The organism is Streptomyces sp. NPDC022552 (assembly GCF_055561875.1).
Genome location: NZ_JBVHGJ010000012.1, coordinates 91,801 through 149,471, shown reverse-complemented (window position 1 = coordinate 149,471; position 57,671 = coordinate 91,801). Strand labels below are relative to the sequence as shown.

Sequence of the window (57,671 nt, the reverse complement as noted above, 5' to 3'; positions counted from 1 at the left end):
GCGTCGGTCTCCGGCCGGGTCCGCAACGCCCAGGAGCGACTGCGACGCCTCCGGGCCGAACCGGTCGCCAAGCCGCCCCGGCCGCTCACCTTCGCCGCGAGGCCGGTCGCAGGAGGCGCCGAGGGGGAACTGGTCTCGCTGACCGCGGTGCGCGTCGCGGAACGGCTGGCCGTCGACCGGCTGACCGTCCGGGCGGGGGAGAAGCTCCTGATCCACGGGCACAACGGGGCGGGCAAGTCCACGCTGCTCCGCGTCATGGCGGGTCTCACCGAACCGGACACCGGGGAAGTCCGCCGCGGCGGCCGGATCGGGTTCCTCGCCCAGGAGATACCGGCCCACCGGCCCGCGGAGCGCGTCCTGGCCGCCTTCGGCCGCGGGCTGACCCTCACCGACGACGAGCAGGCCGAACTGCTCCTCTCGTACGGACTGTTCCGGCCCGGCGACCTCCAGGTACCGGTCGGCAGCCTCTCCGCCGGGCAGCGCCGCAGGCTCGCGCTCGCCCGCCTGCTGGCCCGGCCCGTCGACCTGCTGCTGCTCGACGAGCCCGCGAACCACCTTTCCCTCGGTCTTGTCGAGGAGCTTGAGGAGGCGCTTCAGCAGTGGGCCGGAGCCCTGGTCGTGGTCTCCCACGACCGGCAGCTGCGCCGCCGGTTCACCGGCGCCATACGCCGGATGGACGCCGGACGCCCCCTCGGCTGAGCCCGGCCGGGGAGGGCCATCTAGGGTCATGGCATGGCACGACCGCGGCGCATCGTCCTCGTACGACACGGAGAGTCCGAAGGCAATGCCGACGACACGGTGTACGAGCGGGAGCCGGACCACGCGCTCAGACTCACCGAGACCGGTCTGCGGCAGGCACGGGAGACGGGGGAGCGGCTTCGGGGACTGTTCGGGGAGGAACAGGTCAGCGTGTACGTCTCTCCGTACCGCCGCACCCATGAGACGCTCCGGGAGTTCCGGCTCGACCCCGAGCAGGTCCGGGTGCGGGAGGAGCCGCGGCTCAGGGAGCAGGACTGGGGGAACTGGCAGGACAGGGACGACGTACGACTCCAGAAGGCGTACCGCGACGCGTACGGGCACTTCTTCTACCGTTTCGCGCAGGGCGAGTCGGGAGCGGACGTGTACGACCGGGTCGGGGCGTTCCTGGAGAGCCTGTACCGCAGCTTCGAGGCACCGGACCACCCGCCGAACGTCCTGCTGGTCACCCACGGGCTGACGATGCGGCTGTTCTGCATGCGCTGGTTCCACTGGACCGTCGCCGAGTTCGAGTCGCTGTCCAACCCGGGCAACGGCGAGACGCGGGCACTGCTGCTCGGCGAGGACGGCCGATACGGCCTGGACCGGCCGTTCGAGCACTGGCGTACCCCGGAACCGTACGGCCGCACCGGATAGAGTGGTGGAGCGATGACCGCTGACTCCTCTCTCGACCGGCGCTTCGAACGCGCCCTGGCCAGCCTTCGAGGGCTGGCCGTGGGAGACGCCCTGGGCTCCCAGTTCTTCGTTCCCGCCAACTATCCGCTGCTCAAACGACGCGAACTGCCGTCGGGAACCTGGCAGTGGACCGATGACACCGAGATGGCCTGCTCGGTCCTGGCCGTGCTCGCCCGGCACGATCGGATCGACCAGGACGCGCTCGCTCACTCGTTCGCCGAGCACCATGACTTCGACCGGGGCTACGGGCCCGCGGTCAACCGGATGCTGCGGCTCATCCGGGAGGGCGGCGACTGGCGTGAACTGGCCGCCGCGCTCTTCAACGGACAGGGCTCCTGGGGCAACGGCGCCGCGATGCGGATCGCCCCGCTCGGGGCCTGGTACGCGGATGACCCGGAGCAGGCGACCCATCAGGCCGAGATCTCCGCGTACACCACGCACCAGCACCGTGAGGCCGTCGTCGGCACCATGGCCGTGGCGGCCGCCGCCGCGCTCGCGGCGAATCCGGCCGGTCCGCCGAAGCCCACGGAGCTCCTGGACGGGGTCGTCGCGCTCGTACCGCGCAGCGCCGTCGGCGCGGGACTGCGCAGGGCCCGCGACATGCTCGACTACGGCGACGCCGCGACCGTGGCGGCGGTCCTCGGAAGTGGGCGCCGCACCAGCGCCCACGACACCGTCCCGTTCGCGCTCTGGTCCGCGGCCCGGGCCCTCGGCGACTACGAGCAGGTGTTCTGGACGACCGCCCAGGTCGGCGGGGACGTCGACACCACCTGCGCGATCGCCGGCGGGGTCGTGGCCTCCAGCACGGTGGGCGCGCCGCCCGCCTCCTGGCTGGAGCGGACCGAGGAACTGCCGGACTGGCTGCCGACCGCAGTCCGTCCCTGACCCGAAGGCTTGAGCCTCTGGTGACGTGGTCCCGAACGCCGACCCGTGACGTCCTTGCGGGCCGGCGAGTGTCACGGTCCTGACACAGCGCCGTCCGGCCGGGTCCGCCCAGCCGGACCGGCGTTAGAGTCGGCCACTCCGCAGCGCTGATCATGACGAGAGCGCGCCGACGCGACACCCGGACCGCAACCCTCCGCCCTCATGGCACGAACGCGACCGGGTCGGGAGGGGGTCCCGTGTCCGACATACCGTCCGAACCGCCACCGCAGCAGGACAGGGCTCAAGCCAAGTCCGACCCTGCACCCCGCCGCTCCGCCGGTACGACGCCGTCCGGCGCCGTACCGTCTGGGCAGCCGCAGCCGCAGCCGCAGCCGCAGCCGCAGCCGCAGCCGCAGCCGCAGCCGCACGTGCCGCAGCCGCGGGCCGTGGCCGCCGCCGGGGGGCCGGGCGGCAGGCCGCCGTACCCCCGGCCGCCGCACCCCTGGGCGCCACCGGGGCCGCCGAGCGAGCCATGGCTCAACCACTTGCGCCCCAGCGCCCCGGCCCAGGTGACCGCCCCGACCCTCTGGGCCGTCCTGGCCACCGCCCTGTTCAGCGCCCTGCTCCTCGGTGAGGGAATCGGGCTCAACCTGATGATCGTGGCCGCTCCCGCGGTTCTCGCGGCCGCCTTCGCCGCGCGGGCGGCGGGTCGCCGACTCCGTCCCTGGACGCTGGTCTGGGCGGTCGGTGGCCTTGCTCTCCTCGCCGTACCCGCGCTGCGGGACGCCGGCTGGCCGACCTTCCTCGCGATCGTCTCCGCCCTCGGCGTGACGGCCCTGGCCCTCCACGGCGGCCGGGGCTGGCCGAGCGTCCTGCTCTCACCCGTCGGACTCTTCGACTCCCTCGGCTCCGGCAGTGCCTGGGTCTGGCGCGGCCTGCGCGACCGGGCCGACGGCTCGCGCGGCCGGTGGGGGCCGGTCGTACGGACAGCCGGGGTGGCCGTCGCCCTGCTCATCGTCTTCGGCGCGCTGTTCGCCGGCGCCGACGCGGCCTTCGCCGACCTGCTCGGCGCGCTCATCCCCGACGTCTCGCTGGAGCAGGCGCCCTTGCGGATCCTGTTCTTCGCGGTCGGGCTGTTCGGCGCCATCGCCGTCGCCCGCACCGCCGCCGCGCCCCTGGGCTGGGACCGGATGGTCATCCGCCCCGGCAAGGCCCGGGCACGACTGGAGTGGGCCCTCCCGCTCATCGTGCTGAATCTGCTCTTCGCGGCCTTCAACGCTGTCCAACTCGCCGTCCTCTTCGGCGGATACGACAAGGTCCTCAGCGAGACACGCCTGACCTACTCCGAGTACGCCCGCCAGGGCTTCTGGCAGCTCCTGATGGCGACGCTCCTCACCCTCGTGGTGATCGGCCTCGCCCTGCGCTGGGCGCCGCGTGCCGACTCGCGCGACCGCACGCTCGTACGCGCCGTCCTCGGCACCCTGTGCCTCCTCACCCTGGTCGTGGTCGCCTCGGCGCTGCGCAGGATGGACCTGTACGTGGACGCGTACGGGCTCACGCGGCTGCGCATCTCGGTGGCCGCCATGGAGATGTGGCTGGGGCTGGTCATTCTGCTGATCATGGCCGCGGGGATCTTCGGCGCCCGCCTGCTGCCCCGCGCGGTGGCCGTGAGCGCCGCCGCGGGCATGCTCCTCTTCGGCCTCGCGTCCCCCGACGCCATCGTCGCCGAGCAGAACGTCGAGCGGTTCACCAGCTCCGACAAGATCGACATCCCCTATCTCGCCGGGCTCTCGGCCGACGCCGTACCCGCGCTCGACCGGCTTCCCGAGCCTCAGCGCTCCTGCGCCCTCCGCGACATCGAGACGCGTCTGCGCGAGGACGACGACAGCTGGTACGCCACGAGCTGGTCGGAGGTGCGGGCGCGCACGATCCTGACGGAGCGTGGGACCGACCGGACCCCGGCCGAATGCGGAGTGCCGAGCAGGGAGGACGAGTACGACCCGTACGCGGACGGCACCTGGTACGGCGATTCGTACGACACCCCCTGAACCTGGACGCCACCGTCCGACCGAAGCTGCGCCTGGACCCCTGTTCTTCCCCGCTGGTGGGGAGGGACAGGGGCCCAGGCACACCAGAATCGGCGCGATGATCGATCGGATCGCGCCTTTGTCGAGGGCTTCATCCGGCCGCTTCGGGCATCCGATGGGAATCCGGGTATCGCGGGCGGTGCAGATCGGCGTAATCTGTCTGGCGCCATGCCCTACGAAGCACCCACCCACACCGTCGAGCGCTCGCTCCGAGCCACCACCGGCGCCAAGATCATTGCCGGGGTCGATGAGGTCGGACGCGGGGCATGGGCCGGTCCCGTGACGGTCTGCGCGGCCGTCACCGGCCTGCGCCGGCCCCCCGAGGGGCTCACGGACTCCAAGCTGATCACCCCCAAGCGCCGTACCGCGCTGGCCGCGGAACTGGAGAAGTGGGTCACCGCCTACGCCCTCGGTGACGCCTCCCCCGAGGAGATCGACGAGCTCGGCATGACCGCGGCGCTCCGGCTGGCCGCCGTGCGCGCGCTGGACGCCCTGCCCGTACGTCCGGACGCGGTGATCCTCGACGGGAAGCACGACTACCTCGGCAGCCCCTGGCAGGTTCGTACGGTGATCAAGGGCGACCAGTCCTGCGTCGCCGTGGCGGCGGCCTCGGTCATCGCCAAGGTCCGACGCGACGCGATGATGGCCGAGTTGGAGAGCGAGGCGCTGGAGTGCGCGGCGTACGGCTTCGGCGACAACGCGGGCTACCCCTCGCCGGTCCACAAGGCAGCCCTGCGAGAGCTGGGGCCCACCGCCTACCACCGTCTCTCCTGGGCGTATCTCGACGCGCTGCCCCAGTGGCGGCACCTGAAGAAGGTCCGGATCTCCGCCGAGGCGGTCGCACTGGAAAGCGGGGGCCAACTCGGCTTCGACTTCTGAACTTCCCGGCAGGCTCATGCCAACAGCCGGGTCGCACGATTGTGCCCACCCGCCGGAGCTCCGCGCACCGGCGTTTGATAGACATCCACCCATGCCTCTCATCCCCGAGGAGCCTCAGATTCACGAGAGTGCCCAGGGTCCCCGTGGCACGGCCGCAGGCCGCCCCGCGCCGACCCCCCGTCCCGTACCCGGTCCGCGTTCCGCGGCTTCGCCGCGTCCCGGGAGTCCCGGTCCTGGACCGGCTCGCCCCGGCCCGCCGGTACCGCGTCCGCACCCCGGTGCCGGCCAGTCCCCGTCCTCCCGCGCGGAGAATCGTTCCGAACAGCGGTCCGGACCGCAGATCCAGCTGATCCCGGCCCCGGTCGACGGCGCGCTCGACGCCGCCGAAGAGGCCGTCGATCTGCTCCTGGAGAGCGGTCGCGCCCCCGGCGACATCCTCGTGCTCACCACCGGTGAGCAGCACCCGTGGGCGGCGCACGAGCTGTCCTTCGGTGAGGCCGCCTACTGGGCCCAGCAGGACACCGGCGACGACGTGTTCTTCGCCGACGCCTCCGCCGTGGAACGAGCCACGGCACGGCCCGTCGTCGTCGTGGCGGTCAACGGCTCGACCGACGAAGTCGCCGCGCGGGCGCTGCCCCTGGCGATGGGACGCGCGACCACGCTGCTCATCGTCTGCGGCGACCCGCAGCGCATCAACGCCGTGCTCGGCGCGGGTGTCTGAGCCGGAGCGTCTCTCGCGGTCCTGACCCGGCTGCCCCTCGCGGGCGGCCGGGCCGTGGTCGTGCGCACCGGCGGTCCGTCTCAGCGGGCCGCGGTCCGGCGCAGCGGCTCGGCGGCGCCTCCGGCCGTGCGCGGAGCGAAGATGCCCCGTTCGGATGCGGCATCGCCGAGCGCCTCGGGGCGCGATCCGAGGCTGGGGTGCCGGCCGCCGCGTCCCTCGCCCAGCACCTGCCAACCGCTGCGGGTCAGCGTGATGTACGCACCGCAGCGCAGCCCGTGGAGCGTGCAGGCGTCCCGCAACCCCCACATCCAGGCGCCGTCCTCCTCCGTCCAACGCTCGTCGCCATCACGGCAGTAGAGCAGCACGGCCGTCCGTACGGGAGTACGCCGCCGCAGGTCGTGCGGGATCACGCGACGCAGATGGGCCAGGAGCGCGTTGCGGAACTCCCAGCCGTCCGCGGGGACCGGGCGACGCGTGAACGACGCGCTGGCGATGAGCCGTTCCTCATGGTCGAGCACCGCGACGACCCCCGTCGAGGGCGCCGGCCGATGGCGCGTGTGCAGACCGCTGACGACCTCACGAGGATTCCGGAGCAGCGGGATTCCGGCGGCCGCCCACTCGGCGGGCTCCAGCATCCGAGCGAGGCGGCTGGCGGACTCGGACGACGAGGTGATCGAGGTGGCTGCGGACGGAGCGAATCCGAAGGTCACGGTCCTCCCTTCGGATACGCGCCCGCTGGGCGGGCAGGGTCGAGTGAGGGCGCACCACGGCACAGTCCTTCCGGACCGCGTGCGGGGCCATGCCGGGCGGTTTCCCAATTCTTGCGGGCCTGTGCGCGGGCGGCAACGAGCAATTGAGGCCGCTGACTGGAATGGGCCGGTATGCCTCTCATATCCCTGCCCAGACACCCAGTGTTCACTCCCCGTTTCACGCCTGGACGGCAAGCACCAGGGGGTACACCCCCTCAGCCCCCGACCGGCGCAGCAGACGGGTCGCCACGGCGAGCGTCCAGCCACTGTCCGACAGGTCGTCCACGAGCAGCACGGGACCCCCGGCCGAGCCCAGCCGCTCCGCCAGTGCGGGAGCCACCGTCAGCGCCTGATGGAGCCCGACCACCCGCTGGGCGCTGTTCGTCCGGGAGATCCGCAACTCCTCGGCCTCCGGCGCGTACTCGACCGCCCCCAGCAGCGGCATACGGCCGATCTCCGCGATCCGCTGCCCCAGCGAGTCCACCAACCTCGGCCTGTTGCGCGAGGCCACCATCACGACACCGGTGGGCCGGGCCGGAGCGTCCGGCGCCCCGGAGGCCCAACCCCCGGGACCCTTCGCCCAGTCGGCGAGCACCCGCACGACCGCCTGCACGACATCGTCCGGAACCGGACCGTCCGGCGCCCGCTCGGACAGCAACGGACGCAGCCGGTTGCCCCAGCCGATGTCCGAAAGCCGCCCCAGCGCCCGGCCGCCGAACGACTGCTCGCCCACCGGGATACGGCCCTTCAGATCGACGCCCACCGCCGCGAGTCCGGTCGGCCACATCTTGCGCGGCTCCACCTCCACACCGGGCCGGCCCAGCTCTCCCTTGGCGGCATCGAGCGCCGCGTCGCTCACCTTCGGGTCGAACCGGGACCCCGCGCAGTTGTCGCAGCGGCCGCACGGGACGGCCTCCTCGTCGTCCAGCTGACGCCGCAGGAACTCCATCCGGCAGCCCGAACCCGCCGCGTACTCGCGCATCGCCTGCTGCTCGGCGGCCCGCTGCCGCGCCACCCAGGCATAGCGCTCGGAGTCGTACACCCAGGGCTGCCCCGTGCTCGTCCAGCCGCCCTTCACCCGGTGCACGGCACCGTCCACGTCGAGCACCTTGAGCATCGTCTCCAGCCGGGTCCGCCGCAGCTCCACCAGAGGCTCAAGAGCGGGCAGGGACAGCGGCCGGTCCGCCTGCGCCAGCACGTCGAGCGTGCGGCGCACCTGTTCCTCGGGAGGGAAGGCCACCGACGCGAAGTACTGCCAGATCGCCTCGTCCTCCTTGCCCGGCAGCAACAGCACCTCGGCGTGCTCCACACCACGCCCGGCACGGCCCACCTGCTGGTAGTACGCGATGGGGGAGGACGGTGAACCGAGGTGCACCACGAAGCCCAGGTCCGGCTTGTCGAACCCCATGCCCAGGGCTGATGTCGCCACCAGGGCCTTGACCCGGTTGGCCAGCAGATCCTCCTCGGCCTGCTGCCGGTCCGCGTTCTCGGTGCGGCCGGTGTACGAGGAGACCGTGTGGCCGCACTGGCGCAGATACGCGGTGACCTCTTCGGCGGCAGCCACCGTGAGCGTGTAGATGATCCCCGAACCGGGCAGCTCGCCAAGGTGATCGGCCAGCCAGGCCAGCCGGTGCGCGGCGTCTGGCAGCCGGACGACACCGAGGCTCAGGCTCTCGCGGTCCAACGGGCCACGCAGCACCAGCGCGTCGGTCCCCGCGCCCGTACCGAGCTGCTCGGCGACGTCCGCCGTCACACGGGCGTTGGCCGTCGCGGTGGTGGCGAGCACAGGAACCCCCGCCGGCAGCTCGGCCAGCATCGTCCGCAGACGGCGGTAGTCGGGCCGGAAGTCGTGGCCCCAGTCGGAGATGCAGTGGGCCTCGTCGACCACGAGCAGGCCCGTGGCGGCCGCCAACCGGGGTAGGACCTCGTCGCGGAAGCCCGGGTTGTTGAGCCGCTCCGGACTGACCAGCAGGACGTCGACCTCGCCCGCCGCCACCTCCTGCTGGACCGTCTCCCACTCCTCCGTGTTCGACGAGTTGATCGTGCGGGCGCGGATGCCCGCACGGGCAGCGGCCTCCACCTGGTTGCGCATCAGCGCCAGGAGCGGGGAGACGATCACGGTGGGACCGCTGCCGGTCGCGCGCAGCAGCGAGGTCGCGACGAAATACACGGCGGACTTGCCCCACCCGGTCCGCTGGACGACCAGCGCGCGCCTCTTGTCCGCGACGAGCGCCTCGATGGCACGCCACTGGTCCTCGCGCAGTCTCGCCGCGCCCGTGGGGTCGCCGACGAGGCGGGCGAGTACGGCGTCGGCGGTGGCTCGGAGGGCCGCGCGGTCGGGGTGGCGCTCTGCGTTGGTCATGCCCCCATGCAACCCGATGACTCGGACAATGCGCGAACGAGCCGCGGAACCTGTGGAAAACCTGGTGAGGGCCTCCCGTCGAGTTATCCACAGGGCTTTCGGAGTCGGCACCGCTCGCGAGAGCGTCGTGACCATGAACACGAACCCGCACGAATTCCGTGGAACGACCGAAACCCAGCAGATCACCCTGCGCGGCCCCGCCGAACTGGCCGACGCCCTGCCCTTCATGCTCGGCTTCCATCCCAGCGATTCCGTCGTCCTCGTCGCGCTCCACGGCGAGCTCGGACGGTTCGGCGGCCGGGTCAGGCTCGGCATCCCGCGATCGGCGAAGGAGTGGCCCTCGACGGCGGAGCACCTCGCGGAGTGCCTCGTCGACGGCTGCGCCCGGCGCGGCACGCGCCCGGACGGCATCGTCGTCTTCCTCTGCCAGGACCCCGCGCCGGGCGAGACGGGCCGGCATGTGATGGAGCGGCTGCGCCCCTTCGCCCAGCGCCTGCGAACCGCCTGCGGCGCGCTCGACATTCCCGTCTACGAAGCCCTCTGCATCTCCGACGGCCTGTACTTCTCCTACTGCTGTCCCGACACCCGCTGCTGCCCGCCCGACGGCACGCCCATGGCGCTGACAGGTACCTCGGTCATGGCGGCCTCGGCCGCATACGCCGGAATTCAGGTCCGGGGATCCCTGCGGGACATGGAGGCACGGCTCAAGCCGCGTCCGTCGTGGCCCGACGAGGAGCGGCAGCGCAAGGCGCTGAACGAGGGCGCGGCCCTGATCATCCCCAAGATCTTCGACGGCCCGCCCGGCGTCGGGCGCGCCGAGGTCAGGGAGACGACGCTCACGCTCGCCCGCGAGGTGCTCCGGCGGTTCGACACCCCGCCCGACGGGACCGGCACCACGGCGAGGACACCCGTGACGGGCCCGGGGCGCGGCGCCGGAACGGCCGAGCAGGACGCGGCGGACGACGCGGCGATCGGGACGGACGAGGCCGCGGCCCTGATCCTCGGCCTCCAGGACCGGGACACGCGGGACCAGGCCGCCGAATGGATGGAGGGCAGCGAGGGCGCCGCCGCTCTGCGCCTGTGGCGCGCACTGGCCCGGCGCTGTGTCGCCCCCTTCGACGAGCACGCGGCCGCCCCGCTCACCCTCGCCGGCTGGGTGGCCTGGTCCACCGGGGACGAACCGGCCGCCCGGGCCGCCCTGGGGCTCGCGCTGGACGCCGACCCCGACTATGTCTTCGCCCGCTTGTTGCACCAGGCCTGCAACGAGGGACTCGACCCCGAATCGCTGCGCAGCTGCCTCAGGCACGAACGCGAGTCCAGGACCGCCACCGCGGTGGAGGCCGGCGCTGCGGCCCGGCCGATCGGATCCCGGGACACCCGCCCGCCGACGATCAAGGCGGACGGGCCGGACGCGCCGGACGCGCCGGCCGTGACGGACGGGCCGGACGCGTCGGCCATGGCGGACAGGGCGGCCATGGCAGACGGCGCGGTCAAGCGGGTCAAGGCGGTGAAGGTGGTCAAGCCGGGCAAGGCCGTCCGACAGGGCGCGCGGACCGCCGGCACCCGGCCCGGCAAGGTCTCGCCCAGGCCGCCGCGGGGTGCGGCGGCGCGGCGCGGTGGACAGCGCGGGACGAGGAGCGGGCGATGACGCCCGTGACCCGGCCGCCCACAGCGGCGTTCACGTCTGTGGCGGAGCCTGACGACCCGTGCCGCCGACCCTTCATCGGCAGTCCGGATCGCACAGAGAGCACCGCACACCACCCATGGCCTCCCGTCCCGCCCCAGCCCCCGGACTCCCGGCCGGACAGGCGCCCGTCACCCGCCTCCGGGCCCCTGGTGCCGTACGACCGGTGGAGCTTCCGCCGGTGCACGACGCGCTTCTCTGCGTCGCCCTGCCCGCCCTCGCCGTCTGCCCCGAGCACGGCCAGCTCACCGGACACGGCCTCGAAGGGGTGTATGCCTCCGGACGCCGGCTGCTCGCCCGCTGCGTACTGCGGGTGGCCGGCCGCGAACCCCTCGCCCTCCAGGGCCGCCAGGACGCCGCGGACCGTGCCGTCTTCCTCTCCGTCGTCCGTACGGCGGGAGACACCGGGCCCGACCCCGGTCTCACCGTCGAACGCTCACGGAGCGCCGAAGGAACCGAGCGGATCACGCTGCGCAGCTTCGCGGTCAGGCCCCTCCGGCTCCCGGTGGAAATCTCTCTGGGGACGGATCTGGCGGACCTGGGCGCCGTCGCGGCGGGCCGGGCGGGACCCGAACTCGCCGCGAGCGTCCACGGCACGGGGATGCGCTGGACCGCGGACGACGGCCGGTGCGCGTCCGTCACCACCGACCCGCCGCCGACGGACGCTCTGGCGGCTGCCGGACTGCTGCGCTGGGACGTCGAGCTGGCTCCCGGATCCGCCCGGACCATCGAGCTCAGAGTCCGGGGCGACCGCCCCCACGGACTCCCCGGTCTCCCCGGGGCCGGTACCGGCCGGCCCGGTGGTGTCGGTCTTGCGGAGGCCCGGGCAGAAGGGGACGACTCTCGGGTCGGCGAGCTGCTGCGTGTCGCCGTCGACGATCTGCGGGCGCTCCTCCAGCGCGACCAGGAACACCCGGCCGATGTCCATCTCGCCGCGGGAGTGCCCTGGCGCTGCGGACCGGTCACGGCCGAGGCTCTCTGGGCCGCGCGGATGGCGCTTCCGCTCGGCACCCGGCTCGCCGTCACCACGCTCCGGGCCGTGGCCCGCACACAGCTCGACGGACCGGGACCGGCGTCCGGGCGCATTCCCGGCCCCCTCAGAGACGCGGGTCCTTTCCTCCCGCCTCGCTGTACGGGCATCGAGGCGACCCTCGCCTTCCCCACGGTCCTCGCGGAAGCCAGGCGCTGGGGGCTGCCCGAGCAGGACCTCGCGGAGCTGCTTCCCGTCGCGGAGCGGTGCCTCCACTGGCTCCGTGCGGCGGCCGACCCGCACGGGTTCGTTCCGGACCCGGGGCCCGCCGGGCCGTGGCGGGCCGAGACACAGGCCCACGCCCATCGCGCGGCCGTGCTCGGCGCCGACCTGCTCGACGCCTGCGGCCGACCCGGAGGAGACACCTGGCGCGAGTGGGCCGGTGCGCTGCGCGAGCGGTTCAGGGCGGAGTTCTGGATCGACGACCGGTCAGGGGGCAGGCCCGCCGTGGCCACGGCGCCGGGCGGCCGCCCGTGGACACAGCTCGGCGGCTGGGCGGCGCACCTCCTGGACACCGGGCTTCTCGGCGGCGGCCGGTACGCACCGGGTCTGCTGGACAAGTCCGCGACCGAGCAGCTGGCCCGGCTGCTGAGCACCCCCGTGCTGGACTCCGGCTGGGGGCTGCGCAGCCTCGGTGCCAAGGAGCCCGGCCACAACCCGTTCGGCCACCGGACCGGAGCGGTCAGAGTTCACGAGACGGTGGTGGCCGTGGCCGGTCTCGCCGCGGCGGGTCACGAAAGGGAGGCGGCGTCCTTGCTGAAGGGGACCCTCGACGCGGCGGAGGCCTTCGGCTATCGACTGCCCGAGATGTACGCAGGCAGCCTGCGGACGGCAGGCGCGGTACCGGCTCCGCATCCGGCGGCCTGTCGGCCGGCCGCGGTCGCCGCCGCCGGTGCGGTCCATCTCCTGACGACCCTTGTGGGTATCCGGCCCGACGCACCGGGCGGCACGGTCGCCCTGCACCCCGTCCGGTCGGCTCCGCTCGGCGCGCTCCGGCTGTCGGAGATGCGGGTCGCCGGTGAGCCCTTCTCCGCGCGGGTCAGCCGGCTCGGGCTCGGCATGGTCGAAGAGGCCGCCGACGGCCTTCAGCTGGGGGTCTGACCGGATGCCGCTCGACATGGCGAGGGGTGCCTCGAAGCAGCGCGAAGAAGTCGTCGCCGATGCAGGGGAGGGGCGTGTTTATCGTCAGGAAGACGACTATGATCACGGCATGCCTCCCTACGACCCGTCGGCCTTCCCGCCCTTCGCCGTCACCGTCGATCTGGTTGTGCTCACCGTGCGGCGCCACGCGCTGTGCGCCCTGGTGGTACGACGGGGGGAAACGCCGTTCCAGGGCAGGTGGGCGCTGCCCGGCGGATTCGTCCGGGCCGACGAGGACCTCGGTGCGGCGGCCGCGCGTGAGCTGGTGGAGGAGACCGGGCTCTGCGTCCACGACCCGGGCGCCTCGGCGCCCATGCCGGGCAACGGGGCGCACCTCGAGCAGCTGGCCACCTACGGTGACCCGCAGCGCGACCCCCGGATGCGGGTGGTCAGCGTCGCTCACCTGGCACTCGCCCCGGATCTGCCCGCCCCGCGCGCCGGTGGTGACGCGAACAGCGCCCGCTGGGCGCCGGTAGAGGAGGTGCTCGGCAAGGACGGTTCCCTGGAGCCGGACGAGCAGGCCGAGCCGCTGGCCTTCGACCACGCGCGGATCCTCGCCGACGGTGTCGAGCGGGCCCGGTCGAAGATCGAGTACTCCTCGCTGGCAACGGCGTTCTGCCCGCCGGAGTTCACGGTCGGCGAGCTTCGCAGGGTGTACGAGGCGGTGTGGGGAGTGGCGCTCGACCCGCGCAACTTCCATCGCAAGGTGACCGGCACACCCGGGTTCCTGGTGCCGGCCGGTGGGACCACGACCCGTCAGGGAGGGCGTCCCGCACAGCTGTTCCGGGCGGGCGGGGCGACGCTGCTCAACCCGCCGATGCTCCGTCCTGAGGTCTGACCGCGTCGTTCCCCGGCGACCCGGGGCCTCAACCCTGCACGAAAAGTCCGAAATATAGCGATATCTTGCTTGGGTAGCCGCCCTGCCGCGCAGCGGTCTCACCTACCGCGAGAGAAGCGATGCTCCAGGCCATCGGACTCACCAGCAGCCCCCGCCGTGACCTCCCGCCCGCCGTGGACGATCTCACCTTCGAGGCACGGCCGGGCCAGGTCACCGCACTTCTCGGCCCCGCCGGGTCCGGCAAGACCACGGCCCTGCGACTGATGCTCGAACTCGAGCCGGGCCGGGGCGTCACCTACTTCCGCGGCCGCCCTCTCCAGCGCATCGCGCACCCCGCCGGGGAGGTCGGGGTGCTGTTCGGCGACGTACCCGGGCACCCCTCGCGGACGCTGCGCAGCCAGTTGCGGATGCTGTGCGCCGCGGCCGGGGTCCCGGCGTCCCGGGCCGACGACATGCTCGAGTTCGTCGGGCTCGCGGGCCTCCATGATCAGCGCATCGGCAGGCTGGCCCGTGGCATGGACCGCCGACTCGGCCTTGCCTCGGCGCTGTTGGGCGATCCGCACACGCTGCTGCTCGACGAGCCCGGTGCCGGGCTCTCCGCCCGTGAGAAGGCATGGCTGCACCAACTCCTGCGCGCTCATGCCATCGACGGCGGCACCGTTCTCTACACCACCACGGATCCGAAGGACGCCGCCCGCAACGCGGACCGGGTCGTCACGCTCGACAAGGGCCGGCTCGTCGCGGCGCAGGACGCGGCCGACTTCGCCCGTACTCGCCTGCGACCGCGTGTGGCCGTCCGGACGCCCCACGCCGCGCGGCTCGCCGCCGCCGTGGCCCAGGAGGCGCGCGCCGCCCGCCGTACCGTCGAAGTGATCACCGAGCGGGGAAACCGGCTGTCCGTCTACGGCAGCGACTGCGCCGCGATCGGCGAGACCGCCTTCCGGCACGGTGTCCTCATCCATCAACTGGCCGACGAGGTGGGTGACACCGGCCCGCTCGGCTCGCGGGACCCCTCCGACCCCGCACTGGAGGCCGAAGGGCCTCGATCCGACGCCTCACCAGAGCCGGCCTCACCCGAGCCCGGGCGGTCGAAGGTCCGGCGGCCGGCCCGATCGCCGCTGCGCCCGCTGCGGTACGAGATCCGCAGGCTGCTCGGCGTACCGGCGACTCCGCTCGTCGCGGCGGCCGCCATCGTCGCCTCCGTGGTGATCTCGGTGCTCCTCGCACGCAGCGGCAGGACACCTCTGCCCACGGTCCTCGCGGGCTGGCCCGCGCTCTCACCGCTGCCACCCGCCGCCCTGGGCGCCGGGCTGCTCGGCGCCTTCTCGTTCGGCGACGAGTACCGCTACCCGGCACTCACCACGGGGCGCGGCGTCGTGCCACGCAGGCTCGGGCTGCTGCTCGCCAAGCTCACGGTCGCGGCCGCCGTGGCCGTGGTCCTCGCCGTGCTGGTCGTGGTGGCCGACGTGGAGGCGCTCCGCCTCGTCTACGGCGGCGAGTTGATTCCCGTACCCGAAAACTGGCCGACCCTCTGTGCGAGTTGGCTCGGTCTGATCGTCGGCTGCGCCTGGGCGGGGGTGCTCGGGGCAGGGGTCTTCCGGGTCGCCACGGCAGGAGTGGCGGCCGTGCTCTCGGTGCCCGTCGTCGTGGCTCCGCTGCTGCGGCTGGTCACCTCGGCGCCCGCGGGCCGGTCGATCGCCGGACTCCCGGGCCGACTGCGGGAATTCGCCAGTGTGCAGTGGCCGGTGGCGGCCGACCGCTGGCTGCTGGGTGCGCTGCGGGTGGTGGCGCAGCCCGTGGGGGTGGCGCTGACGCTGGCGTTGACCGCCCTGCTCTGCGCGTATCTGATCACTGGCCTTCACCGTAGAGCGCGTTGGTGATCAAGCGCGGATCGAAACGTTTCGCTTCCCCGGTAACTATCTTGAAAATGCCCGCATATGTCCGATTAATCGTCAATTGTGTAGCGAGTGCCGATCACCCTTTCGTGTGCTTTTCACCAAAGACCTCAAGGGCCACCGGGGCCACGCCGACAAAGGATGCGTGAGTACCCTTGCGCACACCATGATGACCGCCGCCCGCCCCGTCGACTCCGGCCTCGGCGCCCCGGGCGACCTCGATCGCTACCCGTACGCGGAGGCGCCCGTCGCCGAGCGCGTGGGTCCGCCCGCCTGGGAAGGGGTGGAGACGGACCTCGGCCGGGTCGGTCGTCGCAGCGCCGGCAGCCGCGGCCGAGGGCTGCACGGCCAGCTCGTCCAGCAGCTGGGCCAGATGATCGTCTCCGGCGACCTCGGCGCCGACCGCCCGCTCGTCCCGGAGGAGATCGGCCAGCGCTTCGAGGTCTCCCGCACCGTCGTGCGCGAGTCGCTGCGCGTGCTGGAGGCCAAGGGCCTGGTCAGCGCCCGCCCCAATGTCGGCACCCGGGTCAGGCCCGTCAGCGACTGGAACCTGCTCGATCCGGACATCATCGAGTGGCGGGCCTTCGGGCCTCAGCGCGACGACCAGCGCCGCGAGCTGAACGAGCTGCGCTGGACGATCGAGCCCCTCGCCGCGCGGCTCGCCGCGGGTCACGGCCGTGAGGACATCCAGCAGCGCCTCGCCGACATGGTCGAGATCATGGGCCACGCCTATGCCCAGGGTGACGGCATCACCTTCACCCGGGCCGACGCCGAGTTCCACTCCCTGCTGATCCAGCTCGCAGGCAACCGCATGCTGGAGCACCTCTCCGGCATCGTCGCCGCCGCCCTGCAGGTCTCCGGCGGCCCGGTCACCGGCTGTGACCGCCCCGGCGAGTCCTGCCTGACCCACCACGCGCGGATCGTCGACTGCCTCGCGGCCGGCGACGCCCAGGGGGCCGAAGCGGCCATGCGGCAGCTGCTCACGGTCCACCCGGAGGTGGAGCGGGTCGTGCCCGCTCCGCGCGAGCACTGAGGCCGGCCGTGGCCGGGCGGGCGGAGCTGTGCGCAGCGCGCGTCGCCGGACCCGCGCGGAACCCGGGGAACACGATGTGTCCCCGGGGCCGCGGGGGCTCCGGCGACGCGAATGGACCAAGAACGCCCGTTCTGACCGATTAGTCGTACATGGGGTGTGACTCGGGCCACGCGGATTGGGCGTAACACTCTTCGAAGTCGTGCGATGACCTAAGAGGTGACAGCCGAGGAAGGAATACAGCAGCCGTGTCAGGCGCTGTGCAGTTCCCCGGTCCAGCCCGCGCCGTCGGCACATTCCCCGTCGACGGTCGTCGGCTCCGGCCCGATCATGGGCGGGGCCGGAAGCCGTTTTCCATCGTTCCGAGAGGTTGTTCGTGTCGGCCAGCACATCCCGTACGCTCCCGCCGGAGATCGCCGAGTCCGAGTCTGTGATGGCGCTCATCGAGCGGGGAAAGGCTGATGGGCAGATCGCCGGCGATGACGTGCGTCGGGCCTTCGAGGCTGACCAGATTCCGCCAACCCAGTGGAAGAATGTTCTGCGCAGCCTCAACCAGATCCTCGAGGAAGAGGGTGTGACGCTGATGGTCAGTGCAGCGGAGTCGCCGAAGCGCGCCCGCAAGAGCGTCGCAGCGAAGAGCCCGGCCAAGCGCACCGCCACCAAGACCGTCACCGCCAAGACGACCGTGACGAAGACCGTCTCGGCCGCCGCGGCGGCCCCGGCGGCAGAGAGCGCGGACCCGGTCGACGAGGCCGGAACCCCGGCCAAGAAGGCAGCCGCGAAGAAGACCGCGGCCAAGAAGACGGTGGCCAAGAAGACGGCCGCCAAGAAGACCGTGGCCAAGAAGACGGCCGCCAAGAAGGACTCCGACGAGGTCGTCGAGGGCGAGGAGCTCCTCGAGGACGTCGCGCCCGGCAAGGGCGAGGACGAGGAGGCCGAGGGCGAGAACAAGGGCTTCGTCCTGTCCGACGAGGACGAGGACGACGCTCCGGCGCAGCAGGTCGCCGTCGCCGGTGCCACCGCCGACCCGGTCAAGGACTACCTGAAGCAGATCGGCAAGGTCCCGCTGCTCAACGCCGAGCAGGAGGTCGAGCTCGCCAAGCGCATCGAGGCCGGTCTGTTCGCCGAGGACAAGCTGGCAAACTCCGACAAGCTGGCGCCCAAGCTCAAGCGTGAGCTGGAGATCATCGCCGAGGACGGCCGCCGCGCCAAGAACCACCTCCTGGAGGCCAACCTCCGCCTGGTGGTCTCGCTGGCCAAGCGCTACACCGGCCGCGGCATGCTCTTCCTGGACCTGATCCAGGAAGGCAACCTGGGTCTGATCCGCGCGGTCGAGAAGTTCGACTACACCAAGGGCTACAAGTTCTCCACGTACGCCACCTGGTGGATCCGTCAGGCGATCACCCGCGCCATGGCCGACCAGGCCCGCACCATCCGTATCCCGGTGCACATGGTCGAGGTCATCAACAAGCTGGCGCGCGTCCAGCGCCAGATGCTCCAGGACCTGGGCCGCGAGCCCACCCCGGAGGAGCTGGCCAAGGAACTCGACATGACCCCGGAGAAGGTCATCGAGGTCCAGAAGTACGGCCGCGAGCCGATCTCCCTCCACACCCCGCTGGGTGAGGACGGAGACAGCGAGTTCGGTGACCTCATCGAGGACTCCGAGGCGGTCGTCCCGGCCGACGCGGTCAGCTTCACGCTCCTCCAGGAGCAGCTGCACTCCGTCCTCGACACGCTCTCCGAGCGTGAGGCGGGCGTGGTCTCCATGCGCTTCGGCCTCACCGACGGCCAGCCGAAGACGCTGGACGAGATCGGCAAGGTCTACGGCGTGACGCGTGAGCGCATCCGCCAGATCGAGTCGAAGACCATGTCGAAGCTGCGCCACCCGTCCCGTTCGCAGGTGCTGCGCGACTACCTCGACTAGTCCGCGAGCGTACGAGCCGAAGGGCCCGATTCCCCAGGAGGGAGCCGGGCCCTTCGGCCTTGCGGGGGTGCACGGCGCGTGTGTGTGGACGACGCTGGGTGAACCGACATCATCGGAGAGTCAGGAGGCTCTATGCGTCGCCCCATCGCCCGAGCAGTGACCGCTGCCCTGGGCCTGATCTCGGCGGCGGCCGGTCCGTTCGCCGCCGCCGCTCCCGCGGTCGCCGACAGTGTCGTGGTGGGCGGGCAGCCCGCCCGGAGCGCGGACGCCCCCTGGGCCGTGGCGCTCTCCAGCCGTGACCGGTTCGGAGGTACGCGCGCGGGTCAGTTCTGCGGGGGAGCGGTGGTGGCGCCGACCCGGGTGCTGACCGCGGCCCACTGCCTGGGCAGGGACGTCCTGGGCGGCGAGCCCGGGGACCTCGCCGACTTCAAGGTCATCGCGGGCCGGTCCGCGCTGCGCGGCACGGGCGGACAGGAGATCCGTGTCGTCGACACCTGGATCAGTCCGCACTACGACCCGACGGCCAATGCCAACGATCTGGCCGTGCTGACGCTGGCGAGCCCGCTGCCCCTGTCGTACGTGATCACACCGGCCGTGCCCGGTGACGCGGCCGAGGCGCCGGGGACGGCCGCGGACGTGTACGGATGGGGGGACACCACCGGCAACGGGACCTACGCCTCCGCGCTGCGCGCGGCGCGTGTCCAGGTGCTGCCCGACGCCGCGTGCGAGCGGGCCTATCCCGGCGGCTTCGGGGCCGCGTACCGCGCCGGCACGATGCTGTGCGCGGGCGATCCGCAGGGCGGCAAGGACGCCTGCCAGGGCGACAGCGGCGGGCCGCTGGTGGCCGGTGGGCGGCTCATCGGTCTGGTGTCCTGGGGCAGCGGCTGTGGGCAGGCCGAGAACCCGGGGGTCTACACCCGAGTCTCCACCGTGCTGCCGGCGAACTTCTGAGCCCAGGGCGCGAGAACGGGCGGCCACCCCCCTGGTAAGCGGGGGTTGCCGCCCGTCGTCCGGTCAGCGACCGGCCCATGGCTCGTCGTGGATGCGAGGCGTCAGCGGTCCTCGTCTACTGCCTTGGCCGGCACGTCGGTGAGCCGGTCCGTCTCATCCTGTATTTCCGCGGCGATCTTCTTGAGTTCCGGCTCGAACTTGCGCCCGTGGTGGGCACAGAAGAGCAAGTCACCACCGCTGGTCAGGACGACGCGCAGGTACGCCTGGGCGCCGCAGCGGTCGCAGCGGTCAGCGGCCGTCAGGGGGCTCGCGGGGGTCAGAACAGTAGTCACGTCGCCTCTTCTCTAGCTCGACGAGCTGTCGTACCAGGGTCAACATCCAACCAGGCCGAAAACGTTCCCGCTCGTGGCTTTTCCTCGAAACTTCTTCCCGAGGTGGCTGCTGCTGCCGGTTGGCGGCGAATGAGCCGTATTGCGTCGCTCTACGGATTTCGCATGGCTTGTCTCGGTTTCGTCCTCCCGGCTGGGTTGCCGGTTGTTCATGAGGACGTGCCCGGAGCCTAAATGGTTCATGCCTGGAAGGGAACGTGATGTTCACGTCACCCCATCGAGGGATCGAACACCCATGCGACTCTGCACTAGCATGAGAAATCAGGAGGGTGGCGTGACAACGGCTCTACCAGGCATCGGTACCCTCTGACCGGTGACCGACGCCGGGCCTTACCCCACGGGGCCAGTTTTCAAATTCAGCGAGGAGCGAACCGCGTGACCGCCGAGACGTCCGTGCCGTCCAGTGCGCTGCTGACCGCAGACCGTGACGGTTCCAACTACACCGCGCGGCACCTGCTCGTACTCGAAGGGCTCGAAGCGGTCCGCAAGCGCCCCGGTATGTACATCGGGTCCACCGACAGCCGCGGCCTGATGCACTGCCTCTGGGAGATCATCGACAACTCTGTCGACGAGGCTCTCGGCGGCTACTGCGACCACATCGACGTGATCCTCCACGACGACGGCTCCGTCGAGGTGCGCGACAACGGCCGGGGCATCCCGGTCGACGTCGAGCCCAAGACCGGGCTGTCCGGCGTCGAGGTCGTCATGACCAAGCTGCACGCCGGCGGAAAGTTCGGCGGCGGCTCCTACGCGGCCTCCGGCGGTCTGCACGGCGTGGGCGCCTCGGTGGTGAACGCGCTGTCGGCCAGGCTCGACGTCGAGGTCGACCGGAACAGCTCCACGCACTCGATCAGCTTCCGCCGCGGTGTCCCCGGCATCTTCACCGAGCAGGGCCCCGACAGCCCCTTCGACCCGGGCAACGGGCTGCTGAAGGGCAAGCGCGTCCCCAAGACCCGCACCGGCACCCGCGTGCGGTACTGGGCGGACCGCCAGATCTTCCTCAAGGACGCCAAGCTCTCGCTGGACCACCTCCACCAGCGCGCCCGCCAGACCGCCTTCCTGGTGCCCGGCCTGACCATCGTGGTCAGGGACGAGCGCGACCTGGAGGGCGTGGGCAAGAGCGAGGAGACGTTCCGCTTCGACGGCGGCATCAGCGAGTTCTGCGAGTTCCTCGCCCAGGACAAGGCCGTCTGCGACGTGCTGCGGCTGACCGGCCAGGGCACCTTCAAGGAGACCGTCCCGGTCCTCGACGACCGCGGGCACATGACCCCTACCGAGGTCACCCGTGAGCTGGGCGTCGACGTGGCCCTGCGCTGGGGTACCGGCTACGACACCACGGTCAAGTCGTTCGTCAACATCATCGCCACCCCCAAGGGCGGCACCCATGTCTCCGGCTTCGACCAGGCCATCACCAAGACGGTCAACGAGGTCCTGCGCTCCGCCAAGATGCTGCGCGTCGCCGAGGACGACATCGTCAAGGACGACGCCCTCGAAGGCCTCACCGCCGTCGTGACGGTCCGGCTCGCCGAGCCGCAGTTCGAAGGGCAGACCAAGGAGGTGCTCGGCACCTCGGCCGCCCGCCGGATCGTCGCCACCGTGGTCGCCCGCGAGCTCAAGGCCTTCCTGACGTCCACCAAGCGTGACGCCAAGGCCCAGGCCCGTGCCGTCCTGGAGAAGGCCGTGGCCGCTGCCAGGACGCGTATCGCGGCCCGCCAGCACAAGGAGGCGCAGCGCAGGAAGACCGCCCTGGAGTCCTCCTCGCTGCCCGCCAAGCTCGCCGACTGCCGCAGCGACGACGTGGAGCGCAGCGAGCTCTTCATCGTCGAGGGAGACTCCGCGCTCGGCACCGCCAAGCTCGCCCGCAACAGCGAGTTCCAGGCGCTCCTGCCGATCCGCGGCAAGATCCTCAACGTCCAGAAGTCCTCCGTCTCGGACATGCTCAAGAACGCCGAGTGCGGAGCGATCATCCAGGTCATAGGAGCCGGCTCGGGCCGTACCTTCGACATCGACGCAGCCCGCTACGGCAAGATCGTGCTCCTCGTCGACGCCGACGTCGACGGGGCGCACATCCGCTGCCTGCTGTTGACCCTCTTCCAGCGCTACATGCGCCCGATGGTCGAGGCCGGCCGGGTCTTCGCCGCCGTGCCGCCGCTGCACCGCATCGAGCTCGTCCAGCCCAAGAAGGGCCAGGACAAGTACGTCTACACGTACTCGGACAACGAGCTGCGGCAGACCCTGCTCGAGTACCAGCGCAAGAACATCCGCTACAAGGACGCCATCCAGCGCTACAAGGGCCTCGGCGAGATGGACGCCGACCAGCTGGCGGAGACCACGATGGACCCGCGCCACCGGACCCTGCGCCGTATCAACATCGGCGACCTGGACTCGGCCGAGCAGGTCTTCGACCTGCTCATGGGCAACGACGTGGCGCCCCGCAAGGAGTTCATCACCAGCTCCGCGGCCACGCTCGACCGCTCGCGGATCGACGCCTAGCCGAGCGACCCCTGGCCCGGCCGTCCACCCAGGGGTGGAGCCACCGAGCTCCACCCCTGAGACGATCACAGCCGCGCGGCCCCTCCGTAGCATCGACGTGACGGAGGGGGACGGACGTGAGAAGCGACAAGTCGACCGGTCGATGGTTCGGATGGCCCGCGCCGGAGGCCCTGACCCGGGTCGGCGTGCCGCGCGGCCGCCTCGTGCTCGACGGGCTGCTGCTCGCGGCGATCAGCGGCGGGATCGTGGTCAGCGCCCATCGGTCGGGCGCCTTCCCCGGCTGGTACGGCGCGCTGCCCCCGCTGGGTCTCGCCCTCGCGGTGGGCCTCGTCGCCGCCTACCACCGGACGACGCTCGCGGGCCGGCTCACGGGCTCCCTCGGCCTGCTCGCCGCCGTCGCCGGCCTCGGCCTCGCCGCGCACGTCGCCGGAGCCCATGTGACCGCCACCCTGCTCTGGATCGTCGTCTCCATCACCGCCATGGAGCGCCTGCCGCTGCTCGTGGCACTGGTCACCGTGCTGGTCCTCTCCGGGGGCTTCGTGGACGCGGACGAGACCGGGATCCTGGGCGCCGGAGTCACCACCGCCGCCGTGCTGCTCACCGGTTACTCGCTGCGCCTGGACGCCGAAGCCCGCAGCGCCGGGTTCCGGCTGCTGGCACAGGAGCGCGCGGCACGCGACGCCGAGGCGGCCTCGGCGGCCCTGGCCGAGCGGGCCAGGATCGCCCGCGAGATCCATGACGTCCTGGCGCACAGCCTCTCCGCGCAGATGGTCCACCTGGAGGCGGCCAGGCTGCAGATCGAGGCCGGCGCCGGACGGGAGACGATCCTGGAGCGGGTGGTCGCCGCCCGCTCCATGGCCCGGGAGGGGCTCGCCGAGACCCGGCAGGCGCTATCCGCGCTCCGTGGCGACATGGTGCCCGTCGAGGACTATCTGCGGGAGCTGGCGCGCGAGGACCGGGCCGAGGTGCAGGTGGCCGGCGCCCGCAGACACCTTCCCGCGGAAGCCTCCCAGGCCGTACGGAGAGTGGCGCAGGAAGCCCTCACCAACGTCCGCAAACACGCACCCGGAGCCAGGACACGGTTGCTGCTCACCTACGGGACGGGGGAGGTCGCCCTGGAGATACGGGACTCGGGGGTGCCAGGCGCCCCTGACACGCCCGGGGCCCCCGGCACGGCCGGTGTGTCCGGCGAGGCCGCGGCGGCGGGGCTGAGCGCCTCCGGATCGGGCTACGGGCTGCTCGGCATGCGGGAGCGCGCCGAACTCCTCGGCGGAAGCCTGCAGGCGGGTCCCGAGGGCAACGGCTTCGCGGTGCGGCTGCGGGTGCCGGCATGAGCGGCCCCGGGAACCTGCACGGCGATCGCAGGGTGGCGCGGGTGATCGTGGCCGACGACCAGTCCATGGTGAGGGAGGGAATCGTGCTCGTCCTGGGGCTGCTGCCCGGCATCGAGGTCGTCGGAGCGGCCCGGGACGGCGAGGAGGCCGTCGCCCTGACCGCCGAACTCGCGCCCGATGTGGTGCTGATGGACCTCCGGATGCCGCGCTGCGACGGGGTGGAGGCGACCCGGCGGATACGCGCCGACCACCCGGGCACCGAAGTCGTGGTCCTCACCACGTACGCCGACGACGACTCGCTCTTCCCGGCGCTCCGGGCAGGGGCGCGCGGCTACCTCACCAAGGACGCCGGCGGGGAGGAGATCGTGCGGGCCGTCCACGATGTGCTGGACGGGCGGGCCGGACTCGCTCCCTCCGTCCAACGGCGCCTGCTGGAACAGCTCATGGCCCAGCCCGAGAGAGGACCAGGGCCGTCCCGTGAGGCCCCGGGAGGCTCACGGCGGCAGGCGGACTCGCTGCCCGACGGGCTCACCGACCGCGAGGCCGAGGTGCTCGCGCTGGTCGCGGACGGCCTCTCCAACCAGGAGATCGGCGTCCGGCTGAGCATCTCCACCGCCACCGTGAAGACCCACATCAACAATCTCTTCGCCAAGACGGGGGTGCGCGACCGGGCACAGGCCGTCCGGTACGCATATCAGCACGGGCTCGTCGCACCACCTGGGAGAACCGTCACCTGATGGGGTGAAGTGAGGAGGGAGAAGAGTCCGGGATCTTCCCGCTCTGTCCATCCTTGGGCACGCGGCCGAAACGGTTCGCTGACAAGGAGAGTTCACCGGTGGAGAAGGACGAAGAGCCGGGCGCCCCCGCGGTGCGGATCGACGACCCCTGGTACGACGCACTCGCCTCCGGCTGGGGCGAGTCGGCCGACGTGGGGACGCCCGCCGCCGAGGCCGACCACGGCGCGGCGGCGACCGGGGCCGTACCGCGGCAGCAGCCGGGCGGCCACGGGGCCGCCGACATCTACCTGGAGGTCCAGCGCAGCGCCGCCTTCCAGGAAGTACGCAGCCGCTACCGGCGGTTCGTGATCCCGGCCGTCCTCGCCTTCCTCGTCTGGTACCTCGCCTATGTGGTGGCGGCGACGGCGGCGCCCGGGCTGATGGCCCGGCCCGTCTTCGGGATGGTGAACGTGGCGATGCTCGCCGGGCTCGGCCAGTTCCTCACCACCTTCCTGCTGACCTGGGCCTACGCCCGCAACGCGCGGCTGCGGCGGGACCGCGCCGCCCTGGAGCTGCGCTGGACGGTGTTCGACGAGACACGGGCGCAGGAGATCACGCGGGGAGGCCGAAGGTGACCGACGACCATCAGACACTCGCGCTGCTGCTGTTCAGCGCGTTCATCGTGGTGACGCTCGGGATCACCACCTGGGTGAGCCGCAACCGGCATGGTTCGGCGGAGGAGTTCTATGCCGGCGGGAGGCTCTTCTCCCCTCTGGAGAACGGTTTCGCCATCGCCGGTGACTACATGTCCGCCGCCTCCTTCCTCGGCATCTCCGGACTGATCGCCCTCTTCGGCTACGACGGGATGCTGTACTCCGTCGGCTTCCTCGTCGCCTGGTTGGTCGTCCTGCTCCTGGTCGCCGAACTGGTCCGCAACTGCGGACGGTTCACCCTCGCCGACGTGGTGGCGGCCCGGATGGCCGAGCGCCCCGTCCGGATCGCCGCCGGAACGTCCTCCGTCACGGTCTCCGTGCTCTATCTGGTGGCCCAGATGGTCGGGGCCGGCAGTCTGGTCGCCCTGCTCCTCGGGGGCACCAGCGAAGCCGCCCGCTCATGGACCGTGATCGGCGTCGGCGCCCTGATGGTGATCTATGTGTCGTTCGGCGGGATGCGGGCCACCACCTGGATCCAGATCGTGAAGGCCGTGCTGCTGATGGCCGGCACGATCACCCTCACCGTGCTCGTCCTGCTCCGCTTCCACGGGGACTTCAACCAGCTGCTCGCCACGGCCGCGGAACGCAGCGGACACGGACGGGACTTCCTCGCCCCCGGCCTGCGCTACGGCGGGGAGTGGACCTCACGGCTCGACTTCATCAGCCTCGGCATCGCACTCGTCCTCGGCACCGCCGGCCTGCCGCACATCCTGTCCCGGTTCTACACCGTGCCGACCGCACGAGCCGCCCGCCGTTCCGTCGTCTGGGCCATCGGGCTCATCGGCGGCTTCTACCTGATGACGATCGTCCTCGGCTTCGGCGCCGCCGCGATCATCGGCCCCGACGCCGTGCGTGCCTCCAACGCGGCGGGGAACACCGCCGTACCGCTGCTCGCCCTCGATCTCGGCGGGGGAGCGGGCTCCACGGGAGGCACGGTGCTCTTCGCGATCGTCGCCGCCGTCGCCTTCGCGACCATCCTGGCGGTCGTCGCCGGCATCACCCTCGCCTCCTCCGCCTCCGTCGCCCACGACCTGTACGCCTCATTGCGCCGCCGGGGCACGCGCGCGAAGCCGTACAGCGAGGTGACCGTGGCGCGGATCGCCGCGGCCGGGATCGGCGTCGCCGCGATCGGGCTCGGCCTGCTCGCCCGCGACCTCAACGTGGCGTTCCTGGTCGGTCTCGCCTTCGCGGTCGCCGCCTCGGCCAACCTGCCCGTACTGCTGTACTCGCTGTTCTGGCGGAACTTCACCACGCGCGGCGCCGTGTGGTCGGTGTACGGGGGCCTGGTGCCGGCGGTGCTGCTCGTCGTGCTCTCGCCGGTCGTCTCCGGCAGCCCCGACGCGCTGTTCCCGGGGGTCGACTTCCATGTCTTCCCGCTCCAGAACCCCGGGGTGGTCTCCATCCCCCTCGGCTTCCTGGCCGGATGGATCGGGACCGTCACGTCCTCCGAGCCGCCCGACGCGGCCAAGCACGCGGAGACGGAGGTCAGGGCGTTGACCGGCGCCGGAGCGGTGTGAGCGAGCGGGACGCACGCTCCGGGGCCCGGCCGGTACGAGGGCTCAGCCCGTGGACTTCGCCCAGACGTAGCGGTGTTCGGGGCGGCCCGTCTCGCCGTACTTCAGCGACAGCCGTACGCGGCCGGCCCGTTCGAGCAGCTTGAGGTAGCGCTGGGCGGTCTGCCGGCTGACCCCCGACCGCTCGGCGATCTCCTGCGCGGACAGGGCTCCGTCGGCGGCGAGGAGCACCTGCCGCACCAGCTCCGCGGTGGTGGGGGAGTGGCCCTTGGGAAGGTCGGGCTCCACCGCGCTCGCGGAGAGTGCGCCGAAGATGCGGTCGACCTCCGCCTGTTCCGCTTCGCCGCCGCCGTCCAGGGTGTGGCGCAGCGCGGCATACGCCTCCAGCTTGGCGCGGAGCCCGGCGAAGGCGAAGGGTTTGACCAGGTACTGCAGCGCTCCGTGGCGCATCGCCGCCTGCACGGTCGCCACGTCTCGCGCCGCGGTCACCATGATCACATCGGTCTGGTGGCCCAGCCGGCGCAGTTCCCGTACGACCGCGAGTCCGTTCTCGTCCGGCAGATAGTGGTCGAGCAGGATCAGGTCGACGGGGACCTCGGCCAGCCGGGCGAGCGCCTCGGCCGTCGAGTGGGCGGTGGCGACGACCTGGAAGCCGGGCACCTTCGTCACGTAGGCCGCGTTGATCCGCGCGACGCGGCGGTCGTCGTCGACGACCAGGACGTCGATCACCGTGGCCCCCCGAGCGCGGACGTCCCGGGCGCGGAGGCCCCGGCAGACGACGAGCCGATCGCCGACGTGGCGGTCGCGGACGGCCCGGTGCTTGGCCGCTCGTCCGGTTCCGCCGACGGCTCCGGCTCGTCCAGTGCTTCGGGGAGGACGACGGTGAACTCGGCGCCACCGTCCTGTCCCGTGGCGACCCGGGCGCTGCCGCCCCGACGTTCGGCGAGCCGGCGTACGAGAGCGAGACCCAGGCCCCGCTTGCCGTGGGAGGGCAGTTCCTTGGTGGTCCATCCCTCGGTGAAGATGAGTTCGCGCCGGTCGTCGGGGACGCCGGGCCCGCTGTCGGAGACCCGCAGGACGGCGGTACGGCCCTCGGCCCGCAGGGCGATCTCGACGCGCGCCTCGACGGTGCCCGCGGCGGCGTCCAGGGCGTTGTCGACGAGGTTGCCGACGACCGTGACCAGCTCGCGCGGGTCGACCAGCCGGTCGGGGAGCAGCGAGTCGGCCGAGATCCGCAGCGACACGCCCCGCTCGGCGGCGACCGTGGCCTTGCCGACCAGGAGCGCGGCGAGCAGCGGATCGTGGATCTTCTCGGTGACCTGCTCGGCGGTGGCGCGGTGCACGCCCACGACCTCGGTGACGAACTCCACCGCCTCGTCGTGCATCTCCAGCTCCAGCAGGCCCAGGAGGGTGTGCAGCCGGTTGGCGTGCTCATGGTCCTGGGCGCGGAGGGCGTCGATCAGCCCGCGGGTGGAGTCGAGCTCGCGGCCGAGCCGCTCCAGCTCGGTGCGGTCGCGCAGGGTGGCGACGGCGCCGCCGTCGTCCGTCGGCATCCGGTTGGCGATCAGTACCCGGTGGCCCCGGACGGTCACCAGGTCGTCGCCGGTGACTCGGCCGGCCAGCACATCGGCCGTACGTCCGGAGCCGAGCGCCTCCTCCAGCGGGCTCCCGGTTGCCTCCGGTCCGATGCCGAGCAGCCGCTGGGCCTCGTCGTTCATGAGCCGGATGCGGCCGGCGCGGTCGAGGGCGACGACGCCCTCGCGGATGCCGTGGAGCATGGCCTCGCGTTCGGCGAGGAGTGCGGAGATGTCCGAGAACGCCAGGTCGTGCGTCTGCCGCTGCAGCCTGCGGGAGATCAGGTACGCGGCGAGCGCGCCGGCCGCCAGGGCCCCGCCGGCGTACGCGAGCAGTCCGGGGATCGCCCCGAGGAGCCGGTCGTGGACGCTGTCGTACTCGATGCCGACGGACACCGCGCCGACGATGGTTCCGTCCGCGTCGCGCAGCGGGGCCTTCCCCCGCGCCGAGCGGCCGAGCGTGCCGTTGTCGATCTCCATGACCTCCTGCCCGGAGAGGGCGGCGCTGGGGTCGGTGGAGACGATCCTGCCGATCTGCGCGGGGTCGGTATGGGACCAGCGCACGCCTCGTGTGTCCATGACGACGACGTACTCGGCGCCGGTGGACCGCCGGATCCGCTCGGCCTCGACCTGCACGGGGCCACCGGCGGAGGGCTCGGAGTCACGCAGCGCGGCGGCGACCTCGGGGGAGGCGGTGGTCTCGGCGATGGCCAGGGCGCGCCGCATGGCCTGGTCGTCGAGCTGGTCGCTGAGCGGCGCGAGGAAGAGTCCGGTGGCCAGCACCGTGACGCCGGTGGCGATGGCCAGCTGCATGAGGAGGACCTGCGCGAAGACCCGCCGCGGCCAGCCGAACCGCCGACGGCGCGGGGTGGGTCGCGCGGGGGTGGTCGGTGCGGGGCTCATGGCAGGAACGGTACGGGGAGGGGGGCGGGGACCGGAAACGACCACCCGTGCGACCAGGAGGGCAGAGGTGCGGGCCCCCCGCGGACGGTGGCGCGCCGCCGGGCGCCGCGGGTGGCCGGGGCCGCGGGGCTCGTGTCTATTCTGGGGGCTTTGTGGTCGTGGGTCGGAGGGTTTTCGTGGTCAGGCAGCAGATTCCCGTCGTCGTCCTCTCCGGGTTCCTCGGGTCGGGGAAGACCACGCTGCTCAACCATCTGCTGCGCAGTGCCCGGGGCACCCGGATCGGTGTCATGGTCAACGACTTCGGGGACATCGGGATCGACGCGATGACCGTCGCCGGACAGGTCGGTTCCACCGTCTCGCTCGGCAACGGATGCCTGTGCTGCGCCGTCGACGTGAGCGAGCTGGACGAGTATCTCGAGGTCCTCACCCGGCCCGAGATGCGCCTCGACGTGATCGTCATCGAGGCCAGCGGTCTCGCCGAGCCGCAGGAACTCGTCCGGATGGTGCTCGCCAGCGACAACGAGCGGACCGTGTACGGCGGGCTCGTGCAGGTCGTCGACGCCGCCGAGTTCTCCGCGATCCGGGAGCGGCATCCGGAGACCGACCGTCATCTGGCCCTCGCCGATCTGGTCGTGGTGAACAAGGCGGACCGGGTGGCGGAGGGGGAGCTCGACGCCGTGCACGAGAGGGTCACCGCGCTGGCCGGACGGGCCGCGGTGATCCGCGCCTCGTACGGGCGCGTCGACCCCGAGGTCCTCTTCGACCGGGTCGTGCCCGAGGACGAGATCGAAGGGCAGATGTCCATCGAGGACCTGCTCTACGGGGACCCCGAGACGGAGCATCCGCACGCGCACTACGAGTCCCTCTCGTTCTCGACCGGTACCGCCCTGCACCCGCGGCGCCTGATGGCCTTCCTCGACTCCCGCCCGCAGGGGCTCTACCGCATCAAGGGCTTCGTCGATCTCGGCGCGGCAGACCGGGACAACCGGTACGTCGTCCACGCGGTCGGCCGCTTCCTGCGGTTCTTTCCCGAGCCCTGGCCCGCCGGCGAGGAGAAGCTCACCCAGCTGGTGCTCATCGGCTCCGGCATCGACGCGCCGGCTCTGCGCAAGGGGCTCGCGGAGTGCGAGCTGAACGGCCCGCGGGACGCCCCCGACGAGCACAGCATGTGGGGCGTGCTGCGCTACGTACCCCAGCCGGAGCCGGAGCCGGAGCCGGACGCGGGGGTCTGGTCGGCCGGTCAGGCGCCGACGGCGGAGAGGTAGTCCGCGAGACCGTCCGCGCTCTCACCCGCCCATCCCACGTACCCGTCGGGCCGGACGAGGAAGAGGCCCGTGCCGTACGGCTCGTACGCGGCGAGGCGGGCCGTGCGCACCGTTCCCGTCCCGAGGGCCGGGGGCTCCGTGCCGACGGCGAGCAGCGTGAAGTGCGGCCCGCGGAAGAGGTCGAAGAGGCGCTCCCCGCCGTACGGACCGTCCGGGGCGCGGTCGCCCGCGCGCAGCGCGTCCTCGGCGATCCCGGTCCGGGTCTCGACGGCGAGGGGCGAGTCCCGGTACCCCAGCCCGAGCTGCTGGACCTCCTCGCCGCGCTGGCTGCTCTCGCCCTCGGCGGAGGCCCGGTGGATACGGCTGCTGATGCCGAGGACGCCGGCGGCGACGGGCAGCCGCTCGGCCTCGTACGAGTCGAGCAGCGCGGCGGGGGCGCCGTGGCGCAGCACCTGACCGAGCTTCCAGCCGAGGTTGTACGCGTCCTGGACACTGGTGTTGAGGCCCTGACCGCCCGCGGGGGAGTGCACGTGCGCCGCGTCACCCGCCAGGAAGACCCGGCCGTCGCGGAACCGGTCCGCCATCGCCGCGCGGGCCCGGAAGTCGGAGGCCCACAGCACCTCGACGACGTCCGCTGCGGCTAGCGGCGTGCGCTCGGCGACGAGTCCGCGCACCGCCTCCGCCGAGGTGTCGACGGCGGCCGGCTCGTCCTCGAAGGCGACGATCAGCTGGAAGTGGTCGGCTCCTGGCAGCGGGCACAGCGCCACGCCGCCGCCGGGCGCCTTCGGCCAGATGTGCCAGTTGGCCCGGTCGACGAGCGCCTCGGGGGAGAGGCGCACGTCACCGACGAGCATCGGCCGGGGGTCGACGGTCTCGCCCGTCATGCCGATGCCGAGTGACTTGCGGACGGTCGACCGTCCGCCGTCGGCCGCCACGAGATAGGACGCCCGCACCGTCCCGCCGGTGGAGAGCTCCGCCTCGACCCCGTCCGCGGACTGGCGGAAGCCGGTGAGTGCCGTGCCGAACCGGACGCCGCCCCCGAGTTCCACCAGGCGCTCGTACAGCAGCTCCTGGGTGCGGGACTGCGGGATGAGCAGCGCGTTCGCGTACGGGACCTGCTCGGTCGGCTCGGAGCGCTTCATCATGTCCCACTCGTGCTGACGCTCCGCGCCCTCCCAGGCGAGCATCCGCGGGTAGAGGGACGCCGCGTCCAGGATGCCGGGCAGCACGCCGAGATCGTCGAACACCTCCTGGCTGCGCGGCTGGATGCCCTTGCCGCGCGAGCCGGGGAAGAGCCGGTCGGCCTTCTCGACCAGCAGGGTGCGTACACCCCGGCGGGCCAGGTCGATGGCGAGCACCAGTCCGGTGGGGCCCGCTCCGGCGACGACGACGTCCGTCTCCGTGCTCGTGTCGCTCTGCATGCCACTGCCTCCGGCGCCCTTAACGCTGTTAAGTTCCATGCCCGGGAGCATCGCCTTAACGGCGTTAAGTTGTCAAGGGGATACCGTGACGGGGTGGCGACGAAGAAGACGACTCGGCTGGACCCCGCGCAGGTGGCGGAGGCCGCCCTGAGCCTGCTGAACGAGCGGGGCCTCGAAGGACTCACGCTGCGCGCGATCGCCCAGGAGCTGAACGTGCAGGCGCCCGCGCTCTACTGGCACTTCAAGAACAAGCAGGCGCTGCTCGACGAGATGGCGACGGTGATGTACCGGCAGATGGTCGCCGACCCCGTGGCGCGGCCGGCCGGTGACCTGAGCTGGCAGGAGCGGATCCTCGCGGTCAACCGGGGCCTGCGCGCCGGACTGCTGCGCTACCGCGACGGCGCCAAGGTCTACAGCGGCGCCCGTTTCACCGGGACCGACTTCGCCGCGGACATGGAGCTCCAGCTCGGCTCGCTCGTCGAAGCCGGCTTCTCGCTGCCCCAGGCGGTACGGGCCAGCACCACGGCGTACATGTTCACGCTGGGCTTCGTGACGGAGGAGCAGGGCACCGAGCCGGTGCCGGGGCAGCCCCGCGAGGGCTTCGACGTCGAGCGGCGGGCCGAGCGGCTGGCCGACTATCCCCTCTCGGCGGCGGCCGGGCCGGAGCTCTTCACCGACTACGACACCGGCTTCGAGGACGGGCTGCGCCTGATCGTCGCCGGGATCGAGGCGACCTACGCGCCCACGGCCCCGCCCCGCGACCCGGCTTGACACCGGCCCCGGCCCTCGGCGCCACCTGCCCCACCCGCCTCATGACGGCGAACGCCCCCTGCCCCGCGCGCACGGCGCGGGGCAGGGGGCGTTTCGACGGGGTGCGAGCGCTAGCGGAGGGCACCCGCCACGACATCGACCGGCTTCGGCAGCGGGGTGCCCGAGCCGTCACGGCGCGGGTCGATCTCGGGCAGATCCACCGGCGTGCCGTTCTCCTGTGCGGCGTGCGCCGGGGTGGCGCCCGCCCAGGCCAGGATCAGCACGTCCTCGCCCTTCAGGAACCGCTGGCAGCGCACGCCACCGGTCGCACGCCCCTTGCGGGGGTACTGGTCGAACGGCGTCAGCTTCGCCGACGTGGCGGCCGAGTCGTCCAGCGTGCCCGTGGAGCCGGCGACCGTGAACACCACTGCGCCCGCCGCCGGATCCACCGCCGTGAACGAGATCACCTCGGCGCCCTCGGTGAGCTTGATGCCCGCCATGCCGCCCGCCGGGCGGCCCTGGGGCCGTACCTGCGAGGCCTGGTAGCGCAGCAGCTGGGCGTCGGAGGTGATGAAGACCAGGTCCTCCTCGCCCGTGCGCAGCTCGGTCGCGCCGACGATCCGGTCACCCTCCTTGAGGGTGATGACCTCCAGCTCGTCCTTGTTCGCCGGATAGTCGGGCACGACGCGCTTCACCACACCCTGGAGCGTGCCGATCGCCAGTCCCGGCGAGGCCTCGTCGAGTGTGGTCAGGCAGACGACCGTCTCGTCGTCCTCCAGGGTGAGGAACTCCGCCAGCGGCGCCCCGCCCGCCAGGTTCGGCGCGGAGGCGGTGTTCGGCAGCTGCGGCAGATCGATCACCGCGATCCGCAGCAGACGTCCGGCGGAGGTCACCGCGCCGATGTCGCCGCGCTGCGTCGCCGGAACCACGGAGACGATCACATCGTGCTTGGAGCGCTTGCCTTCCGCGGCGGCCGGGATCTCCTCCGTCGCCGTACGGGCCAGCAGGCCCGTCGAGGACAGCAGGACCCGGCAGGGGTCGTCCGCGACCTCCAGGGAGGTGGCGGCGATCGGCGCGCCCGCCGACTCCAGCAGGACCGTACGCCGGTCGGTGCCGAACTTCTTCGCCACCGCGGCCAGTTCACCCGAGACCAGCTTGCGCAGCTCGCTGTCGGAGTCCAGGATCCCGGTCAGCTCGTCGATCTCGCCGTTGAGCCGGTCGCGCTCGGTCTCCAGCTCGATCCGGTCGAACTTGGTGAGCCGGCGCAGCGGGGTGTCGAGGATGTACTGCGTCTGCACCTCACTCAGCGAGAAGCGCTCGATGAGGCGCTCCTTGGCCTGCGCCGAGTTCTCGCTGGAGCGGATGAGGCGGATGACCTCGTCGATGTCGAGCAGGGCGACGAGCAGGCCCTCGACCAGGTGCAGCCGGTCGCGCTTCTTGCCGCGGCGGAACTCGGAGCGCCGGCGCACCACGTCGAAGCGGTGGTCGAGATAGACCTCCAGGAGCTCCTTGAGGCCCAGCGTGAGCGGCTGGCCGTCGACCAGCGCCACGTTGTTGATGCCGAAGGACTCCTCCATCGGCGTCAGCTTGTAGAGCTGCTCCAGGACCGCCTCCGGCACGAAGCCGTTCTTGACCTCGATGACCAGGCGCAGACCGTGGTTGCGGTCGGTGAGGTCCTTGACGTCCGCGATGCCCTGCAGCTTCTTGGAGCCGACCAGGTCCTTGATCTTGGAGATGACCTTCTCGGGGCCGACCGTGAAGGGCAGCTCGGTGACGACGATGCCCTTGCGGCGGGCCGTCACGTTCTCCACCGTCGCCGTGGCGCGGATCTTGAACGTTCCGCGGCCGTTCTCGTACGCGTCCTTGATGCCGGACAGGCCGACGATCCGGCCGCCGGTGGGCAGGTCGGGGCCGGGCACGAAGCGCATCAGCGCTTCCAGGTCCGCGTTCGGGTGCCGGATCAGGTGCCGGGCGGCGGCGATGACCTCGCCCAGGTTGTGCGGAGGCATGTTGGTCGCCATACCGACCGCGATGCCGGAGGCGCCGTTGACCAGCAGGTTCGGATACGCGGCGGGCAGCGCGACCGGCTCCCGCTCCTGGCCGTCGTAGTTCGGCGAGAAGTCGACCGTGTCCTCGTCGATCGACTCCGTCATCATCAGCGCCGCGGCGGCCATCTTGGACTCGGTGTACCGCATGGCGGCCGGCGGGTCGTCGTTGCCCAGGGAGCCGAAGTTGCCGTGGCCGTCGACCAGCGGGAGGCGCATGGAGAACGGCTGGGCCATGCGCACCATCGCGTCGTAGATCGACGCGTCGCCGTGCGGGTGCAGCTTGCCCATGACCTCGCCGACGACGCGGGCGCACTTCACATAGCCGCGGTCGGGGCGCAGGCCCATCTCGTTCATCTGGTAGACGATGCGGCGCTGGACGGGCTTCATGCCGTCGCGGGCGTCCGGCAGCGCGCGGGAGTAGATCACCGAGTACGCGTACTCGAGGAAGGAGCCCTGCATCTCGTCGACGACGTCGATGTCGAGGATCCTCTCCTCGAACGCGTCGTCCGGCGGCGGTGTCTTCGTGCTGCGGCGGGCCATCGCGGCTGCGGCTCCTTCACCAACAAGGTTGATCTGACGCGGACCATTGTGGACCGTCCCACCGACAACGCCGACCGCGACCCGGGTCCAGGCCCGCCGAGGACCGTCCGCGAGCCGTGCGGAGGCCGTACGACGCCCGTCCCCCAGCCGTCCTTCCGGCCGTCCGTGAGCCGTACGTCAGCTGTACGCCGGACCCGTCCGTGAGCCGTACGTCAGCTGTAGGCCGGACCGTCCGTCAGCCGTACGCGACATCCGCGCGACCCGGAAGAGGGACGCCGGGAACCTGCGGGAACTTCGCCAGGTGCCGGTGCGCTTGCATAGGGTGGCAGGACTTTCCACATCGCGATCGAAGGGACGTACATGCCCATGGGTCACACGGCCACGGCAGAGGCCGGCTCCGGCGGCCTGACAGCGACCGAGCACCGGCTGGCCAACGGCCTGCGCGTGGTGCTCTCCGAGGACCACCTGACCCCGGTCGCCGCGGTGTGCCTCTGGTACGACGTCGGTTCCCGTCACGAGGTCGCGGGTCGCACCGGCCTCGCCCACCTCTTCGAGCACCTGATGTTCCAGGGCTCGAAGCAGGTCCACGGCAACGGCCACTTCGAGCTGGTGCAGGGCGCGGGCGGTTCGCTCAACGGCACGACGAGCTTCGAGCGCACCAACTACTTCGAGACCATGCCCACCCACCAGCTGGAGCTCGCGCTCTGGCTGGAGGCCGACCGCATGGGCTCGCTGCTCGCCGCCCTGGACGACGAGTCCATGGAGAACCAGCGCGACGTCGTCAAGAACGAGCGCCGACAGCGGTACGACAACGTGCCCTACGGCACGGCCTTCGAGAAGCTGACCGCACTGGCCTACCCCGAGGGCCACCCCTACCACCACACGCCGATCGGCTCCATGGCCGACCTGGACGCGGCGACGCTGGAGGACGCGCGGGCCTTCTTCCGCACGTACTACGCGCCGAACAACGCGGTGCTCTCGGTCGTCGGCGACATCGACCCGGCGCAGACCCTGGCCTGGATCGAGAAGTACTTCGGCTCCATCCCGTCCCACGACGGCAAGCTGCCGCCGCGCGACGGCACGCTCCCCGCCACCATCGGCGAGCAGCTGCGCGAGGTCGTCGAGGAGGAGGTCCCGGCCCGCGCGCTGATGGCCGCCTACCGTCTCCCGCACGACGGCACGCGCGAGTGCGACGCCGCCGACCTCGCCCTGACCGTCCTCGGCGGCGGCGAGTCCTCCCGGCTTCACAACCGTCTGGTCCGCCGCGACCGTACGGCCGTGGCCGCCGGCTTCGGCCTGCTCCGCCTGGCCGGCGCGCCCTCGCTCGGCTGGCTGGACGTCAAGACGTCCGGCGGGGTCGAGGTGCCCGAGATCGAGGCCGCCGTCGACGAGGAGCTGGCCCGGTTCGCCTCCGAGGGCCCGACGCCCGAGGAGATGGAGCGCGCCCAGGCCCAGTTGGAGCGGGAGTGGCTGGACCGGCTCGGCACGGTCGCGGGCCGCGCCGACGAACTGTGCCGCTACGCGGTCCTGTTCGGCGACCCGCAGCTCGCCCTGACCGCTGTCAACCGGGTCCTGGACGTCACCGCCGAGGAGGTGCGGGCCGTCGCCGAGGCCCAGCTGCGTCCGGACAACCGCGCGGTGCTGGTCTACGAGCCGATCGGCACCGAACAGAACGACGCCGAGCAGAGCGACAGCGACGAGGAAGAGGGAGCGGACCAGTGACCGACGCTGCCGCGTCTTTGACGAGCATGACGTTCCACCCGCAGCCGGAGCCGGGCACCGCCAGGCCGTGGGCCTTCCCGGCCCCGGACCGCGGAGCGCTGGACAACGGCCTGACCGTGCTGCGCTGCCACCGCCCCGGCCAGCAGGTCGTCGCCGTCGAGATCTTCCTCGACGCCCCTCTGGAGGCCGAGCCCGCGGGTCTCGACGGGGTCGCCACGATCATGGCCCGCGCGCTCTCCGAGGGCACGGACCAGCACAGCGCCGAGGAGTTCGCGGCCGAGCTGGAGCGCTGCGGCGCCACGCTCGACGCGCACGCCGACCACCCGGGTGTACGGGTCTCCCTGGAGGTCCCCGTCTCGCGGCTGCCCAAGGCGCTCGGGCTGCTCTCCGAGGCCCTGATCGCGCCCGCGTTCCTCGAGACCGAGGTCGAGCGCCTGGTGCGCAACCGGCTCGACGAGATCCCGCACGAGACGGCCAACCCGGCCCGCCGGGCGGCCAAGCAGCTCTCCAAGGAGCTGTTCCCGGCCGGCGCGCGCATGTCCCGGCCGCGCCAGGGCACCGAGGAGACGGTGGAGGCGATCGACGCCGGCGCCGTCCGCGCCTTCTTCGAGGCGCACATCCGGCCCTCCACGGCCACGGCCGTCGTCGTCGGCGACCTGACCGACGTCGACCTGGACAAGGTGCTCGCCGAGACGCTGGGCGCCTGGACGGGGAACTCCGCCGAGTCCCGCCCGGTCCCGCCGATCACGGCCGACGACACCGGCCGTGTGGTCATCGTCGACCGCCCGGGTGCCGTCCAGACCCAGCTGCTGATCGGCCGGGTCGGCGCGGACCGGCACGACCGAGTCTGGCCGGCCCAGGTCCTCGGCACGTACTGCCTCGGCGGCACGCTCACCTCCCGCCTGGACCGCGTCCTGCGCGAGGAGAAGGGCTACACCTACGGTGTCCGCGCCTTCGGCCAGGTGCTGCGCTCCGACGGCAAGGGCAACGGCGCCTCGATGCTCGCCATCAGCGGCTCCGTCGACACCCCCAACACCGGCCCGGCACTTGACGACCTGTGGAAGGTGCTGCGCACCCTCGCCGCCGAGGGTCTGACGGACGCCGAGCGCGACGTCGCCGTGCAGAACCTGGTGGGCGTGGCACCGCTCAAGTACGAGACCGCCGCCTCCGTCGCCGGGACCCTCGCCGATCAGGTCGAGCAGCACCTTCCGGACGATTTCCAGGCGCAGTTGTACGCGCGCCTCGCCGAGACCGGCACGGTGGAGGCGACGGCCGCGGTCGTCAACGCCTTCCCCGTGGACCGTCTCGTCACCGTGCTCGTGGGTGACGCGTCGGAGATCGAGGCGCCGGTGCGCGCCCTCGGCATCGGCGAAGTGACCGTCGTCACCGGCTGATTGAGCCGGACCGCCGTCGCGGCCGACGGCACCGGAGGACCCCGACGTCACGGTACGTCGGGGTCCTCCTCTTTGTCCGTATTGCCGCAGAGGATGGGTGTATGGCCTGTGGCATGTCTTACAAACAGGCGTGTCTGTTTGGTGATTGAAAGATGGTCCGCTTAGCGTCAGTCCGGCTGTTCGCCAGTTGCACCCGCCGCACCCGCGGCATCGGACAGTCATCGCCGAGTCCCCGTCAGGCGCGAGCCTGGGGAGCCGGGGACCCACACGAAGTCCCTGGGGTGAATCGGACGCCTTCGCACCCGTGCGGAGGGGCCCGTAGGAGACCTTCCTGCTCCGAACCCGTCAGCTAACCCGGTAGGCGAGAAGGAAGGAAAGGAACAGCCCCTACATGGCGTTCACCCGTGCCACCGGGAAGCATCGTGGTCCGAGCCGTCTGGCGCGTCGCAGCGCGGGCATCGCCGGCATGGCGACCCTCGCCACCACCGGCGTCATCGGAACCCTCGCCTCCCCGGCACTCGCCGTCGACACGGACGCGGCCCCCTCCGTCGAGGACACCGGGCTGACCCAGATCGTCGCCGCCGACTCCCTCGCCGACACCATCGACGCCCAGGCCGCCGCGCAGGAGCGCGAGGCCGCCGAGGCCGAGGCGAAGCGCAAGGCGGAGGCCCGTGCCAAGGCCGAGGCGAAGCGCAAGGCCGAGGCCCGCGCCAAGGAGATCCGCGAGGCCAAGGAGCGCGCCGCCCGTGAGGCCGAGCGCAAGCGCCTGAACTCCTTCCAACTCCCCGTGGCCGGCTCGTACGTCAGCACCGGCTACAAGACCGGCGGCTCGCTCTGGTCCTCCGGCAGCCACTCCGGCATCGACTTCCACGCCGCCTCCGGCAGCAAGGTCGTCTCCGTGGGCTCCGGCACCGTCGTCGAGGCCGGCTGGGGCGGCGCGTACGGCAACAACGTCGTCATCCGGATGAACGACGGCACGTACACCCAGTACGGTCACCTCTCGGCCATCAGTGTCGGGGTCGGCCAGTCCGTCACCCCGGGCCAGCAGATAGGCCTCTCGGGCTCGACCGGCAACTCCACCGGCCCGCACCTCCACTTCGAGGCCCGCACCACCGCCGAGTACGGCTCGGACATCAACCCGATCGCGTACCTCCGCGCCCGCGGTGTGAACGTCTGACCGTTCAGGTCTTCCCAGCACGTCAGAAAAGCCCCGGCTCGTACTGAGCCGGGGCTTTTCGCTGACCAAAAACATATCCATGGTTCCTGGGGAGCCATCGGAAACATTGCCCTGCTGCAATAGAGTCGCCGGAGAACCGGTTTCGCGCGGATTAAGGCGGAGGTCGAACATGCGCATTCCCGCGCACTCTGTATGCACGGCGATCCGGGACGACATCGTCCTCGGGGTCTTCGAGCGCGGCAGCCGGCTGACCGAGGAGCAGCTGGCCCGCCGTTACGGAGTCTCCCGCGTCCCCGTCCGCGAGGCGCTGCGCACCCTGGAGTCCGAGGGCTTCGTGATCACCCGCCGGCACGCGGGCGCCCATGTCGCCGAGCCCACCGAGCAGGAGGCGGCCGACCTGCTGGACGTCCGGTCCCTGCTCGAACCGCTCGGCGCCGCGCGCGCCGCGCAGCGCCGCACGGAGGCACACCTCAAGGTGCTGCGGGGGCTGGTCAGGCTGGGGCAGGAGCGGGCCCGGCGGGGGCAGGCGGAGGACCTGCGCCCGCTCGGCGGCTGGTTCCACGAGACGCTGGCCCAGGCCTCGGGCAGCCCGGCGCTCAGCGCCCTGCTCACCCAGCTACGGCACAAGATCGCCTGGATGTACGCGGTCGAGATCCCCGCCCAGCCGGTCGAGGCATGGGCCGAGCACGGGGCGATCGTGGACGCGGTGGCGCGGGGCGACGCCGAACGGGCCCGTGCGCTGACCGCGTCGCACGCCGAACGGTCGTTGGCGCTGTACCGGCTGAAGCGCCCGGAGGGCGGGCGTGTGAGGGTTTCGCAACATGTCGTCAACACCGCGAGCGTCCGGAATTAACGAGCGGTCCGTATACAAAGGGTGGGAATTTCGCGGGCCCGCTCCGTCGTGCATGGAATGGCGCCCGGAAATATGCTGTGCGCAATGCGCTGTCCGCCATGCGTCGCACGCAATGCGCTGACCGCAATACGTCGCACTGAATGTGCCCGCGGAATCGGGGGGACGAAAAAGCCGCGCCGCCGGTGTTCCGGCGTGCGCGGCTTTTTCGGAGATCAGGTCAGACGGTCTCGGGAAGCTCCTCGAGCCCCTCGGCAACCAGCTTCGCCAGGCGGTCGAGCGCGGCCTCGGCGCCCTCGGCGTCCGAAGCGAGAACGATCTCCTCGCCGCCCTGCGCGCCCAGGCCGAGCACCGCGAGCATCGACGCGGCGTTCACCGGGTTGCCATCGGCCTTGGCGATCGTCACGGGGACGCCGGAGGCCGTGGTGGCACGGACGAAGATGGAGGCGGGGCGGGCGTGCAGGCCCTCGGCCCAGCCGACGTTGACGCGGCGCTCAGCCATGGTGTTGCCCTTCAAGTCTCAAGCGGGTTGTCTAGACCAGTCTCTCACGGGCCGCGGGGTGCTCGTGGCCGACCTTCGGCCCCCGCGGGAAGGCCGATCGGTCCTCCTTACCTTGCATGGCGCGCAGGTGCCGCGCGACCGGTGCCCGTGTCGGACCCCGGCCGTACGCTTGCCCCATGCAGAGCGCGTCGGAACAGCCGGGTCGGCAGGCGGAACAGCCGGAGCACGCCTACCCCGACCACTGGGAAGCGGACGTGGTCCTCCGTGACGGCGGCACCGCGCGCATCAGGCCCATCACCGCCGACGACGCCGAACGGCTGGTCAGCTTCTACGAACAGGTCTCCGACGAGTCGAAGTACTACCGCTTCTTCGCGCCGTACCCGAGGCTCTCCGCCAAGGACGTGCACCGCTTCACCCACCACGACTTCGTCGACCGGGTGGGACTCGCCGCGACGGTCGGCGGGGAGTTCATCGCCACCGTGCGGTACGACCGGATCGACGACCGCGGCATGCCCGCCTCCGCGCCGGCCGACGAGGCCGAGGTCGCCTTCCTGGTCCAGGACGCCCACCAGGGGCGGGGCGTGGCATCCGCCCTGCTCGAACACATCGGGGCGGTGGCGCGCGAGCGGGACATCCGCCGGTTCGCGGCGGAGGTGCTGCCCGCGAACACCAAGATGATCAAGGTCTTCACCGATGCCGGGTACACCCAGAAGCGCAGCTTCGAGGACGGTTCGGTACGGCTCCATCTCGACCTGGAACCCACCGACCGCTCGCTCGCCGTGCAGCGCGCGCGGGAGCAGCGGGCCGAGGCCCGTTCCGTGCAGCGGCTCCTCACCCCCGGCTCCGTCGCCGTCGTCGGCGCCGGACGGACACCGGGCGGGGTGGGCCGGACGGTCCTGCGCAACCTCCTGGACGGCGGGTTCGGCGGTCGTACGTACGCCGTGAACCGCGCGCTCCCCGACGACACCGGCACGCTCGACGGAGTGCCGGCCTTCCGCTCCGTCGCGGCCATCGCAGAGCCGGTGGACCTCGCGATCGTGGCCGTGCCCGCCGAGCGCGTGCCGGAGGCCGTCGCCGACTGCGGGGAGCACGGGGTGCGGGGGCTCGTCGTCCTCTCCGCGGGGTACGCCGAGACGGGGACGGCGGAGGGCCGGGACCGGCAGCGGGAGCTGGTGCGGCAGGCCCGCTCGTACGGGATGCGGATCATCGGGCCCAACGCGTTCGGGATCATCAACACCTCGGCCGGCGTCCGGCTGAACGCCTCGCTCGCCCCGCAGACGCCGGCCGCCGGACGGATCGGGCTCTTCACCCAGTCCGGCGCGATCGGCATCGCGCTCCTCGCCGGACTGCACCGGCACGGCGCGGGCATCTCCTCCTTCATCTCGGCCGGCAACCGGGCGGACGTCTCCGGCAACGACTTCCTCCAGCACTGGTACGACGACCCGGAGACGGACGTCGTCCTGCTGTACCTGGAGTCCATCGGGAACCCGCGGAAGTTCACCCGGCTGGCCCGGCGCACGGCGGCGGTCAAGCCCGTCGTGGTGGTCAAGGGCGCGCGGCACAGCGGGAGCGCGCCGCCGGGACACCGGGTGCCGGTCACCCGGATCCCGCACGCCACGGTCTCCGCGCTGCTCAGGCAGGCCGGAGTCATTCGCGTCGACACGGTGACCGAACTCGTCGACGCGGGGCTGCTCCTGGCGGGCCAGCCGCTGCCCGCCGGGCCGCGCGTGGCGATCCTCGGCAACTCCGAGTCGCTCGGACTGCTCACGTACGACGCCTGTCTGACGGAGGGGCTCCGCCCGCACCGCCCGCTGGACCTGACGACGGGCGCGAGCCCCGCGGACTTCCGCGCCGCGCTGACGGCGGCGCTCGCGGACGACGCGTGCGACGCCGTCGTCGTGACCGCGATCCCGTGGGTCGGCGAGAACGGTGCGGTCGAGTCCGGCGACGGCGAGGTCCTCGCGGCGTACCTCCGCGAGGCGGTCGCCTCCGCCCCGCCTCCGGCGAAGCCGGTGGTCGTGGTCCACGTGGAAATGGGCGGCCTGGCGGAAGCGCTCTCGGCGGCGACGAGCACCCGCCCGCCCGCGCGCCGTCCGCTCGGGTCCGCCCAGCCTGCCGAGCCCACGGGCCCGGGCGCCCCGATGGGCGCGCCCCCGGGCCGGGCGGCCTCAGCGTCTCCGGCGGGTGACCGAGCGGTCCGTGGCGCGACCGGGGCCGCGATCCCCGGCCACGGACCGGCGGGCGGCTCGTCCGCGCCGGCACGACCGGGCGCCGCCGGAGCGGCCCCCGCCGACGCGACGCCCGCACCGGTAAGACCCGCGGGCGGGCCGCCGAGCGGGGGCATCCCCGCCTATCCCGCCGCCGAGCGGGCCGTCAGGGCGTTGGCCGAGGCCGTGCGGTACGGGCAATGGCGGCGGCAGGCCGCCGAGCCCGGGCGGGTGCCCGAGTTCGAGGACATCGACGAGGGCGGGGCCGCCGCGCAGATCGAGCGGGTGCTCGGGGAGGACGTGGACGCCCGGGGCGCCACCCTCGACGCCGACGCGGCGCGCGAGCTGCTCGGGCGGTACGGGATCGACGTGCGGCCCACCCTCCCCGCCCCCACCCCCGACGACGCCGTCCTCGCCGCCGCCCGGCTCGGGTACCCCGTCGCCCTCAAGACGACCGCCCCCCACCTGCGCCACCGCCCCGACCTCGGGGGCGTGCGGCTCGACCTCGCGGGCGAGGAACAACTCCGTACCGCGTACGCCGAACTGACCGAGGCGCTCGGCAAGCCCGCCGAGCTCCAGCCGGTCGTCCAGGCGATGGTGCCCCGCGGCGTCGACACCGTCGTCCGCTCGGCCATCGACCCGGCCGTCGGTGCCGTGCTCTCCTTCGGGCTCGCCGGAGCCGCCTCCGAGCTGCTCGGCGACATGTCCCACCGCCTCGTCCCGGCCACCGACCGCGACGCCGCCGACCTCGTCCGCTCCATCCGTACCGCCCCGCTCCTCTTCGGCTGGCGCGGCTCCGCCCCCGTCGACACACCCGCCCTGGAGGAACTGCTGCTGCGCGTCTCCCGGCTCGTCGACGACCATCCCGAGGTGGTCGCGATCACCCTGGAGCCCGCGGTCGTCGCCCCGCACGGCCTCTCCGTGCTCGGCGCGACGGTCCGCCTGGCCCCGCCCCCGCCCCGTACGGACCTCGGTCCCCGCAGCCTTCCGAGCTACTGAACCTGGCACGAGCCCGGCCGGGATCCGGCTCCAACCCGGCTCCGAAGCGTCCCGGAGCGCCCCTTCCGACGGATTAGGATGGAGTCCATGGCGAAGACCGGTACGACGACCCAGGGGCTGCGCGCGGCGATCGAGCGCAGCGGCTACTACCCGGCCCTCGTGGCCGAGGCGGTGGAGGCCGCTGTCGGTGGCGAGCCGATCGCGTCGTACCTGGTGCACCAGGAGACCACCTTCGACTCCAACGAGGTCCGTCGCCACGTCACGGTCCTCGTCCTGACCGCCAACCGCTTCATCGTCAGCCACACCGACGAGCAGGCCGCCGACAACAGCTCCCCGACGCCGTACGCCACGACGTCCACCGAGTCGGTCAAGCTCGACCGGATCTCGTCCGTCGTCGTCAGCCGCGTCGTCGCCAACCCTGAGTCGTACACCCCCGGCACCCTGCCCCGTGAGGTCGTCCTCACCATCGGCTGGGGCGCCGTCTCGCGGATCGACCTGGAGCCCGCCGCCTGCGGCGACCCCAACTGCGACGCCGATCACGGCTACACCGGCAACGCCACCGCCGACGACCTCAGCCTGCGTGTCAGCGACGCCGGAGACGGCCCGGACACCGTGCGCCAGACCCTCGCCTTCGCCCAGTCGCTCTCCGAAGCCACCGCGGCGACCCGCTGATGGTCCAGCCCACCGCCGTCACCTCCGGCTGGCCGGACGACCCCGTCCCCCTCGACCTCGCCACGGCGCCCGTGCCGGAGTACGGCACGGGCTCGCTGGCCGACGTCCTCCCGACGCTCGTCGCCGCCCAGGGCGCGCCCGGTTTCGAGGCCCGGATCGCCGAGCTGGACCCCGCCGACCGGAACTGCGTCTTCCTGATCGACGGACTCGGCTGGGAGCAGATCAAGGCCCACCCGGACGAGGCCCCGTACCTCACCTCGCTCCTCGCCACCTCGCGCGGCGGCACGGGCCGTCCGATCACCGCCGGCTTCCCCGCCACCACCGCGACCTCGCTCGCCTCGGTGGGCACCGGCCTGGTCCCCGGTGTGCACGGTCTGCCCGGCTACACCGTCCGCAACCCCGACACGGGGGAGCTGATGAACCAGCTCCGCTGGAAGCCGTGGACCTCGCCGCGGGTCTGGCAGCCGTACCCCACCGTCTTCCGGCTGGCCCACGAGGCGGGCATCCACACCGCCCAGGTCTCCTCGCCGATCTTCCAGGACACCCCGCTCACCAAGATCGCGCTGAGCGGCGGAACGTTCCACGGCCGGCTCTCCGGCGAGGAGCGGATGGACTTCGCCGCCGAGCAGCTCGCCGCCGGCGACCGCTCGTTGGTCTACACGTACTACAGCGAGCTCGACGGGGCGGGACACCGCTTCGGCATCGACTCCGACGCCTGGCGCGGCCAGCTGATGTTCGTCGACCGGCTCGTGCAGCGCCTCGCCGAGCAGCTGCCGCCCCGCTCGGCCCTGTACGTCACGGCCGACCACGGCATGGTGGACATCCCCTTCGACGACCAGCACCGGATCGACTTCGACGAGGACTGGGAGCTGCGCGCCGGGGTCGCCCTGCTCGGCGGCGAGGGGCGTGCCCGCCATGTCTACGCGGTGCCGGGCGCGGAGGCCGACGTGCTGACGTGCTGGCGGGAGGTGCTCGGCGAGCAGTTCTGGGTGGCGAGCCGTGACGAGGCCCTCGCGCTCGGCTGGTTCGGCGACAGGGTCGACGAGCGCGTGTACGGCAGGATCGGTGACGTCGTCGCCGCGGCCCATGACGATGTCATCATCACCGCCTCGGTCAACGAGCCCCACGAGTCGGCGATGGTCGGTGTGCACGGTTCGATGACGCCGGCGGAGCAGCTGGTGCCGCTCATCGAAGTCCGTTCCTGACCCCGTACCCGTACGCCCGTCACCCACCCCGACCTGAAAGGTCCCCGACTTCCCATGCCCGAGCTGGTGTTCTTCTCCGGAACGATGGACTGCGGAAAGAGCACCCTCGCTCTTCAGATCGAGCACAACCGCTCCACCCGCGGACTCCAGGGCATGATCTTCACGCGGGACGACCGTGCGGGGGAGGGCAAGCTCTCCTCGCGCCTCGGTCTGGTCACGGACGCGGTGGAGGCGGCCGAGGGCTTCGACTTCTACGCGTACCTCGTCGCCCATCTCTCCAAGGGCGGCCGCTGCGACTACGTCATCGCGGACGAGGCGCAGTTCCTGTCGCCCGAGCAGATCGACCAGCTCGCCCGGGTCGTGGACGATCTCGAACTCGACGTCTTCGCCTTCGGCATCACCACCGACTTCCGCTCGAAGCTCTTCCCCGGGTCGCAGCGGCTCGTGGAGCTCGCCGACCGGGTCGAGGTGCTCCAGGTCGAGGCGCTCTGCTGGTGCGGGGCCCGGGCCACCCACAACGCGCGCACCGTCGGCGGCGCGATGGTCGTCGAGGGTGCGCAGGTCGTGGTGGGAGACGTGAACGTGGGCGACGAGATCGGCTACGAGGTGCTGTGCCGGCGCCATCACCGTAAGAGGATGACGAGCGCCACCGCGCGAGCGGCCGCGCTGTCTCCGGACGTCCTGCCCGTCACGCCGGGCTGACCTGTCCACCGCGTCCAGGGCGGCCCGTTCGACGTGCCGGACACCCCCCGGGGGGCCTCGGTCGACGTCGGTGCCCGAACACCCTCCCCACATACGATGGGGAGGGAACCGGGCGAAGGGGGAGACGGTGCTGTACGAGGGCAGGGCCCCGGAAGGGTTTCCGAACGGTGGGCCGTTGTCCGCCCAGGAGGCCTTCCGATATTTCGGGAACAGCGAGTATGACGCGATGCTCCACGGGCGCGTCAGTGAGGGCCGTGTGACGGCATGGCCCGAAGCCGGCCGGATGCCCCGGTACCGATACGGCGGCCTCTCCGGGCCGAAGCACGCGTACACCCTGGACGCGGAAGCCGGCATCGCACGGCTGGCCGGAGCCGTGGACGGCGACTTCGTGCGGAAGCTTCGGGGCGACCCCTGGGTGCGGATCGTCGCGATGCACCATCTGTACTGGTACTGGACGGCCGCCGAAGGCAGGGTCGAGATATCCGGTCCGTCGCGGGAGCCCGGCGACGAGCTCGGGCAGGAGCTCCTCGCCAGCGGCCTCATCGGGAGTCCCGGGCGGTGGGACAAGACGCGTGCCGACATCTACCAGAAGGCCGTCGACGAGCAGATCGTGTTGATCCGCCTGAACATCCTCGACGTCTACGGCGAGAGGCTCCCGGAATCCGAGCACTGGGACGAGGAGCCGACGTACTGGTGAGCACAGCCGCGCCCACGAGCCCGGGCGCTGTCGGTACCACGGCAGGCGCCTGACCTCGTGAGCGGCGTTCCCGTCGGCGTCAGCGCGCCCCGGCGGCGAGGGTCTCGACGGCCGTCGTGGCGAAGTCGTGGTCCTGGGCAGGTGCGCCGCCGCCGACGCCGATGGCTCCGATGAGCCGGCCCTCGCGGTGGACCGGCAGTCCGCCGGCGATGAAGAGCAGCGGACGGTCCAGGGCCGTGGTGAGGCTGTGGAACGGGCCGTCGGGCTTGACCAGGTCGACGAGGTCGACGGTCGGGGCGTTCAGCTGGAGGGCCGTGTAGGCCTTGCGGGTGCTGGTCTCGCCGGAGATCAGGACGGCGCGGTCGTCGCGGCGGAAGGCGAGCAGGTGGCCGCCCGCGTCCAGGACGGTGACGCTGACGGTGACTCCGGCGGCCTCGGCGGCGCTGCGGGCCGCGGTGAGCAGGATCTCGGCGTCCTGCGTGCTCAGCGGGGTGACGGCGGCGGTGGTGGTGCTCACGGTGGTGTCTTCCTTCATCAGGGGGAGGGATCTTCGGGGTACGGGGGTCAGTGCAGCCCGGCCGGTACCGGCGGGGCTGCTGCCGGGACCTGGCCGGCCTCGGCGCGGGGCGACGCGGCGGCGGCCCGGGTCCGCCGGTCCAGGAACGCGGCGAGGAAGGCCAGCAGCAGGGCGGTTCCGGAGAGCAGCGCGCCGACCCAGTTCGGGGCGGTGAAGCCGAGGCCCGAGGCGATGACGACACCGCCGAGCCAGGCGGCCAGGGCGTTGCCGAGGTTGAAGGCGCCGATGTTGGCGGCCGACGCGAGGGTCGGGGCCTGCTTCGCCTGGTCCAGGACCCACTTCTGCAGCGGGGGCACGGTGGCGAAGCCCAGCGCGCCGATCAGGGTGAGCGTGATCGCGGCGAGGACCTTGTTGTGGGCGGTGGCCGTGAAGGTCAGCAGCGTCAGGGAGAGCGCGCCGAGGGAGACGAACAGCATGGGCATCAGGGCGCGGTCGGCGAACTTCCCGCCGAGCAGGTTGCCGAGGAACATACCGATGCCGAAGAGGACGAGCAGCCAGGTCACGGCGCCTTCGCTGTAGCCGGCGACGTCGGTCATCATCGGGGTGATGTACGTGACGGCTGCGAACACGCCTCCGTAGCCGAGGACGGTCATCGCCATGGCGAGCCATACCTGGACGTTCTTGAAGGCGGCGAACTCGGTGCGGACGCCCGAGGTCTCCGGCCGGCCCATCTCCGGCACGAGCTTGGCCACGCCGAGGAAGCCCAGCACGCCGAGGGCGGCGACGATGGTGAAGGTGACGCGCCAGCCGGCCGCCTGGCCGATGTAGGTGCCGAGCGGGACGCCGACGACGTTGGCGACGGTCAGGCCCATGAACATCAGCGAGATCGCGGACGCCTTCTTCTCCGGGGCGACCAGGCCCGCGGCGACGACCGAACCGATGCCGAAGAACGCGCCGTGGGCGAGGGAGGCCACGATCCGGCCGATCAGCATCATGCCGAAGGACGGGGCGACGGCGGAGAGCAGATTGCCGACGATGAAGAGGCCCATCAGGAAGAGGAGCATCTTCTTGCGGGACACCTTGGTGCCGAGCGCCGTGAGGAGCGGGGCGCCGAACACGACACCGAGGGCGTAGCCGGTCACCAGCCAGCCGGCCGTGGGAATGGTGACACCGAAGTCGCCGGCGACCTGGGGCAGCACGCCCATGATCACGAACTCGGTGGTGCCGATCCCGAAGGCCCCGATGGCCAGGGCCAGGAGCGCGAGAGGCATGGCGAAGCACCTTCCAGAAATGTTTGCAGGGGGGTCTTGCGTGCTTCGACAATAGTTGCAGACGCTGGCTAAGTGCAAGCGGAGGATATTGCGTGAGGTGGATACCTCCGTGTGCAGTGATCTGTGTCTCGCCCGGCGCAAGGAAGGGAGGCTGGCCGCCGGGAACCGCCCGCGGCACCTCGTGTTCACCTCGGGTGTGCCGGAAGACCGCCTCCTGATCGGATTCGAGTCGCTCGGCTCGGCGGTAATGGCCCTCTGCCGGTGACGTGGACGTGAACACCGGGCCCACGCGTAACCGCGCGCCGCGCGACACACCCCGGAGGACGTGTGCCCCCTGCTGCCGAGACCGTGCCCGATCAGGGCGAAGGCGCGCGCACCGGGGGCGAGCCGCCCGGTGCGGCGAACGGGACGAGGAACCGCCCGCAGCGCTACCTCGGCCGGGCCCGGCACAGCATCCGCGTACGTGCGGCCACCGCGGCAGCCCTGCTGACCTGTCTCGTCTTCTGCCTCGGCACCCGGCTCGCCGGCAGCTATCCGTTCGGCCCCACCACCCGCAACACCGTCGACCTCGGCCAGCAGTACCTGCCGTTCCACGCCCATTGGCGCAAGGTCCTGCTCGGCGAGGCGGACGGCGACCTGTTCCTCAACTGGAGCGCCGGCTTCGGATCGAACTTCCTCGGTGACTACGGCACGTACCTGAGCAGCCCGTTCGACCTGATGGTCGTCTTCTTCCCGGCCGACCGCACGGAACTCGCCCTCTACGTCATCACCGCCGCCAAGATCACCGCCGCTGGTGCGGCCATGGCGGTCCTGCTCCTCAGGCTGCGCCGCGGGCCCTGGCAGGTGGCCGCCGTCCTGGGCGCGGCATACGCGCTGTGCGGCTGGACCCTCAACTACGGCGCCACCGTGCCGATGTGGCTCGACGGACTGCTCGCCTTCCCCCTGCTCTGCCTGGTGGGGGAGTGGGCCCGCACCGCGCGCCGCCCGGTCCTCGGCCCGCTCGTCGTCGCCCTCGCCTGGTTCGCCAACTTCTACACGGCGTACATGGCGACCCTCGGCGCAGCCGTCGTCCTGACCGTCCGTCTGCTCACGGCCGACACGACGGCCCGCAGGCGCCTGTCCGGACTGCTGCGCGCCTCCCGCTCCGTGCTCCTCGGCATCGGTCTCGCGGCCCCGCTCATCCTGGTGATCTTCCTGGCCACCCGGATCGCCGACCCGACCCCCGAGGTGACGTTCACCCCCGTCGCCTGGACCGAGGTGTTCGCCCGGCTGCTCCCCGCCACGGCCAGTGTCGCCACCCCCGCCCTCTTCATCGGCACCCCGGCCCTCGCGCTCGCGCTGACGCTGCCGTTCAACACCACCGTTGCGCCCCGGATCCGTATCGCCTGGACGGCCGCGATCTGCCTGGTCGCGCTCTCGCTCCAGTGGGGCCCCACCCACCTCCTCTGGCACGCGGGCGCCTCGCCCAACGGACTTCCGTACCGCCAGACCTTCGTGCTCTGCGGGCTGCTGCTGATCGCGGCCTGGCTCTCCACCACCCGCGGACTGCCCCCGCTGCCCGCGCTCCTCGGCGCCGCCGCACTCCTCGCCGCCCTGGCCTTCGGGGCCCGCGACAGCCTCGTCGTCGACCGCTGGACCTACCCCGCCTTCGCCGCCGCCCTGGCCCTCGCGGTGCTCGCCGCCGTCGCCGCCCTGCTCGCCCGGCGGTACGCGGTCGGCGCCAGGGCCCTGCCGGCCCTGGCGGTCGGCCTCCTCGTCGTGGCCCAGGCCGGGGAGACCGCGCTCACGGGCGGCAGGATCGCCGAGCAGGAGCTGAGCAGGGTCCAGTGGAACCCGCGCGTCGGACCCTGGCAGGAGGGCATGGCGCGCACCGTGGAGGCGAAGAACGCCTGGCCGCGCCACCGGACGGATCCGGGCGAACTGCCGGGCGGCAACGACGTCCTGCTCGTCGGCGGCCAGGGAGCCGAGTACTACTCCAGCCTCACCGCGGACACGTACGCGCGCACCACCTCCGCCCTCGGCTTCGGCTTCTGGGCCAAGGGCCGCCACCCGGTCAGCCTCGACAACCCGGTCACCGACGCGATCTTCTCCATCGGCACCCGGATGCGCTCCACACCCTCGGCGCCCGTCACACCGGACACCCTGCCCGAGGGCGCGATCACGGTCACCGACACGCCCGTGCCGCCGCTGGTCACGGTCCGCCCGGACGTGAAGCTCCCCGCGCGGGACGCCGCCTTCGGCGACTCCCCGTTCGCCAACCAGGAGCTGCTGCTCGGCTCGGCGGTGTACACCATGCCGGACCGGGTGCGCGGTACGGACGGTCCCGGCGGTGTCACCACGCTGACGGCCTCCTGCCCCGCGGGCAGCCAACTCTGGCTCTGGGCACCCGAACTCAAGGGGACGGCCGCCCAGACCGGACGCCCGCCCGTGACCTTCTTCGGCGGACTGCCGTCCGTACAGGGGCCGATGCAGACGCTCGGCACGGTCCCGGCGTCCGGCGCCGTACGGATCGAACTGCGCGGCAACGCGCGGGCCGCGTCCCTGCCACGGCAGCCCGTCGGCTGCCTGGACAAGGAGCGCCTCGACACCGCCGTGCGGAAGCTGACGGCGACCGGAGCCACCTCCGTGCGCGTCTCCGGTCACACGCTCACCGCCGAACTCCCCCCGGGCAGCACGGGAACCGCCCTCATCGCGGCCCCGCGCATCTCCGGCTGGAGCTGTGCCGCCGGGGACGCCTCGCCGGCCCCCGCGCAGCGGTACCTCGGCCTCCTGGCCGTCCCGATCGACTCCACGACGACCTCGGTCAGCTGCACCTTCCGGCCCCCGGGACTGCGCATCGGCGGCGCGATCGCCGCCATATCGCTCCTCGCCCTTCTCGCGCTCGGCTTCCGGCACCGGTTTGCGCGCAGGGCGACAAGAGTTCACCTGGAGTGCACATCGGGCTCCACCGGGGGGACATAGCGGTGGATACGCTGCCCGCCTGGCAGGCGTCCGCCCTGGTGAACACCGTGAGCCGAGTCGCCTGAGTGATCGATTGCTTGTCAGTACATCTGCTTGAGTGTGGGGAAATCCGAGTGCCGAAGTTGTCCGTCATCGTCCCGTTCCACAATGTCGGGATCTATGCGTCCGACACCATGCGCAGCCTCGCGAACAACGCGGACCCGGATTTCGAGTTCCTGCTGATCGACGACTGCTCGACGGACGAGACGCCCTACGTCCTGGACCGCTGGCAGAGCCGCATCCCGAACGCCAAGGTCATCCGCCACGAGACCAACCTCGGCGTGGCCCAGGCCCGGAACACCGGGATCGACGCGGCCACCGGCGACCACATCACCTTCCTCGACGGCGACGACTGGTACGCCCCCGGCCATCTGCGCGGCATGGTCCGCGGCATCGAGACCCTCGGCTGCGACTTCGCCCGCACCGACCACGTGCTGTCCACCGGCACGAAGCGCGCCATCCGGTACGCCCCCGCCAAGCAGCGCGAGACGGTGATGGATCCGCGCGACGGCATCGCGCCCGCCAGCATGGTGACGATGGTCGACTACCCCTTCGTCCCCTTCGGCATCTACAGCGGCCGGCTCTTCGAGAACGGCGCCTCCCGCTTCGAGACGAAGCTGCGCACCGCCGAGGATCGGCTCTGGATCTGGCGCCTCCACCTGAAGGCCACCACCTACGCGGCCCTCAACCTGCACGGAGTCTTCTACCGGCGCGGCGTCACCACCTCGCTCACCCAGATCACCGACAACCGCCAGCTCGACTTCATCCCGTCGTACGACCTCCTGCTCGACGAGGTGGCGGCCGACCGCGACGCCGACCGCTTCCTGCCCAAGGCGGTACGCACGTACTGCGCCATGATCGCCTTCCACATGGGCAAGGCCGACCAGTACGAGCCCGCCGTCACCAAGCGGCTCAAGAGGAACGTGGCCGACGCCCTGCGCCGGATGCCGCAGCAGGTGCTCGACGAGACGCTGGCGACGATGGACCCCGCGCGCAGCACCCTGCTCCGCGGCCTGCGCGCCACCGGAAGGACGGCCTGACCCCATGACCACGACGACCGCGAAGAGCGCGACGACCTCGACCGCGCGTATCCAGATCTTCGAGGTGTCCACGCTCTACGGCGCGGCCACCCTCGCGGCGGCGATCGACGCCGGCCAGTTCGGCGCCCCCGACGACGCCCGGCGCATCCTGCTCGTGTCGAACAACGCGGCGATCCCGGAGACCTCGCTGCGCCTGGACACGATGACCGGCTACGACCGGATCGCCTCCCGCTTCGACGAGGTGATCGACTGGAACGAGGCCATCCACCCGCACCACCCCGCCACCTGGGCGCCGCGCCCGGAGGAGGCCCCGCTGTGGCAGCGGGTGTTCCGGACGGCGTGGGAACTGGGCACCGCCCCGGTTGAGTTGATCGTCGAGTCCATCCAGGTCAATCCGGCCAAGGCGCTCGCGGCGGCCTTCGCCGAGAGCACCGTCGACGTCTACGCCGACGGCCTCATGAGCTACGGGCCGACGCGCGAGGAGCTGCCGCAGTCGATCGCCTGCCGGATCGGGCGGCTGCTCCACCTCGACCTGGTGCCCGGCCTGCGCCCCCTGCTGCTCTCCGAGTACGGCGTCGAGCCCGAGCTGGTACCCGACGAGGCGTTCCGCGGGATCCTCTCGGAGATCGCCGAGGCGGCCGACGGCGACCAGCAGGTCACCGCGGCGGTCGAGGCCCAGCCGACGGCCCTGCTGCTCGGCCAGTACCTCGCCTCGCTCTCCATCCTCTCCGCCGACGAGGAGGAAGAGCTGCACATCCGGATGCTGCGCGGTGCCGCGGCCGCCGGGCACACCTCGGTGATCTTCAAGCCGCACCCGACCGCGCCCGCCCGCTACGGCACGGCCCTGCACGAGGCGGCCGAGGAGGCCGGCGTACGGCTGACGGTCCTGGACGGTCCGCTCCTCGCCGAGACCTTCTACGAGCGCTGCCGGCCGACGCTCGTCGTCGGCTGCTTCTCGACCGCGATGGTCACCGCGTCCGTCTACTACGGCGTCCCCGTCGCCCGGGTGGGCACGGACACGGTCCTGGCCCGCCTCACGCCGTACGAGAACAGCAACCGGGTGCCGCTGACCGTCGTGGACCACATCGTGCCCGACCTGGAGACCGGTACGGGACCGGCCGTGCCCGGAGCCGGGCCGGAGACCCTGACGCCGCTGGTCCGGGCCGTGGGCTTCTGCATGCGGTCCAGGCTCCACCCCCTGCTGCGCGACGAGACCGCCGCGTTCCTGGAGAAGCACCGGGGGAACGCGGACATGGCGCGGTACTTCGACGGGCAGCGGCTGGGGACGCTCGGCCTGCCCGGTGGTGATCCGGCCGCCCGGACCGGTGGATCCCGACTGCGCAGGACCCTCACGCGCAGCGGCGGGAGCTGAGCCCGGGTGCCGGTCCGCGGCCGGGTGCCGGTCCGCGGCCGGTCCGAACCCGGTCCCTGTCCGAGCCCGGTCCGAGCCCGGTCCCGGGCTCGCAGGACGGCGTCGGTCAGTTCGCCGAGTGGACGATCGTGAAGACCGCCCCCTCCGGGTCCGCCACCACCGCGCTCCGGCCCGCCGTGCCCTCCCTGGGCGGCCGCAGCACCTGGCCGCCCAGCTCGGTGACGAGACGGGCGGCCGCGTCGGTGTCGGTCACCTCGAAGTACGTCAGCCAGTGCGCGCCCCGGTCGCGGGGGAGCCCGGTGCCTGCGCCGTGCAGGGCCGCCACCGGACGTCCGTCCAGGTGGAGGGTCAGATAGTCGAAGTCGGCGGAGACGACCGGCTCGGCCTCGTACCCGAACACCGTCCGGTAGAACTTGGCGATCGCCGACGTCTCGTACGTCAGGAGCTCGTTCCAGACCGGTGTCCCGGGCGGCCCCGCGGCCGCCGTGCCCCGGTGCAGCCCGGCCTGCCAGACGCCGAACACGGCGCCGACCGGGTCCGAGCAGATCGCCATCCGGCCGGCCTCGCCCGCGTCGAGCGGGCCGACCGCGACCGTGCCGCCGCAGGAGCGGATGGCCTCGGCCGTCTCGTCGGCGTCGTCGGTGGCCAGGTAGGTGGTCCAGGCGACCGGCAGATGCCGGTCGGGAGGCAGCTGGCCGATGCCCGCCACCTCCTTGCCGTCGAGCAGGGCGCGGACGTACGGACCGAGCTGCTGCGGACCGGGCACGAACTCCCAGCCGAAGAGCCCGCCGTAGAACTCCTGCGTCGCGTCAATGCCGTGCACCATCAAGCTCACCCAACAGGGTGTACCGGGTGTGCGCCGAGTCGCCTCGGTCATCGTCACTCTCTCCTCGGACCATCGTCGTGGCCGTGCGGGGGGACCGAGCGTGCGCACGAGCTCGTACGGGCGGGTGGGAGCGGGGCCCTCGGGGCCCGCAGCGGGTACCTGCCCGCCGTTCACCCGCCGTACACGCGCGTCGGTCGCGCGCCCCGTCCAGATGCTCGCACCCCTGAGCGCTTCGCGCGCCACGGCCGCGCCGTCCTGTCGTCGCCGGGTCGTCCCGCCGTCGCCACGGGACGGTCCGGGGAAGGTGGTCCAGGGCAGCGCGGGCTGCGCGAGGATGGCACCCATGAAGCCCATCATCACCGCAGGCGAACTCGCGAGCGATTCGGCCGGGGCCCGGCGCCCGGTCCTCCTGGACGTCCGCTGGCAGCTCGGCGGCCCGCCGGGGCTGCCGGACTACGAGGCCGGGCACATCCCTGGCGCGGTCTATGTCGACCTGGACACGGAACTGGCCGGTCCGCCCGGCCGCGGCGGCCGGCACCCGCTGCCAGACCCGGCGGTCTTCGGCGCGGCGATGCGCCGGGCGGGTGTCTCGGCGGACACCCCGGTCGTCGTCTACGACGGCGGGCTCGGATGGGGCGCCGCCCGGGCGTGGTGGCTGCTGCGCTGGACCGGCCACACGGACGTACGGGTCCTGGACGGGGGCCTCGCGGCGTGGACGGCCGCCGGGAACGAGCTGTCCAAGGAGATCCCGAGCCCCGAGCCGGGCGACTTCGTACCGCACCCGAGCGACGTCGGGCTGCTGGACGGGGACGGGGCGGCGGCTCTTGCCCGCTCCGGACTGCTGCTCGACGCGCGGGCGGCGGAGCGTTACCGCGGCGACGTGGAGCCGATCGATCCGGTCGGAGGCCACATCCCGGGCGCGGTCTCGGCGCCGACGACGGAGAACGTGGACGAGGACGGCCGCTTCCTCCCGGCGGGGGCGCTGGCGGACCGCTTCGCCGCGCTCGGCGCCCGGGAGGACGGCGCGGTCGGCGTGTACTGCGGCTCGGGCGTCTCGGGCGCGCACGAGGTCCTCGCCCTCGCGATCGCGGGCATCCCCTCCGCGCTCTACGCCGGATCGTGGTCGGAATGGTCGAACGACCCTGCCCGCCCGGTCGCCAAGGGCCCGGACCCGCAGTAGTCCCGGCCCGGCGTGGCCGGACCGACCCGCCGCACGGAAGCCCGTGGGAGAAGAGGGGGCCCGCACCGATCCCGGTGCGGGCCCCCTTCTCGTACGGGCGTCAGTCCTGCTTCTTCCTTCGCGTGCCGAAGACGATCTCGTCCCAGCTCGGGACCGCCGCGCGACGGCCCGGGCGGACGCCGTCCGCCTCGGCCTGGCGGTCCGTCGTGCCGGTCAGGCGGTCACGGTGGCCCGAGACCGCGCGCGGCATCAGGACGTCGGCGTAGGCCGAGCCGGCTCCGGCCGAGGCCGCGGGGGCCGGCGGCTCCTCCGCCTCGGGCTCGTCGGTCGGTTCGGTGGAGGTCGGGTCGGCATTCCGGTCGGGGACGACCATGTCGCCACGGAAGCTCGGCACCGCTTCCAGCAGGCTGGTCAGCGAGTCGCGCTCCTCCTCCGGTTCGGGAACCGGAGCCGGACGCTCGATCTGACGGTCGAGCGCGCGGTCCAGCGGCCGGTCGCGCGGCAGCCGGGCGATCCGGGGCACGAACGGGAAGCTCGGCTCCGGCGCGGCGGCGATCGAGTCGTCCGTCTCGCCGATCAGCGCGCGCGCCTCGTCGTCCACGGCCTGGACGAGCCGCCGGGGCGGGTCGTACGTCCAGCTCGCGGTGTGCACCTCGCCCGCCACGCGGTAGACGAGCAGCACCTCCCACGTGCCGTCGTCACGGCGCCAGGAGTCCCACTGCACGGTGTCCTTCTCGGCGCCGCGCAGAAGCAGCCGCTCCTGCACCGCCTCGCCGAGCTGCGGTCCGGTGTTCTCGCCGGGCCGGCGTACGGGTGTCTTGCGGGCCCGCTCGGCCATGAACGCCCGCTCCGCGAGCACGGGCCCCTCGAAGCGCCGTACGCGGTCGACGGGGATCCCGGCGAGCTGGGCGACCTCCTCGGCGGAGGCACCGGCACGTATCCGCGCCTGGATGTCGCGAGGGCGGAGGTGGCTCTCCACCTCGATCTCGATCTGACCGAGACGCGCGCGGTCGTTGCGCACGGCGGCGCGCAGCCGCTCGTCGATCGGAAGCGTGTACTCCGTGCTGTCAGCAGCCTTCAGCACCAGTCGTGT

At 72.2% G+C, this 57,671-nt stretch carries 45 protein-coding genes and 1 riboswitch (2 of these 46 only partly in view); of the genes, 33 read left to right on the top strand and 12 right to left on the bottom strand.

Annotated elements, in window-relative coordinates:
* The 6 genes from abc-f to ACZ3OF_RS27525 all read left to right on the top strand — a co-directional run.
* Positions 1–699 carry the 3' portion of a ribosomal protection-like ABC-F family protein gene (abc-f, locus tag ACZ3OF_RS27550; protein WP_467307397.1) on the top strand. Its footprint begins 912 nt before the window's first position, so the window shows 699 of its 1,611 coding nt (coding positions 913–1,611); its start codon lies off the left edge, out of view; the stop codon is at positions 697–699.
* A 33-nt stretch (positions 700–732) separates the two neighbouring features.
* The gene (locus ACZ3OF_RS27545) at positions 733–1,392 is read left to right on the top strand and encodes a histidine phosphatase family protein (RefSeq protein ID WP_361680335.1); all 660 of its coding nucleotides are present in this window, start codon (positions 733–735) and stop codon (positions 1,390–1,392) included.
* A gap of 12 nt (positions 1,393–1,404) precedes the next feature.
* The gene (locus ACZ3OF_RS27540; RefSeq protein WP_361680338.1) at positions 1,405–2,316 is read left to right on the top strand and encodes an ADP-ribosylglycohydrolase family protein; all 912 of its coding nucleotides are present in this window, start codon (positions 1,405–1,407) and stop codon (positions 2,314–2,316) included.
* Positions 2,317–2,552: 236 nt separating this feature from the next.
* Entirely contained in the window at positions 2,553–4,343 is a 1,791-nt protein-coding gene (locus ACZ3OF_RS27535; RefSeq protein ID WP_467307394.1) for a DUF4153 domain-containing protein, read from the top strand.
* Between the two features lie 207 nt (positions 4,344–4,550).
* Entirely contained in the window at positions 4,551–5,261 is a 711-nt protein-coding gene (locus tag ACZ3OF_RS27530) for a ribonuclease HII (RefSeq protein WP_361680341.1), read from the top strand.
* A gap of 91 nt (positions 5,262–5,352) precedes the next feature.
* Positions 5,353–5,982 carry a hypothetical protein gene (locus tag ACZ3OF_RS27525; RefSeq protein WP_361680344.1) on the top strand — a complete coding sequence of 210 codons (630 nt, stop codon included), beginning with the start codon at positions 5,353–5,355 and terminating at the stop codon, positions 5,980–5,982.
* An 80-nt stretch (positions 5,983–6,062) separates the two neighbouring features.
* On the opposite strand, the gene ACZ3OF_RS27520 is transcribed toward ACZ3OF_RS27525, so the two are convergent.
* Both ACZ3OF_RS27520 and ACZ3OF_RS27515 read right to left on the bottom strand, forming a co-directional pair.
* The gene (locus ACZ3OF_RS27520) at positions 6,063–6,692 is read right to left on the bottom strand and encodes a hypothetical protein (RefSeq protein ID WP_361680347.1); all 630 of its coding nucleotides are present in this window, start codon (positions 6,690–6,692) and stop codon (positions 6,063–6,065) included.
* Positions 6,693–6,909: 217 nt separating this feature from the next.
* On the bottom strand, positions 6,910–9,093 hold the full coding sequence (locus tag ACZ3OF_RS27515; RefSeq protein ID WP_467307391.1) for a RecQ family ATP-dependent DNA helicase: 2,184 nt from the start codon (positions 9,091–9,093) through the stop codon (positions 6,910–6,912).
* 133 nt (positions 9,094–9,226) lie between these two features.
* Between ACZ3OF_RS27515 and ACZ3OF_RS27510 the strand changes: the two genes are divergently transcribed.
* The 7 genes from ACZ3OF_RS27510 (at position 9,227) to ACZ3OF_RS27480 (ending at position 19,585) form a co-directional block, all read left to right on the top strand.
* Positions 9,227–10,741, top strand: coding sequence for a DUF4192 domain-containing protein (locus tag ACZ3OF_RS27510; protein ID WP_467307389.1), 1,515 nt, complete (start codon positions 9,227–9,229; stop codon positions 10,739–10,741).
* Between the two features lie 115 nt (positions 10,742–10,856).
* On the top strand, positions 10,857–12,908 hold the full coding sequence (locus ACZ3OF_RS27505; protein WP_467307387.1) for a glycogen debranching N-terminal domain-containing protein: 2,052 nt from the start codon (positions 10,857–10,859) through the stop codon (positions 12,906–12,908).
* A gap of 109 nt (positions 12,909–13,017) precedes the next feature.
* A complete protein-coding gene (locus ACZ3OF_RS27500) occupies positions 13,018–13,785 on the top strand; it encodes an NUDIX hydrolase (RefSeq protein WP_361680358.1) in 768 nt (255 codons plus the stop codon).
* A gap of 119 nt (positions 13,786–13,904) precedes the next feature.
* Positions 13,905–15,665 carry an ABC transporter ATP-binding protein gene (locus ACZ3OF_RS27495; protein WP_467307385.1) on the top strand — a complete coding sequence of 587 codons (1,761 nt, stop codon included), beginning with the start codon at positions 13,905–13,907 and terminating at the stop codon, positions 15,663–15,665.
* Positions 15,666–15,825: 160 nt separating this feature from the next.
* The gene (locus ACZ3OF_RS27490) at positions 15,826–16,713 is read left to right on the top strand and encodes a FadR/GntR family transcriptional regulator (RefSeq protein ID WP_361680364.1); all 888 of its coding nucleotides are present in this window, start codon (positions 15,826–15,828) and stop codon (positions 16,711–16,713) included.
* Between the two features lie 373 nt (positions 16,714–17,086).
* A complete protein-coding gene (locus tag ACZ3OF_RS27485) occupies positions 17,087–18,634 on the top strand; it encodes an RNA polymerase sigma factor (protein WP_361680367.1) in 1,548 nt (515 codons plus the stop codon).
* Positions 18,635–18,766: 132 nt separating this feature from the next.
* On the top strand, positions 18,767–19,585 hold the full coding sequence (locus ACZ3OF_RS27480; protein ID WP_361680370.1) for a S1 family serine peptidase: 819 nt from the start codon (positions 18,767–18,769) through the stop codon (positions 19,583–19,585).
* A 101-nt stretch (positions 19,586–19,686) separates the two neighbouring features.
* Here the strand turns inward: ACZ3OF_RS27480 and ACZ3OF_RS27475 are convergent, their stop codons facing one another.
* Positions 19,687–19,917 carry a DUF7455 domain-containing protein gene (locus ACZ3OF_RS27475; protein ID WP_137992866.1) on the bottom strand — a complete coding sequence of 77 codons (231 nt, stop codon included), beginning with the start codon at positions 19,915–19,917 and terminating at the stop codon, positions 19,687–19,689.
* A gap of 432 nt (positions 19,918–20,349) precedes the next feature.
* Here ACZ3OF_RS27475 and ACZ3OF_RS27470 point away from each other — a divergent pair, with 432 nt between their 5' ends.
* The 5 genes from ACZ3OF_RS27470 to ACZ3OF_RS27450 all read left to right on the top strand — a co-directional run bounded on the left by ACZ3OF_RS27470 (position 20,350) and on the right by ACZ3OF_RS27450 (position 26,747).
* Positions 20,350–22,467, top strand: coding sequence for a DNA gyrase/topoisomerase IV subunit B (locus tag ACZ3OF_RS27470; protein WP_361680373.1), 2,118 nt, complete (start codon positions 20,350–20,352; stop codon positions 22,465–22,467).
* 116 nt (positions 22,468–22,583) lie between these two features.
* Entirely contained in the window at positions 22,584–23,801 is a 1,218-nt protein-coding gene (locus ACZ3OF_RS27465) for a sensor histidine kinase (RefSeq protein ID WP_361680376.1), read from the top strand.
* A complete protein-coding gene (locus tag ACZ3OF_RS27460) occupies positions 23,798–24,538 on the top strand; it encodes a response regulator transcription factor (RefSeq protein WP_361680379.1) in 741 nt (246 codons plus the stop codon). The genes ACZ3OF_RS27465 and ACZ3OF_RS27460 overlap by 4 nt, the downstream gene beginning before the upstream one ends.
* 98 nt (positions 24,539–24,636) lie before the next feature.
* Positions 24,637–25,152 (top strand): DUF485 domain-containing protein, encoded by a 516-nt coding sequence (locus ACZ3OF_RS27455; protein WP_361680382.1) that lies wholly within the window; start codon positions 24,637–24,639, stop codon positions 25,150–25,152.
* Positions 25,149–26,747 (top strand): solute symporter family protein, encoded by a 1,599-nt coding sequence (locus ACZ3OF_RS27450; protein WP_361680385.1) that lies wholly within the window; start codon positions 25,149–25,151, stop codon positions 26,745–26,747. Before ACZ3OF_RS27455 ends, ACZ3OF_RS27450 begins: the two co-directional genes overlap by 4 nt.
* A 42-nt stretch (positions 26,748–26,789) precedes the next feature.
* Here ACZ3OF_RS27450 and ACZ3OF_RS27445 read toward each other — a convergent pair whose 3' ends face one another.
* Both ACZ3OF_RS27445 and ACZ3OF_RS27440 read right to left on the bottom strand, forming a co-directional pair.
* Positions 26,790–27,473, bottom strand: coding sequence for a response regulator (locus ACZ3OF_RS27445; protein ID WP_361680388.1), 684 nt, complete (start codon positions 27,471–27,473; stop codon positions 26,790–26,792).
* On the bottom strand, positions 27,470–29,221 hold the full coding sequence (locus tag ACZ3OF_RS27440; protein WP_467307379.1) for a sensor histidine kinase: 1,752 nt from the start codon (positions 29,219–29,221) through the stop codon (positions 27,470–27,472). The genes ACZ3OF_RS27445 and ACZ3OF_RS27440 overlap by 4 nt, the downstream gene beginning before the upstream one ends.
* A gap of 176 nt (positions 29,222–29,397) precedes the next feature.
* On the opposite strand from ACZ3OF_RS27440, the gene ACZ3OF_RS27435 reads away from it, so the two are divergent.
* A complete protein-coding gene (locus ACZ3OF_RS27435; protein WP_361680394.1) occupies positions 29,398–30,486 on the top strand; it encodes a CobW family GTP-binding protein in 1,089 nt (362 codons plus the stop codon).
* Here ACZ3OF_RS27435 and ACZ3OF_RS27430 read toward each other — a convergent pair.
* Positions 30,462–31,907 (bottom strand): FAD-dependent monooxygenase, encoded by a 1,446-nt coding sequence (locus tag ACZ3OF_RS27430; RefSeq protein ID WP_467307376.1) that lies wholly within the window; start codon positions 31,905–31,907, stop codon positions 30,462–30,464. The genes ACZ3OF_RS27435 and ACZ3OF_RS27430 overlap by 25 nt on opposite strands.
* Before the next feature lie 93 nt (positions 31,908–32,000).
* Here ACZ3OF_RS27430 and ACZ3OF_RS27425 point away from each other — a divergent pair, with 93 nt between their 5' ends.
* Positions 32,001–32,678 (top strand): TetR/AcrR family transcriptional regulator C-terminal domain-containing protein, encoded by a 678-nt coding sequence (locus tag ACZ3OF_RS27425; RefSeq protein WP_361680397.1) that lies wholly within the window; start codon positions 32,001–32,003, stop codon positions 32,676–32,678.
* A gap of 110 nt (positions 32,679–32,788) precedes the next feature.
* Here the strand turns inward: ACZ3OF_RS27425 and ACZ3OF_RS27420 are convergent, their stop codons facing one another.
* Positions 32,789–35,245, bottom strand: a complete 2,457-nt coding sequence (locus tag ACZ3OF_RS27420; protein ID WP_361680400.1) for a DNA gyrase/topoisomerase IV subunit A — start codon at positions 35,243–35,245, stop codon at positions 32,789–32,791.
* 360 nt (positions 35,246–35,605) lie between these two features.
* Here ACZ3OF_RS27420 and ACZ3OF_RS27415 point away from each other — a divergent pair, with 360 nt between their 5' ends.
* From ACZ3OF_RS27415 to ACZ3OF_RS27400, 4 genes are all read left to right on the top strand, one after another.
* Positions 35,606–36,967, top strand: coding sequence for a M16 family metallopeptidase (locus tag ACZ3OF_RS27415; RefSeq protein ID WP_467307373.1), 1,362 nt, complete (start codon positions 35,606–35,608; stop codon positions 36,965–36,967).
* 26 nt (positions 36,968–36,993) lie between these two features.
* Positions 36,994–38,361 carry a M16 family metallopeptidase gene (locus ACZ3OF_RS27410; protein WP_467307370.1) on the top strand — a complete coding sequence of 456 codons (1,368 nt, stop codon included), beginning with the start codon at positions 36,994–36,996 and terminating at the stop codon, positions 38,359–38,361.
* 212 nt (positions 38,362–38,573) lie between these two features.
* A riboswitch (cyclic di-AMP (ydaO/yuaA leader) is annotated at positions 38,574–38,739 on the top strand.
* 13 nt (positions 38,740–38,752) lie between these two features.
* Positions 38,753–39,538: a M23 family metallopeptidase gene (locus ACZ3OF_RS27405; protein WP_361680406.1), complete on the top strand. Its 786-nt coding sequence runs from the start codon at positions 38,753–38,755 to the stop codon at positions 39,536–39,538.
* Positions 39,539–39,707: 169 nt separating this feature from the next.
* Positions 39,708–40,391 carry a GntR family transcriptional regulator gene (locus tag ACZ3OF_RS27400; RefSeq protein ID WP_467307368.1) on the top strand — a complete coding sequence of 228 codons (684 nt, stop codon included), beginning with the start codon at positions 39,708–39,710 and terminating at the stop codon, positions 40,389–40,391.
* 217 nt (positions 40,392–40,608) lie between these two features.
* Here the strand turns inward: ACZ3OF_RS27400 and ACZ3OF_RS27395 are convergent, their stop codons facing one another.
* The gene (locus ACZ3OF_RS27395; protein WP_048477591.1) at positions 40,609–40,890 is read right to left on the bottom strand and encodes an HPr family phosphocarrier protein; all 282 of its coding nucleotides are present in this window, start codon (positions 40,888–40,890) and stop codon (positions 40,609–40,611) included.
* Positions 40,891–41,066: 176 nt separating this feature from the next.
* Between ACZ3OF_RS27395 and ACZ3OF_RS27390 the strand changes: the two genes are divergently transcribed.
* The 5 genes from ACZ3OF_RS27390 to ACZ3OF_RS27370 all read left to right on the top strand — a co-directional run bounded on the left by ACZ3OF_RS27390 (position 41,067) and on the right by ACZ3OF_RS27370 (position 47,372).
* Positions 41,067–44,096: a bifunctional acetate--CoA ligase family protein/GNAT family N-acetyltransferase gene (locus ACZ3OF_RS27390; RefSeq protein WP_361680412.1), complete on the top strand. Its 3,030-nt coding sequence runs from the start codon at positions 41,067–41,069 to the stop codon at positions 44,094–44,096.
* An 87-nt stretch (positions 44,097–44,183) separates the two neighbouring features.
* On the top strand, positions 44,184–44,768 hold the full coding sequence (locus ACZ3OF_RS27385; protein WP_361441761.1) for a DUF5998 family protein: 585 nt from the start codon (positions 44,184–44,186) through the stop codon (positions 44,766–44,768).
* Positions 44,768–45,973, top strand: a complete 1,206-nt coding sequence (locus ACZ3OF_RS27380; protein ID WP_361680415.1) for an alkaline phosphatase family protein — start codon at positions 44,768–44,770, stop codon at positions 45,971–45,973. The genes ACZ3OF_RS27385 and ACZ3OF_RS27380 overlap by 1 nt, the downstream gene beginning before the upstream one ends.
* Positions 45,974–46,027: 54 nt before the next feature.
* Complete coding sequence (locus ACZ3OF_RS27375; RefSeq protein WP_361680418.1) at positions 46,028–46,675, top strand: thymidine kinase; 648 nt, start codon at positions 46,028–46,030, stop codon at positions 46,673–46,675.
* Between the two features lie 256 nt (positions 46,676–46,931).
* Positions 46,932–47,372, top strand: a complete 441-nt coding sequence (locus ACZ3OF_RS27370) for a hypothetical protein (protein ID WP_361680421.1) — start codon at positions 46,932–46,934, stop codon at positions 47,370–47,372.
* A 79-nt stretch (positions 47,373–47,451) separates the two neighbouring features.
* Here the strand turns inward: ACZ3OF_RS27370 and ACZ3OF_RS27365 are convergent, their stop codons facing one another.
* Positions 47,452–47,889 (bottom strand): GlcG/HbpS family heme-binding protein, encoded by a 438-nt coding sequence (locus ACZ3OF_RS27365; RefSeq protein WP_361680424.1) that lies wholly within the window; start codon positions 47,887–47,889, stop codon positions 47,452–47,454.
* A gap of 47 nt (positions 47,890–47,936) precedes the next feature.
* Positions 47,937–49,160, bottom strand: coding sequence for an MFS transporter (locus ACZ3OF_RS27360; protein ID WP_361680427.1), 1,224 nt, complete (start codon positions 49,158–49,160; stop codon positions 47,937–47,939).
* 327 nt (positions 49,161–49,487) lie between these two features.
* Here ACZ3OF_RS27360 and ACZ3OF_RS27355 point away from each other — a divergent pair, with 327 nt between their 5' ends.
* The 3 genes from ACZ3OF_RS27355 (at position 49,488) to ACZ3OF_RS27345 (ending at position 54,572) form a co-directional block, all read left to right on the top strand.
* Positions 49,488–52,121: a YfhO family protein gene (locus tag ACZ3OF_RS27355; RefSeq protein WP_467307362.1), complete on the top strand. Its 2,634-nt coding sequence runs from the start codon at positions 49,488–49,490 to the stop codon at positions 52,119–52,121.
* A gap of 113 nt (positions 52,122–52,234) precedes the next feature.
* Positions 52,235–53,200 carry a glycosyltransferase family 2 protein gene (locus ACZ3OF_RS27350; RefSeq protein WP_361680432.1) on the top strand — a complete coding sequence of 322 codons (966 nt, stop codon included), beginning with the start codon at positions 52,235–52,237 and terminating at the stop codon, positions 53,198–53,200.
* Between the two features lie 4 nt (positions 53,201–53,204).
* On the top strand, positions 53,205–54,572 hold the full coding sequence (locus ACZ3OF_RS27345; RefSeq protein ID WP_467307359.1) for a polysialyltransferase family glycosyltransferase: 1,368 nt from the start codon (positions 53,205–53,207) through the stop codon (positions 54,570–54,572).
* 106 nt (positions 54,573–54,678) lie between these two features.
* On the opposite strand, the gene ACZ3OF_RS27340 is transcribed toward ACZ3OF_RS27345, so the two are convergent.
* Positions 54,679–55,449, bottom strand: coding sequence for a VOC family protein (locus ACZ3OF_RS27340; protein ID WP_361680438.1), 771 nt, complete (start codon positions 55,447–55,449; stop codon positions 54,679–54,681).
* Positions 55,450–55,741: 292 nt separating this feature from the next.
* Between ACZ3OF_RS27340 and ACZ3OF_RS27335 the strand changes: the two genes are divergently transcribed.
* On the top strand, positions 55,742–56,578 hold the full coding sequence (locus ACZ3OF_RS27335) for a sulfurtransferase (RefSeq protein ID WP_361680441.1): 837 nt from the start codon (positions 55,742–55,744) through the stop codon (positions 56,576–56,578).
* 100 nt (positions 56,579–56,678) lie between these two features.
* Here the strand turns inward: ACZ3OF_RS27335 and sepH are convergent, their stop codons facing one another.
* Positions 56,679–57,671 carry the 3' portion of a septation protein SepH gene (gene sepH / locus ACZ3OF_RS27330; protein WP_467307356.1) on the bottom strand. The gene runs 72 nt beyond the window's last position, so the window shows 993 of its 1,065 coding nt (coding positions 73–1,065); its start codon lies beyond the right edge, outside the window; it ends in the stop codon at positions 56,679–56,681.

Coding starts and splice junctions, on each gene's coding strand:
- ACZ3OF_RS27545 (WP_361680335.1), top strand. CDS start 733: ATGGCACGACCGCGGCGCATCGTCCTCGTACGACACGGAGAGTCCGAA.
- ACZ3OF_RS27540 (WP_361680338.1), top strand. CDS start 1,405: ATGACCGCTGACTCCTCTCTCGACCGGCGCTTCGAACGCGCCCTGGCC.
- ACZ3OF_RS27530 (WP_361680341.1), top strand. CDS start 4,551: ATGCCCTACGAAGCACCCACCCACACCGTCGAGCGCTCGCTCCGAGCC.
- ACZ3OF_RS27525 (WP_361680344.1), top strand. CDS start 5,353: ATGCCTCTCATCCCCGAGGAGCCTCAGATTCACGAGAGTGCCCAGGGT.
- ACZ3OF_RS27515 (WP_467307391.1), bottom strand. CDS start 9,093: ATGACCAACGCAGAGCGCCACCCCGACCGCGCGGCCCTCCGAGCCACC.
- ACZ3OF_RS27510 (WP_467307389.1), top strand. CDS start 9,227: ATGAACACGAACCCGCACGAATTCCGTGGAACGACCGAAACCCAGCAG.
- ACZ3OF_RS27505 (WP_467307387.1), top strand. CDS start 10,857: ATGGCCTCCCGTCCCGCCCCAGCCCCCGGACTCCCGGCCGGACAGGCG.
- ACZ3OF_RS27500 (WP_361680358.1), top strand. CDS start 13,018: ATGCCTCCCTACGACCCGTCGGCCTTCCCGCCCTTCGCCGTCACCGTC.
- ACZ3OF_RS27495 (WP_467307385.1), top strand. CDS start 13,905: ATGCTCCAGGCCATCGGACTCACCAGCAGCCCCCGCCGTGACCTCCCG.
- ACZ3OF_RS27480 (WP_361680370.1), top strand. CDS start 18,767: ATGCGTCGCCCCATCGCCCGAGCAGTGACCGCTGCCCTGGGCCTGATC.
- ACZ3OF_RS27460 (WP_361680379.1), top strand. CDS start 23,798: ATGAGCGGCCCCGGGAACCTGCACGGCGATCGCAGGGTGGCGCGGGTG.
- ACZ3OF_RS27440 (WP_467307379.1), bottom strand. CDS start 29,221: ATGAGCCCCGCACCGACCACCCCCGCGCGACCCACCCCGCGCCGTCGG.
- ACZ3OF_RS27430 (WP_467307376.1), bottom strand. CDS start 31,907: ATGCAGAGCGACACGAGCACGGAGACGGACGTCGTCGTCGCCGGAGCG.
- ACZ3OF_RS27420 (WP_361680400.1), bottom strand. CDS start 35,245: ATGGCCCGCCGCAGCACGAAGACACCGCCGCCGGACGACGCGTTCGAG.
- ACZ3OF_RS27415 (WP_467307373.1), top strand. CDS start 35,606: ATGCCCATGGGTCACACGGCCACGGCAGAGGCCGGCTCCGGCGGCCTG.
- ACZ3OF_RS27410 (WP_467307370.1), top strand. CDS start 36,994: ATGACGTTCCACCCGCAGCCGGAGCCGGGCACCGCCAGGCCGTGGGCC.
- ACZ3OF_RS27405 (WP_361680406.1), top strand. CDS start 38,753: ATGGCGTTCACCCGTGCCACCGGGAAGCATCGTGGTCCGAGCCGTCTG.
- ACZ3OF_RS27400 (WP_467307368.1), top strand. CDS start 39,708: ATGCGCATTCCCGCGCACTCTGTATGCACGGCGATCCGGGACGACATC.
- ACZ3OF_RS27395 (WP_048477591.1), bottom strand. CDS start 40,890: ATGGCTGAGCGCCGCGTCAACGTCGGCTGGGCCGAGGGCCTGCACGCC.
- ACZ3OF_RS27390 (WP_361680412.1), top strand. CDS start 41,067: ATGCAGAGCGCGTCGGAACAGCCGGGTCGGCAGGCGGAACAGCCGGAG.
- ACZ3OF_RS27385 (WP_361441761.1), top strand. CDS start 44,184: ATGGCGAAGACCGGTACGACGACCCAGGGGCTGCGCGCGGCGATCGAG.
- ACZ3OF_RS27380 (WP_361680415.1), top strand. CDS start 44,768: ATGGTCCAGCCCACCGCCGTCACCTCCGGCTGGCCGGACGACCCCGTC.
- ACZ3OF_RS27375 (WP_361680418.1), top strand. CDS start 46,028: ATGCCCGAGCTGGTGTTCTTCTCCGGAACGATGGACTGCGGAAAGAGC.
- ACZ3OF_RS27360 (WP_361680427.1), bottom strand. CDS start 49,160: ATGCCTCTCGCGCTCCTGGCCCTGGCCATCGGGGCCTTCGGGATCGGC.
- ACZ3OF_RS27345 (WP_467307359.1), top strand. CDS start 53,205: ATGACCACGACGACCGCGAAGAGCGCGACGACCTCGACCGCGCGTATC.
- ACZ3OF_RS27340 (WP_361680438.1), bottom strand. CDS start 55,449: ATGACCGAGGCGACTCGGCGCACACCCGGTACACCCTGTTGGGTGAGC.
- ACZ3OF_RS27335 (WP_361680441.1), top strand. CDS start 55,742: ATGAAGCCCATCATCACCGCAGGCGAACTCGCGAGCGATTCGGCCGGG.